This is a genomic window from Burkholderia aenigmatica, from assembly GCF_048627025.1.
In the GTDB taxonomy this organism is placed as follows: domain Bacteria; phylum Pseudomonadota; class Gammaproteobacteria; order Burkholderiales; family Burkholderiaceae; genus Burkholderia; species Burkholderia aenigmatica.
In genome coordinates this window covers 1,710,652-1,766,711 of the sequence record NZ_CP184469.1, presented here as the reverse complement: position 1 = coordinate 1,766,711, position 56,060 = coordinate 1,710,652, and the positions used below count along the sequence as shown (strand labels likewise).

The 56,060-nt window shown below is 68.0% G+C and carries 50 protein-coding genes and 1 pseudogene (2 of these 51 only partly in view); 21 read left to right on the top strand and 30 right to left on the bottom strand.

The window, feature by feature from the left end:
• Positions 1 to 65: the 3' portion of a TOMM precursor leader peptide-binding protein gene (locus ACN8ZM_RS24910; protein ID WP_420211044.1), read on the top strand. It extends 2,173 nt beyond the left edge of the window; only the last 65 of its 2,238 coding nucleotides appear in the window; its start codon lies off the left edge, out of view; it ends in the stop codon at positions 63 to 65.
• 134 nt (positions 66 to 199) lie between these two features.
• Here ACN8ZM_RS24910 and ACN8ZM_RS24905 read toward each other — a convergent pair whose 3' ends face one another.
• From ACN8ZM_RS24905 to ACN8ZM_RS24885, 5 genes are read right to left on the bottom strand one after another with little or no spacing between them, the layout of a single operon-like run.
• Positions 200 to 3,820, bottom strand: coding sequence for a hypothetical protein (locus ACN8ZM_RS24905; RefSeq protein WP_420211043.1), 3,621 nt, complete (start codon positions 3,818 to 3,820; stop codon positions 200 to 202).
• Between the two features lie 35 nt (positions 3,821 to 3,855).
• Positions 3,856 to 4,716, bottom strand: a complete 861-nt coding sequence (locus ACN8ZM_RS24900) for a hypothetical protein (protein ID WP_420211042.1) — start codon at positions 4,714 to 4,716, stop codon at positions 3,856 to 3,858.
• Positions 4,713 to 5,702: a hypothetical protein gene (locus ACN8ZM_RS24895; RefSeq protein ID WP_420211040.1), complete on the bottom strand. Its 990-nt coding sequence runs from the start codon at positions 5,700 to 5,702 to the stop codon at positions 4,713 to 4,715. Before ACN8ZM_RS24895 ends, ACN8ZM_RS24900 begins: the two co-directional genes overlap by 4 nt.
• A gap of 34 nt (positions 5,703 to 5,736) precedes the next feature.
• Positions 5,737 to 7,392 carry a hypothetical protein gene (locus ACN8ZM_RS24890; protein ID WP_420211039.1) on the bottom strand — a complete coding sequence of 552 codons (1,656 nt, stop codon included), beginning with the start codon at positions 7,390 to 7,392 and terminating at the stop codon, positions 5,737 to 5,739.
• 31 nt (positions 7,393 to 7,423) lie between these two features.
• The gene (locus ACN8ZM_RS24885) at positions 7,424 to 9,709 is read right to left on the bottom strand and encodes a hypothetical protein (RefSeq protein ID WP_420211038.1); all 2,286 of its coding nucleotides are present in this window, start codon (positions 9,707 to 9,709) and stop codon (positions 7,424 to 7,426) included.
• Positions 9,710 to 10,168: 459 nt separating this feature from the next.
• On the opposite strand from ACN8ZM_RS24885, the gene ACN8ZM_RS24880 reads away from it, so the two are divergent.
• Complete coding sequence (locus ACN8ZM_RS24880; protein ID WP_089453321.1) at positions 10,169 to 10,381, top strand: hypothetical protein; 213 nt, start codon at positions 10,169 to 10,171, stop codon at positions 10,379 to 10,381.
• Positions 10,382 to 10,457: 76 nt separating this feature from the next.
• Here the strand turns inward: ACN8ZM_RS24880 and ACN8ZM_RS24875 are convergent, their stop codons facing one another.
• Positions 10,458 to 10,883: an NUDIX hydrolase gene (locus ACN8ZM_RS24875; RefSeq protein WP_420211037.1), complete on the bottom strand. Its 426-nt coding sequence runs from the start codon at positions 10,881 to 10,883 to the stop codon at positions 10,458 to 10,460.
• Positions 10,884 to 11,205: 322 nt separating this feature from the next.
• Between ACN8ZM_RS24875 and ACN8ZM_RS24870 the strand changes: the two genes are divergently transcribed.
• Positions 11,206 to 11,922: an SDR family NAD(P)-dependent oxidoreductase gene (locus tag ACN8ZM_RS24870; RefSeq protein ID WP_420211036.1), complete on the top strand. Its 717-nt coding sequence runs from the start codon at positions 11,206 to 11,208 to the stop codon at positions 11,920 to 11,922.
• A gap of 165 nt (positions 11,923 to 12,087) precedes the next feature.
• On the opposite strand, the gene ACN8ZM_RS24865 is transcribed toward ACN8ZM_RS24870, so the two are convergent.
• The gene (locus tag ACN8ZM_RS24865; RefSeq protein WP_043179494.1) at positions 12,088 to 13,476 is read right to left on the bottom strand and encodes a nucleobase:cation symporter-2 family protein; all 1,389 of its coding nucleotides are present in this window, start codon (positions 13,474 to 13,476) and stop codon (positions 12,088 to 12,090) included.
• 150 nt (positions 13,477 to 13,626) lie between these two features.
• Positions 13,627 to 14,583, bottom strand: a complete 957-nt coding sequence (locus ACN8ZM_RS24860; protein WP_043179491.1) for a LysR family transcriptional regulator — start codon at positions 14,581 to 14,583, stop codon at positions 13,627 to 13,629.
• A gap of 103 nt (positions 14,584 to 14,686) precedes the next feature.
• Here ACN8ZM_RS24860 and ACN8ZM_RS24855 point away from each other — a divergent pair, with 103 nt between their 5' ends.
• The 4 genes from ACN8ZM_RS24855 to ACN8ZM_RS24840 all read left to right on the top strand — a co-directional run bounded on the left by ACN8ZM_RS24855 (position 14,687) and on the right by ACN8ZM_RS24840 (position 17,385).
• Complete coding sequence (locus ACN8ZM_RS24855) at positions 14,687 to 15,424, top strand: SDR family oxidoreductase (protein ID WP_420211035.1); 738 nt, start codon at positions 14,687 to 14,689, stop codon at positions 15,422 to 15,424.
• A 32-nt stretch (positions 15,425 to 15,456) separates the two neighbouring features.
• Positions 15,457 to 15,627, top strand: a complete 171-nt coding sequence (locus ACN8ZM_RS24850; protein ID WP_420211034.1) for a hypothetical protein — start codon at positions 15,457 to 15,459, stop codon at positions 15,625 to 15,627.
• A gap of 268 nt (positions 15,628 to 15,895) precedes the next feature.
• Positions 15,896 to 16,231, top strand: coding sequence for a putative quinol monooxygenase (locus ACN8ZM_RS24845; protein WP_089453312.1), 336 nt, complete (start codon positions 15,896 to 15,898; stop codon positions 16,229 to 16,231).
• Entirely contained in the window at positions 16,228 to 17,385 is a 1,158-nt protein-coding gene (locus tag ACN8ZM_RS24840) for an iron-containing alcohol dehydrogenase (RefSeq protein ID WP_420211033.1), read from the top strand. Before ACN8ZM_RS24845 ends, ACN8ZM_RS24840 begins: the two co-directional genes overlap by 4 nt.
• A 61-nt stretch (positions 17,386 to 17,446) precedes the next feature.
• On the opposite strand, the gene ACN8ZM_RS24835 is transcribed toward ACN8ZM_RS24840, so the two are convergent.
• Positions 17,447 to 17,980 (bottom strand): hypothetical protein, encoded by a 534-nt coding sequence (locus tag ACN8ZM_RS24835; protein WP_043179470.1) that lies wholly within the window; start codon positions 17,978 to 17,980, stop codon positions 17,447 to 17,449.
• Positions 17,981 to 18,079: 99 nt separating this feature from the next.
• Positions 18,080 to 20,260: an ornithine decarboxylase gene (locus tag ACN8ZM_RS24830; RefSeq protein WP_420211032.1), complete on the bottom strand. Its 2,181-nt coding sequence runs from the start codon at positions 20,258 to 20,260 to the stop codon at positions 18,080 to 18,082.
• Between the two features lie 510 nt (positions 20,261 to 20,770).
• Here ACN8ZM_RS24830 and ACN8ZM_RS24825 point away from each other — a divergent pair.
• Together ACN8ZM_RS24825 and potE are read left to right on the top strand one after the other, a co-directional pair.
• Positions 20,771 to 23,071 (top strand): Orn/Lys/Arg decarboxylase N-terminal domain-containing protein, encoded by a 2,301-nt coding sequence (locus ACN8ZM_RS24825; RefSeq protein ID WP_043179465.1) that lies wholly within the window; start codon positions 20,771 to 20,773, stop codon positions 23,069 to 23,071.
• Between the two features lie 70 nt (positions 23,072 to 23,141).
• Positions 23,142 to 24,527, top strand: coding sequence for a putrescine-ornithine antiporter (gene potE, locus ACN8ZM_RS24820; protein WP_043179463.1), 1,386 nt, complete (start codon positions 23,142 to 23,144; stop codon positions 24,525 to 24,527).
• 21 nt (positions 24,528 to 24,548) lie between these two features.
• Here the strand turns inward: potE and ACN8ZM_RS24815 are convergent, their stop codons facing one another.
• Positions 24,549 to 25,457, bottom strand: coding sequence for a LysR family transcriptional regulator (locus ACN8ZM_RS24815; protein ID WP_420211031.1), 909 nt, complete (start codon positions 25,455 to 25,457; stop codon positions 24,549 to 24,551).
• Positions 25,458 to 25,631: 174 nt separating this feature from the next.
• Between ACN8ZM_RS24815 and ACN8ZM_RS24810 the strand changes: the two genes are divergently transcribed.
• Positions 25,632 to 26,216 carry a putative glycolipid-binding domain-containing protein gene (locus tag ACN8ZM_RS24810; RefSeq protein ID WP_420211030.1) on the top strand — a complete coding sequence of 195 codons (585 nt, stop codon included), beginning with the start codon at positions 25,632 to 25,634 and terminating at the stop codon, positions 26,214 to 26,216.
• 22 nt (positions 26,217 to 26,238) lie between these two features.
• Here ACN8ZM_RS24810 and ACN8ZM_RS24805 read toward each other — a convergent pair whose 3' ends face one another.
• A complete protein-coding gene (locus tag ACN8ZM_RS24805) occupies positions 26,239 to 27,231 on the bottom strand; it encodes a sulfonate ABC transporter substrate-binding protein (RefSeq protein WP_420211029.1) in 993 nt (330 codons plus the stop codon).
• A gap of 312 nt (positions 27,232 to 27,543) precedes the next feature.
• Entirely contained in the window at positions 27,544 to 27,951 is a 408-nt protein-coding gene (locus ACN8ZM_RS24800) for a DUF427 domain-containing protein (RefSeq protein WP_043179453.1), read from the bottom strand.
• 270 nt (positions 27,952 to 28,221) lie between these two features.
• Between ACN8ZM_RS24800 and ACN8ZM_RS24795 the strand changes: the two genes are divergently transcribed.
• Complete coding sequence (locus ACN8ZM_RS24795; protein ID WP_420211028.1) at positions 28,222 to 29,883, top strand: ABC transporter substrate-binding protein; 1,662 nt, start codon at positions 28,222 to 28,224, stop codon at positions 29,881 to 29,883.
• 105 nt (positions 29,884 to 29,988) lie between these two features.
• Here ACN8ZM_RS24795 and ACN8ZM_RS24790 read toward each other — a convergent pair whose 3' ends face one another.
• The 6 genes from ACN8ZM_RS24790 to ACN8ZM_RS24765 form a co-directional block, all read right to left on the bottom strand.
• Entirely contained in the window at positions 29,989 to 30,936 is a 948-nt protein-coding gene (locus ACN8ZM_RS24790) for a TauD/TfdA dioxygenase family protein (protein ID WP_420211027.1), read from the bottom strand.
• A 160-nt stretch (positions 30,937 to 31,096) separates the two neighbouring features.
• On the bottom strand, positions 31,097 to 32,050 hold the full coding sequence (locus tag ACN8ZM_RS24785; protein WP_175025205.1) for a TauD/TfdA dioxygenase family protein: 954 nt from the start codon (positions 32,048 to 32,050) through the stop codon (positions 31,097 to 31,099).
• A 147-nt stretch (positions 32,051 to 32,197) separates the two neighbouring features.
• Entirely contained in the window at positions 32,198 to 33,043 is an 846-nt protein-coding gene (locus tag ACN8ZM_RS24780) for an ABC transporter ATP-binding protein (RefSeq protein ID WP_420211026.1), read from the bottom strand.
• Between the two features lie 40 nt (positions 33,044 to 33,083).
• Positions 33,084 to 33,905 (bottom strand): ABC transporter permease, encoded by an 822-nt coding sequence (locus ACN8ZM_RS24775; RefSeq protein ID WP_420211025.1) that lies wholly within the window; start codon positions 33,903 to 33,905, stop codon positions 33,084 to 33,086.
• Positions 33,906 to 33,944: 39 nt separating this feature from the next.
• Complete coding sequence (locus ACN8ZM_RS24770) at positions 33,945 to 34,787, bottom strand: ABC transporter permease (RefSeq protein WP_089453302.1); 843 nt, start codon at positions 34,785 to 34,787, stop codon at positions 33,945 to 33,947.
• A gap of 14 nt (positions 34,788 to 34,801) precedes the next feature.
• Positions 34,802 to 35,869, bottom strand: coding sequence for an ABC transporter substrate-binding protein (locus ACN8ZM_RS24765; RefSeq protein ID WP_205823362.1), 1,068 nt, complete (start codon positions 35,867 to 35,869; stop codon positions 34,802 to 34,804).
• A gap of 216 nt (positions 35,870 to 36,085) precedes the next feature.
• On the opposite strand from ACN8ZM_RS24765, the gene ACN8ZM_RS24760 reads away from it, so the two are divergent.
• On the top strand, positions 36,086 to 36,460 hold the full coding sequence (locus ACN8ZM_RS24760) for a phage protein NinX family protein (RefSeq protein WP_175025210.1): 375 nt from the start codon (positions 36,086 to 36,088) through the stop codon (positions 36,458 to 36,460).
• A 310-nt stretch (positions 36,461 to 36,770) separates the two neighbouring features.
• On the opposite strand, the gene ACN8ZM_RS24755 is transcribed toward ACN8ZM_RS24760, so the two are convergent.
• Positions 36,771 to 37,649, bottom strand: coding sequence for a LysR family transcriptional regulator (locus tag ACN8ZM_RS24755; protein ID WP_043179439.1), 879 nt, complete (start codon positions 37,647 to 37,649; stop codon positions 36,771 to 36,773).
• 100 nt (positions 37,650 to 37,749) lie between these two features.
• Here ACN8ZM_RS24755 and ACN8ZM_RS24750 point away from each other — a divergent pair, with 100 nt between their 5' ends.
• Together ACN8ZM_RS24750 and ACN8ZM_RS24745 are read left to right on the top strand one after the other, a co-directional pair.
• On the top strand, positions 37,750 to 39,321 hold the full coding sequence (locus ACN8ZM_RS24750; protein WP_420211024.1) for an MFS transporter: 1,572 nt from the start codon (positions 37,750 to 37,752) through the stop codon (positions 39,319 to 39,321).
• An 87-nt stretch (positions 39,322 to 39,408) separates the two neighbouring features.
• Positions 39,409 to 40,350, top strand: coding sequence for an AEC family transporter (locus ACN8ZM_RS24745; protein WP_420211023.1), 942 nt, complete (start codon positions 39,409 to 39,411; stop codon positions 40,348 to 40,350).
• 240 nt (positions 40,351 to 40,590) lie between these two features.
• Here the strand turns inward: ACN8ZM_RS24745 and ACN8ZM_RS24740 are convergent, their stop codons facing one another.
• From ACN8ZM_RS24740 to ACN8ZM_RS24730, 3 genes are all read right to left on the bottom strand, one after another.
• Positions 40,591 to 41,778, bottom strand: coding sequence for a LysR family transcriptional regulator (locus ACN8ZM_RS24740; protein ID WP_420211022.1), 1,188 nt, complete (start codon positions 41,776 to 41,778; stop codon positions 40,591 to 40,593).
• A 61-nt stretch (positions 41,779 to 41,839) separates the two neighbouring features.
• Entirely contained in the window at positions 41,840 to 42,568 is a 729-nt protein-coding gene (locus tag ACN8ZM_RS24735; protein ID WP_043179429.1) for an aspartate/glutamate racemase family protein, read from the bottom strand.
• A 22-nt stretch (positions 42,569 to 42,590) separates the two neighbouring features.
• Positions 42,591 to 44,141 (bottom strand): NCS1 family nucleobase:cation symporter-1, encoded by a 1,551-nt coding sequence (locus ACN8ZM_RS24730; protein ID WP_043179411.1) that lies wholly within the window; start codon positions 44,139 to 44,141, stop codon positions 42,591 to 42,593.
• 230 nt (positions 44,142 to 44,371) lie between these two features.
• On the opposite strand from ACN8ZM_RS24730, the gene ACN8ZM_RS24725 reads away from it, so the two are divergent.
• The 3 genes and pseudogenes from ACN8ZM_RS24725 to ACN8ZM_RS24715 all read left to right on the top strand — a co-directional run bounded on the left by ACN8ZM_RS24725 (position 44,372) and on the right by ACN8ZM_RS24715 (position 45,747).
• Positions 44,372 to 44,635: a hypothetical protein gene (locus ACN8ZM_RS24725; protein ID WP_043179409.1), complete on the top strand. Its 264-nt coding sequence runs from the start codon at positions 44,372 to 44,374 to the stop codon at positions 44,633 to 44,635.
• A 208-nt stretch (positions 44,636 to 44,843) separates the two neighbouring features.
• A pseudogene (locus ACN8ZM_RS24720) lies at positions 44,844 to 45,227 on the top strand (DUF3005 domain-containing protein); the annotation flags it as partial.
• Positions 45,228 to 45,414: 187 nt separating this feature from the next.
• Positions 45,415 to 45,747: a hypothetical protein gene (locus ACN8ZM_RS24715; protein WP_043181261.1), complete on the top strand. Its 333-nt coding sequence runs from the start codon at positions 45,415 to 45,417 to the stop codon at positions 45,745 to 45,747.
• A 121-nt stretch (positions 45,748 to 45,868) separates the two neighbouring features.
• Here ACN8ZM_RS24715 and mmsB read toward each other — a convergent pair whose 3' ends face one another.
• From mmsB to ACN8ZM_RS24700, 3 genes are all read right to left on the bottom strand, one after another.
• A complete protein-coding gene (gene mmsB / locus ACN8ZM_RS24710; protein WP_301809619.1) occupies positions 45,869 to 46,759 on the bottom strand; it encodes a 3-hydroxyisobutyrate dehydrogenase in 891 nt (296 codons plus the stop codon).
• A 16-nt stretch (positions 46,760 to 46,775) separates the two neighbouring features.
• On the bottom strand, positions 46,776 to 48,302 hold the full coding sequence (locus ACN8ZM_RS24705) for a CoA-acylating methylmalonate-semialdehyde dehydrogenase (protein WP_420211021.1): 1,527 nt from the start codon (positions 48,300 to 48,302) through the stop codon (positions 46,776 to 46,778).
• Positions 48,303 to 48,413: 111 nt separating this feature from the next.
• A complete protein-coding gene (locus ACN8ZM_RS24700; protein WP_043179404.1) occupies positions 48,414 to 49,733 on the bottom strand; it encodes an MFS transporter in 1,320 nt (439 codons plus the stop codon).
• Positions 49,734 to 49,890: 157 nt separating this feature from the next.
• Between ACN8ZM_RS24700 and ACN8ZM_RS24695 the strand changes: the two genes are divergently transcribed.
• The 3 genes from ACN8ZM_RS24695 to ACN8ZM_RS24685 all read left to right on the top strand — a co-directional run bounded on the left by ACN8ZM_RS24695 (position 49,891) and on the right by ACN8ZM_RS24685 (position 52,306).
• Entirely contained in the window at positions 49,891 to 50,850 is a 960-nt protein-coding gene (locus tag ACN8ZM_RS24695) for a LysR family transcriptional regulator (RefSeq protein WP_043179402.1), read from the top strand.
• 107 nt (positions 50,851 to 50,957) lie between these two features.
• Entirely contained in the window at positions 50,958 to 51,749 is a 792-nt protein-coding gene (locus tag ACN8ZM_RS24690) for a uracil permease (RefSeq protein ID WP_420211020.1), read from the top strand.
• 59 nt (positions 51,750 to 51,808) lie between these two features.
• Positions 51,809 to 52,306 (top strand): SRPBCC family protein, encoded by a 498-nt coding sequence (locus ACN8ZM_RS24685; protein WP_420211019.1) that lies wholly within the window; start codon positions 51,809 to 51,811, stop codon positions 52,304 to 52,306.
• Here the strand turns inward: ACN8ZM_RS24685 and ACN8ZM_RS24680 are convergent.
• The 3 genes from ACN8ZM_RS24680 to ACN8ZM_RS24670 form a co-directional block, all read right to left on the bottom strand.
• On the bottom strand, positions 52,303 to 53,226 hold the full coding sequence (locus ACN8ZM_RS24680) for a hypothetical protein (RefSeq protein WP_420211018.1): 924 nt from the start codon (positions 53,224 to 53,226) through the stop codon (positions 52,303 to 52,305). The genes ACN8ZM_RS24685 and ACN8ZM_RS24680 overlap by 4 nt on opposite strands.
• A 139-nt stretch (positions 53,227 to 53,365) precedes the next feature.
• Entirely contained in the window at positions 53,366 to 54,088 is a 723-nt protein-coding gene (locus ACN8ZM_RS24675; protein WP_420211017.1) for a haloacid dehalogenase type II, read from the bottom strand.
• A 206-nt stretch (positions 54,089 to 54,294) separates the two neighbouring features.
• The gene (locus ACN8ZM_RS24670; RefSeq protein WP_420211016.1) at positions 54,295 to 54,933 is read right to left on the bottom strand and encodes a hydrolase; all 639 of its coding nucleotides are present in this window, start codon (positions 54,931 to 54,933) and stop codon (positions 54,295 to 54,297) included.
• A gap of 190 nt (positions 54,934 to 55,123) precedes the next feature.
• Here ACN8ZM_RS24670 and ACN8ZM_RS24665 point away from each other — a divergent pair, with 190 nt between their 5' ends.
• Positions 55,124 to 56,017 carry a LysR substrate-binding domain-containing protein gene (locus ACN8ZM_RS24665; protein WP_043179391.1) on the top strand — a complete coding sequence of 298 codons (894 nt, stop codon included), beginning with the start codon at positions 55,124 to 55,126 and terminating at the stop codon, positions 56,015 to 56,017.
• On the opposite strand, the gene ACN8ZM_RS24660 is transcribed toward ACN8ZM_RS24665, so the two are convergent.
• On the bottom strand, positions 56,014 to 56,060 hold the end of the coding sequence (locus tag ACN8ZM_RS24660) for a hypothetical protein (protein WP_420211015.1). 121 nt of this gene lie beyond the right edge of the window; only the last 47 of its 168 coding nucleotides appear in the window; its start codon lies beyond the right edge, outside the window; its stop codon occupies positions 56,014 to 56,016. The genes ACN8ZM_RS24665 and ACN8ZM_RS24660 overlap by 4 nt on opposite strands.

Sequence of the window (56,060 nt, the reverse complement as noted above, 5' to 3'; positions counted from 1 at the left end):
GGCTGGGCTGGCGCGGGCAGCCGTGCCGCGAGCCGGAGTTGAACGAGGCGCTGCTGTTTCTTTGACGCGCCGATCGCCGCAGGCTGGCGGCCCGGTACGGCATCGACCGCGGTCGTACGGCGGCGCTCGGCCCGCTTGCCCGAGTGCCGCCGCACGGTGCCGCGTCAATGCCGGCCTGTGCCGCGACGATCGACCGGCGTCACGCCAGCGCCTGGGCGGGAAGGCGCTTCGCGACGGCCTCGTCGGACTTCAGCGACGCGGCCAGATGCAGTGCGGTCGTCGTCATGCCGCCCAGGCCGACGATGACGAGCAACGCGAGGAGCGAGATGCCCTCGGTCGAGGCGACCACCGCCTTGACGCCCAGGAAGCGGAACACCTGGCTGGTGATCGTGTCGACGAATAGTTCCGCCGCCTCGAAGCCGTCCAGTTTCTCGCCGCTCTTCACGGCCCACACGATCCCCAGGGCCAGCCGCGCGCAGCCCCACAGGTTGACGGTGACCTGATCCACTTCCGCGGGGATCTTGTATTTCTTGCCGGCGATCTTGAGCGCCCCGGCCCGTCCATAGCCCACGACGGTGTTCAACAGCCACAGCAGGTTGTTGAGCCCCTTGGCGTCGTTGCACGAAAAACCGCCCGCATCGCTCGCGATCATCCACGGCACGCTGAAAAACGCGGAGCCGAAGCCCATGAACAGCGAGCCGGTGCCGATTGCCTCGACCTCGACCTCTTCGGTTTGCAACGCGATCTCGATGGTGTCGAGAATGGTCGCGGCAAAGATGCAGACCGACGCCGACACGCCGAAGAAGATCGAGATGGCGGATTTCTGCTCGGCGCTGACCATCAGCGACACGTCGGACTTCGGCGCGATCCCGCTCTGCTCGGCCAGCCACTGCGCGGTGAACGACGACTTGAAGCGGGTCACGCTCGCGGCGTCGGGGAACGGCGCTTCATGTTTCACCAGCTTGTACAGCAACGTGCCGGGAATCGCGACGATAGTCGAGAACAGGTCGCACACCTTGAAGCTCAGCGACGAGCCGGTGATCAGCTTGTAAAGCTGCGACACGAACGGGATTTCCCATTCCGAGTTGAACAGCGCCTTGATCGCGCCGATCACGTCGCCGACCAGGTCGAGAATCGTCAGGACCAGCCCCTTGGCTGCGCTCAGCGCAAACTGGGTGACGGCTTCCATCACCTTGACGGTGCCGGCGAACAGCAGGTCGAGCACGCGATCGGGGGTGCGGCCGATTTGCTCGAAGTACGTGGCGGCGTCGTGGAACGCGTTCTTGCCCTGACCGAACTCGAAGTTGTCGGCGACGTCCTTCAGCTTCTTGCACAGGTCCTGGAGCGGGTCGGCGGCGAGAGCCAGCGCATCGCCACGCGCCAGCACGCGGGTCGATTTGTAGTTGTCCGAAAACGCGTTGAGCAGCACGTTGTGGCTGGTCGACTCGTCGATGCGCGGGTCGGGGCGATCGACGTCGTCCGCGTACTGGCCGATCGCGAGCTTCGGATCCAGTTGCGCGAGGAACGTGTTGACGGCCTTGTCGATCTCCGTCTGCAGGTGATCGAAGCCGGCCGCCACCTGGCCTTTCACGGCATCGACCGCCAGGAGCAGATAGTCGAAGGTCGCGTCGAACGTATGGCGGGTCGCCTCCGCCGACCGCTTGATGTCGCCCCATGCGAAGAAGAAGGCCAGCCACTCGTACAGTTCCTTGAAGAACACCTTGATCTTGTTCCAGATGCCCTCGACGATGTCGAACGCCTGCTGGAAGAGCTTGATGGTCTTGTCGATCAGGTACGTCACGCCGTCGATGAGGAAATTGAAGACGACCTTGATCTCGTTCACGAGGCGCGTGACCGGATCGACGATGGTCGTCACGACGAATTCCTTCAGGCCGTCGACGATGCGGCCGACGCCGTTCTTGATCGCGTTCCAGATATCGCCCCAGTCGATGCCGAGGAAGCCGGCGTTCGCCAGGGTTGCATCGCCGGACGACGCCAGTGCGCGGGAACGCAGCAGGTACGCGCCGGCCTGGTCCGCGGTCAGGTCGTCGTAGTGCACGCCGGTATCGGTGAACGACACCCGCCAGTGCTGCGCGGGGACGTCCTCCGGCACGAGCGCGAACGGATCGGCGGTGCCGCGCACCGTATGCCGCAGCCCGACGACGGAGCGGTTGGCGCCGAGGTAACGCCGGCTCCGGGCCGCCGCGTTCGCCGGCATGCCGAACGACATCGACTGCCGCATGATCTTCGCCATGTTCTCGGCGTTGTCGCGGGTCCGGAATTCCCCGGTCAGCAGGTAGGCGCCGGAGGCGGTCTTCGCGTTCCAGACGGCATCGGTGTCGACCGCATGCATCTTCTCCTGCAATGCGCCGTTCGGCTCCACGGTGACGCCTTCGCCCGGCTGCATGTACTGGGTGCGGACGTGGTAGCTCGGGCTCGCGAGGCTGTTGGTGAAGCGCTCGATCACCACCTTGCCGCCGCCGCCCGACAGCACCGGGATCGTGTAGTCGGGGCTGGCCTGGTAGTACAGGCCGTTGATGCGCAGCGGCACCATCGACGCGGCATCGATCTGGACCTGCGCATTGACGGCCAGCTGACCGGCGTCGTCCAGCACCGTGATTTCCGTTGCATGGGTCGGCACCGACGTCATCTCGCCCGAGCCCTGCAGGCGGATTTCCTCGTTGGTCCATTGTGTCGTCTTCGGATCCTGCCAGAAGCGATACAGCTTGCTGTCCGACGACACGGAATACGCTTCCGAGTAGCCGGCGGCATTGCGGCCGACGGTGAATTTCGTGTTGGGCACCGGGTTGCCGAGTTCGAACAGGCTCGACCAGCTCACCTTGTTGAGCCCGCTGCTGATCTGCCGCGTATGGTAGAGCCGCTGATCCTTGCCGATCGCGAAGATCTCGAGCAATCCGCCGGCGTTGATGACCGCCCGCAGCGACGTCACCGGGGCCGCGTTGCTGACCAGCGCCCAGTCGTCGAACTGGATGCCGGACGTGCTGTACTTCTTCTCGCGCTTTTGCCAGATGCCGAAGTCGGTATCGACGATGAAGATGTTCAGGCGCTTCTCCTGATCGGACACGACGGCGAGGTCGATCGCCTTCTTGTAGCCGAGCGTCGTGAAGTAGGAGAACCGGAAGTCGCTCTGCGCGAACAGCACGGCGTTGTCCGGGCCGATGGCGAACAGCGACTGCTGCACCGGATCGTTCGCGCACATCGCGATGCGCTTGACGGTGGCGTTCTCCGTGCTGTCCTGGCTCTTGCGGATCGGCACCCAGTCGGTCGACCCCCAGGTGCCGTCCTTCCTCAGGTAGCTGCTGCCGACTTCGTCGTTGTCGAGCACGACGTTGACGTAGACGTTGCCGAAATTGCGGGTCGACAGCATCTGCTTGAGCGGGCGTTTGGCGCCGGCGGGTTGGCAGTCGGCCTGCGCGTAGCGGCCGTCCTTCCATTGGCTGAGCGTCAGCTTGCCGTTGGTGCCGATGCCCAGGAGGTTGGGGTTGTCGTAATCGTCGCTGCGCGCGAGGCAGGGGCTGACCTGGCTGGCGGCGACGCCCAGGTCGGCTTCGGCCCAGCCGGTGTCCGACTGGTTGTCCGCGCGGATCCGGTAGACCTTTTGCGCGGTACCGGACGAATAGATATCGAGGCGTCCGGCGGAATTGAGGAACGTCGAGATGTCGCTCGCGCCGGTGACCGGGCGGACGATCTCGTAGCTTTCCATCAGACGGGTGCTGACCTGCAGGCCCGATTTCGGATCGGGTGCGTTGCCGTAGAGCGAAGCGGACAGGGACGGCGGGACGGTATGAACGCCAGGCATGGAATCTCTCCAGTTGAAGGGGGGGGCGGTGACGGCTAGGGCGTGTCGCGCGTGAGCGTGCGCGCCGTTTGCAACAGGGGCGCGGTCCAGAGCCAGCGCCGGTCGGTGGACGAGAAGACGGTGGCGTGCGCGCCGGCATGGGGGGCGAGCATGCCGGCCAGCTGCGCGGCGGCGGGTGCGAAACCGGCCACGCCGCGCCGTGCGCCGCGGCGCAGCGCATGCACCAGTTCCCACAGGTCGGGGTAGAAGGCGGTCAGCCGTGCGCGATGCGCGGGGTTCTCCGCGACGAACGCGATGGCGTCGAGCACGGTGTCGCGCGCCGCGCGGCAGGCTGCGTGGCTGGCGCAGCCAAGCGAGGTCAGCGCCGTCGCGACGTTCGCGTTCACGCACGCATCCACCGGATTGGGCGCCGCACGGCGGTCGAGCCAGGTCCGGCATGCCCCCTGCGCAACCCAGGGATCGACGGACTCCGGACGGTAGTGCAGCCGCCACGGATGCAGCGCGCGGTCCAGCGCGTCGACGGCCTGGGTCGCGCTGCGTCGCCCGAACCGGGCGAGCAGCATCAGCGCGAGCGCGGTGTCGTCGGCGTCCGCGGGCAGATCGACGCCCAGCCAGGACGGCATGCGGTCGGGCGGGTAGAAATGAAACGCGCCCGCGCAGGTCAGCGATGCGCAGTGCTCGAGGAAGTCGAGGCCGCGGGCGATGGCGCGATCGGCCGTGCCGGCCGGCAGGCGCGCCAGCTCGTCGAGGACCAGGGCCGTGACGAACGCATTCTCGTCCGCGTAATGGCGGTCGCCGACGGTCACGCTCGACGGGAACGCGCCGCTCGGCCGTTGCGCGGCGATGAGCGCGTCGAACGATGCGCCGGCGACGCGGGCGGGCAGCGTGGCGCTCATGACAGCGTCTCGGGCTGGTCCGGCGTCAGTCCGATGGCCACGGTCGCGGGCTGGTCCGACGCCACGACGATGCCGAACATCCCGTGCCGTGTCACGAAACCGCTCGCGTCGGCCAGCGGTTCGCTCAGCGCGCGATAGAAGTGCGTGTTCCATCCGCGGGCGGCGGCGACACGGAGCACCGTTTCGCGGATGCGTCCGTCGCCGCCGAACAGGTCGTTGGCGACCGCGTACAGCGTGAACGTCGACGTGCCGTCCGGGCCGGCGCCGATGCTGACGCCGAAGTCGGCCGCCGGCAGCGTGGCCTCGATGGCGCTGCAGCAGGCATCCTGCAGCAGACCGAGGACTTCGTCGGCGCGGTGCGCGAGTCGCGCCGACGCCATCAGCAGCGGCACGTCCGCGCGGAACAGCCGGCGCGTGCGGAGGTAGAGCTCGGCCCGCCGGCCCGCGGGTTGCCAGCCGGCCATGACGGGCCACGCGCCGCGCCGGACGATGCCGGACAGGTCGCCGAGATGGCGGGTGGCCCAGGCCAGCGCGTGCTCGGCGCCGCGCTCGGGTACTTCCGCATAGAGCTTGAAGCGGGGCTTGCCGTCGCCGTGCCGGCCGCCGATCCACGCGCCGTACGCGAGCGCCGCGTTGCCCTGGAAGGACGCGATCGCCGCGAGATCCGCCGGTTCGATCGATTCGTCCGATAGCGCGGCGATGGCCGCGGCCGCGCGGCTCAACCGGCGTGCAGGCGGAATGTCGGGGCCGGCGGGCTCGACGGTGTAGCGCAGTTCCGGGCGGCCGAACGCGATGGAGATTTCCACCGGAAAGCCGCTGCGTCCCAGCTTGCTGTCGTTCCAGGCGGCGGGTTCCGCCGGCGAACGGTCGCGCAGCAGGTGGCGCAGCGCGGCGTCCGGCGCGGGCGCTGCGACCTGGCGTGGCGGCGTCCCGTACGAGGACGCCAGCGCCAGCGCGCGCTGCACTGCAGGGTGGAGTTCGGCCATGGGCGTGGTGGGCGTTCGTGCGTGAAGGCCGCGGTCAGGAGACGATCGGCGGCAGCGACAGATTCGGGTTGTCGCCGGCCGCCGGCGCCTTGTGCAGCGGCGACGTGCCGTCGGCCGGATAGTAGGTCGCCGACCACCGGAACGTCGGGCCGTAGGTTCCCGACGGCGGCAGGTAGGCCCACCACGCATCGCCGCTGTTGCGGTCGAAGGCGATGGTCTGTTCGTTCTCCCGTTTCGCATCGCTGCCGGTCCACAAGGTCGCTTCCACGCGGACGTAGCGCCCCCAGGAGACCGATTGGGCGGACACCTGGACCGTCGCGATCCTGATCTCCGGCCCCGCGGGCGTCATCTCGAATGGCGACCGGGTTGGCACGATCGGCTTCGTCTTGCCGCCGCCCTCGGGCGTTGCCATACCCGAGAAAAATAGCGCGACCCGCTCCGGGTCGACCGCGGCGACACGCGTTTCCCAGGTGGGTGCGCTCGGGGTGAGGCTGATCGGCAGCAAGGCGGTCTGGAGCTGCCAGCCGGAACCGACTTCCCGCGTCTGGACCGACGTGAGCGTGATCGCGCCGTAGAGCGGCGGCGTGGTCATCATGCCGGGCGCGAAGACACGCACGAGCCGCGTGCTGAGTGGATAGGGCACCTCGAAGCGGCCCTGCGGCACCGCCTCGCCCACGAGATTCGTCGACCCGCTGGACAGCGCATAGGTCAGGCCGGCGACCAGCGGCTGCGCACGATCGTAGTCCTGGCCGGGGCGCAGCAACAACGACCGCTGCACGCGCGACAGCTCGGCGGTCTTGGGTTGGCTGTCGTACTGCCAGGACAGCGTCACGGTCTGGACCACGTCGAAGTCGATCTCGTCGCTGGCCAGCAGGATGCGGCCGACATCGTCGAGTACGATCGATTGCGCGCCGTCGCTCGAGCGGGCGGGCGCCGTCCACGCCGGCGTGCCGTCGGTATAGGTGACCGTCCAGTCGTAGACGAACCACGTCTGTTTCGGCGGTGCGAATGGCAGCGAAAGCGTGACGCTCGGCTGCGTCTTGCCGAGTGTGGCAGTCCTGACCACGCCGTCGTAGCCGGTCACGCGTAGCGCGACGGCGGCGACCGCGAACGCGTCGAAATCGGCCGCGACGATCGAGAAGCTGACCTCGGCCGGCGGCGCGGGGATGACGGCGACCCCCTGCGTGGCGACCCCCGCGCCGGAGCGCCGGGTGCCGTCCGTCATCGTGTAGTCCGCGGTCCATTCGACGATGCCGGGACCGGGCAACGCGAAGCACCACGCATACGGCCGCTCGCTGGAGAACGTGTGGGACTTCCCGCCGACGGTGACCCGAACCGAGGAGACGGCGCTCCAGTCGAGCGTGTCGAGCAGCGCCATGACGGAGACGGGCTCGACCGGTCCGCCGATGGTGGCCTCGGTGCCGGTGAAGGCGACCGGGGGGCGCACGACCTGTTCGCTGGCCTCGTAATCGAGCACCGAGGAATAGAACGCCTGCCCGGTGTCGGCCGCGGTCGCGTCGACCTGCCACGTGCGCTGTGGCGTGTCGGCGTCGAGGACGAGCGTCGTTTGCCGGTAGGCGTCGTTGACCGGATCCTTGAACTCGAGCAGCAGCGTCGCACGCCGCGGGGCGGGAGGTGACGCGGAGCCGGATTCGGTCGCCAGCTTGACGGTGTAGGTGAGGGTCGTCATGGTCGTGCGTCTCGGTCGGTCAGGATGGCGGTCAGGCCAGGTCGGTCTCGTCGGCCTCGTCGGTCTCGGCGAGGTCGCGCGTCATGACGTCGCTTGCCGGCAGCCGTACCGAGTAGACCGGCTTCGTCCCGCCTTTCGCGTCGTGGGGCAGGGTCAGTATGTTGCTGTCGTAATTGCCCGCCGGGCCGGGGATGGCGCGTTCGCTCCCGATTTCGAAGTAGGTCAACGCGTAGTGGAATTCCGTCGTCGCATCGACTTCGCGCGAGAACGTGTAGTAGTAGGGCGACGGGAAGACCTGGGTGCCGTTCGAGAGGGTCACGGGCTTGAAGGTTTGGGAGTCGATGTCGGTCTTGCCGTATTTCGACATGCGGTACACATCGATCGTGACCTGGACATACGCTTTCCAGTCGACCAGTGACGGATCGACGGTCACGGTGAACGGCAATTCGACCGGGAACAGGTTCAACGCGAATGTCGGCTGGTTGCCGTAACGCACCTTGCGGACCGGCGCGGATTTGCGCGTGTTGTTCCGGTCGCGGTAATAGACCCATCCGTCGACCTGAACGGTCGAGGTGCTTCGCTTGACAGCCAGATATTCCCAGGTGCTGGTGTAGTAGTCTTCGATCTTCAACTGGGTGAAGTTGTGCGTCTGGTGGTCCGGGCTGTCCGGCTGGTCCGTGTAGTCGGTCGACAGCGAGATGCCGGTGATGGCCGGCAGCGCGATACTGCCTCCCGGGATCGTGTCGTTCATGACGGTGACCGTGAAGTCGGCGGGGCCGATCATGCTGTAGACGGTCAGGGTCTTGCTGTTCACCACCGGGTACACCGACTGCGGCTGGTTGACGATGATGTTGCCGTTCGTCAGCACGTAGGTGACGGCGTAGGTATAGGCCGCGCCGCTCGGCTGATAGCTGTGGCTCCTGAATTGCACGGCCTCGTCGTTCTTGATGACCTTGCGTTGATCGACGTACAGCTTGCCGTCGGTGGTCGGCAGGTACGTGAAGTCGATCAGCACGAAGTCGACCTCGTTGCCCGGGTTTTCCGACGCGAACGCGATATTCGAGCAGATGAACTCGGCTTGCTGATAGCCGAGGTTGGTGTTGGAGATCTGAAGCTGGTCGCTGCTGCTCTTGAGTTTCGGCGACGTGAAGGCATCGCCGCTTTCGGGCTCGACCTGGTACCAGTACGTGTATTCCGAAACGAATTTCTTGCCGGCGTCGAAGAAACCGTTGGAATGGTAGGACCACGTATTGGCAGTGGTGGCCGTGAATGCGTTGGATTCCGGCTGCGCTTTGCCCGGATAATCGATGGTCAAGGTGACCTTCTTGATGCCCGCGCTCTTCAGGTCGGCCGACATCGTCACGGACACGTCCAGCGTCCGGTTGTCGACCGTCTTGTCCAGCCGGCTCCAGACGTCCTTGTCGAAGGTCGGCAGGAAGCCCTGCGGCATGATCGTCCAGTCGATGACCTCGTTTTCCTCGTAGATGCGCTGGAACGAGCCGATGGAGTTGATGCTGAAATCGTTGGCTGCGCTCGCACCGAGGCGGCGCGCGACGTCGTCCGCGGCTGCCTGGACCAGCCCCTCGAGCGTCGTGAACGCCCAGTCGTGGACGCGTTGCCGGAACTCGTCCGACGGCGTGACCGACCAATCGAGGGTGACCTTGCCGGAATCCGACTTCTGCATGTATTCACGGATCGTCGTGCGCCGCCCGGTCTCGCTGCCCCAGACGTTGCGGTCGATCTGGACGGTCTTCTGGTAGCTGGCGGCGATCGCGCAGTCGTAGGTCACGGTGGCCTTGACGGCCGGCAATTTGCTCAGCGTCGTGGCGACGTACTGGATCGACCAGGTCGACAGGCCGACGCCCGTGTCGAAGATGTCGCGGATCGTCTTGACGTCGGCGGCGGTTTTCAGGTCGATGATGAACGTCGCCGCGTTGCTGCCGAAATTGGACGGCGTCACGTTGATCTGCGTGTCCGGCTGGCCGGACGGGAGCGTCAGCGTCAGGAAAGCCTGGGCGTCGTTCCACGTGAACTGGCCGAATTCGATGCCCTGGCCCAAGGCGTTCTTCACGGCCTGGTAGGCCTCCTGGTCGATCACGAGCTCGGCCGTGAACGTCACCGTGCCGGCCGAGCCGCTGTTCGTCCTGAACTCGGTCAGCGAGAAAGCGGGGAGGGTGATGCCGTCGACGGTCTGGGTGGCCAGCTGGGGCTTCGGCACGATATACCAGAGATTGGTGTTATTGAAATCGCGATAGACAGTGACACTCTTCTTGTCGTTGTCGTACTTGATGACTCGGGAGTCCTGAATATTGATCATTTCCATCTCCGGTTGAGAACGTGCGGTGCGTTATATCGAGTCAGGCAGGGATTCGCGCGCGGTGTGGCGCGAATCCCCGCCTTGGATCGGAGGCCGGGTTAAGGCGCCGATTTTCTGAATTGCCCTGTTCCGGACAGGTACCGGGTTGATGCGCCAAGCTCGCGGATCCTTCGGGGCGATCGAGCGGGGTGCGTCGGCGCGCCGAATGTACAGGTGGAAATTAGGCAGTCTGGAGGGGCGGTTCAATTACACCCGATTACGCCTGGGGCGGCGGCGTGAAATCGATCGGCGGACAGGCGCGGCGCGCGGGCCGGAGGCGGGCGGCCGCGGCCGGGAAAACTTGATCGGTGAAAGCCCTGAAGCGCCGTGAATTGTTTCCCGGCTATAGTGGGTGCGCTGGCGGCAGGCGCGGGGTCTGTTACCGATGCCGGCCAAGGAACGACTGTAGACGGGTGCTGTATGAAAAATAAAATCGAAAAGACTGCCGGACCGATCTGGGGTGTGGCTGCAGGATTGCTTCTTGCTGTCGCTGGATTGAGTCTCGGTATATTCCCGAAGTCCCTGCACAGCTCGGGAAGCGCGAACGACTTCATGGCATCCGGTGTCGCGATGCTGGGGATTTTCCTGGTCGTCTATTCCACGCACGAATTGCGAAGAAGGCGTTCGCACTGAGCGCTCTCGCACCGCTGATCCACGCAGGATGATCTGAGCCGGCCGCCGGCTCATGCATGCGCTCGTCCGTAGTGCGTTACGCCTTGCGGATCTCGTGTTGATAAACGAGTTCGACGATTCGCTTCGTCGGAATGCTTGCGCGCAATCCGTCGACGCTGTCGATCGGAAACCACTTGCATTTCTCGATCTCGTTGTTCGCTTGCGGCGTCTGGTCCGGGGCGACTTCCGCGAAGAACACGTGATGGATCTTGGCGAGCCCGGTGAACTGCATCGAGTACACGAGTTGCTGGCCGGTCATGCCGGTTTCTTCGCACAACTCGCGATGTGCGGCTTCGAGCGGCGTTTCCCCGCGCTTGATCGTGCCGCCGGGAAGGGCCCAGCGCGATGCCGCACGGGCGACGAGCAGGACGTGTTCGCCGCGGTAGCAGACGATGGTCGCGCGTTCCTTGACCGGGACGGCGCTCGTTTCGGGGGCGGTGTTGGGGACGGGGGCTTGGGGCATGCCGTGATTCTAACCAGCAAGAATCGATCGGCCAAGGCGACCTGACCGGGTTTGACCTTTGATCGCCGCCGGCACGCGGCCGATTGCCCGGAGACACGTCGAACGTGCTGGGTGGGGGCGGGACACATCGCATGGTCCGGCCGGGCCGGACGCCCTTGCGAGGGTTGGGGGTATGCCGCTTCGCATCGCCGCGGTACGTTACGATCGCCGGACTGTCCGTACGCGCTTTCTCTGCGAGCAAGCCTCGCATGGAGCCCGATACGGCGCGCTCAAACGCGGCCGCCGGTAACGCATGGGTCGCGCAACCATCGGGAAACCCGCCATGAGGATCATGATTGTCGGCGCCAGCAGAGGGCTGGGCCGTGCGCTCGTTGAAGGCGTCTGCGGCGCCGGCGACACTGTTATCGGCGTATCGCGCAGGCGTCCGGACGCAATGACGTTGCCGCCGGGTGTCGAGCTGCGGTGGATCGAGGCCGACATGGCGTCGCCTGCCGAAGCCGCCGCGCACATCGCGCAGGCCGCGCCGTCCGCGTTCGATGTGCTGATCTGCAACGTGGGAATCTGGGAGGCGACAGCCTTCACGGGCAGCTACGCATTCCTGGACGAACCGGACGATGCGATCGTCGATCTGGTGAACGTCAACATCACGGCCACGCTGCTGCTGCTCAAGCGCCTGGTGCCGCGCTTGCTGCAATCACGCAAGCCTCAAGTCATCCTGACCGGTTCCACGTCCGCGCTTCGGCAAAGCGGGCGGCCGGAAGTCGCGTTCGGCGCGTCGAAGTTCGCACTGAACGGCGTGGCCGATGCGTTGCGCGAAGGATTCAGAGGGAGCCGGCTGGCCGTCACGTGCCTGCAACTCGGCAACCTGAATACCGACGATGCGTTGTCCGTTCCGATCGAAGAGGCCGCGGCGCGCGGCGATGGCGGGCTGGTGCCGGTTCACGACGTGGTGGCTGTCGTGCGTACGCTGCTGCATTTGTCCGATGCCGCGTTCGTACGGGAACTGGTGATGCCGGCGATAGCGGACGAGCGGTTTTGAGGGTGACGCGGCGCGGCACGCAAGCGGTGCGACGGGTGGCGTGACCGGAATCGGCCGGTTGGCGATGCGTTGATCGCGCAGCCTGCACCGGGAGTCGCGGGTGCCGACTGGCACGACACGCGGTGCGGCCCGTCAGGCGCACCGCGCGTCGCGCGGTTCATCTGCTTACTTCTTTTCCGGCAGGAACCAGTTCATCACGAGCGCGCAGATGCCGCCCGTTGCCACACCCGATTCCAGCACGTTCTTCAGCGCGTGCGGCAGGCTGTTGAGGATGTCCGGCACCTGCGACACGCCGAGGCCGAGCGCGAGCGACACCGCGATGATCAGCAGTGCGCGACGATCGAGATGGACGCCCGAGAGGATGTTGATGCCCGATGCGGCCACCGCGCCGAACATCACCATCGCCGCGCCGCCGAGCACGGGCTCCGGCACGGCCTGCAGCACGCCGGCGACGACCGGGAACAGGCCGAGCACCACGAGCATCCCCGCGATCCAGATGCCGACGTAGCGGCTCGCGACGCCGGTGATCTGGATCACGCCGTTGTTCTGCGCGAACACGGAGCTCGGGAACGTATTGAACACGCCGGCCAGCAGCGAGTTCGCGCCGTTGACGAGCACGCCGCCCTTGATCCGTTGCATCCACACCGGGCCTTCGACCGGCTCGTTCGAGATCTTGCTGGTGGCCGTGACGTCGCCGATCGCTTCGAGCGACGTGACGAGGTAGATGATCAGCATCGGCACGAACAGCGACCACGAGAAGCCGATGCCGAAGTGCAGCGGCGTCGGGACCTGGAACAGCGCGGCCTGGTGCATGCCGGTGAAGTCGAGGCGGCCGAGGAACGCGGCCGCGAGATAGCCGATGACGAGCGCGATGACCAGCGCGGTGCTGCGCACCCACACGATCGGCACGCGGTTCAGCAGGATGATCGTGCCGAGCACGAGGCCCGATAGCGTCAGGTTCTCCGCGCTCGCGAACGTGCCCTTGGCCATCGCGCCATAGCCGCCGCCCATGCTGATGAGGCCGACCTTGATCAGCGTGAGGCCGATCAGCAGCACGACGATGCCGGTGACGAGCGGCGTGATCAGGCGCTTCACGAACGGCAGGATGCGCGACACGCCCATCTCGACGAACGACCCGGCAATCACGACGCCGAAGATCGCGGCCATCACGGTTTCGACCGGCGTGCCTTGCTTGACCATCAGGCTGCCGCCGGCGATCAGCGGGCCGACGAAGTTGAAGCTGGTGCCCTGGACGATCAGCAGGCCGGCGCCCAGCGGGCCGAAGCGCTTGCACTGGACGAAGGTGGCGATGCCGGAAATCACCAGCGACATCGACACGATAAGGGTCGTATCCCGGCTGGACACGCCGAGCGCCTGACAGATCAGCAGGCCGGGCGTGACGATCGGCACGATGATCGCCAGCAGGTGCTGCAGCGCGGCGACGAAGGCGACCATCGGCGCCGGCCGGTCGTTCGGGCCGTAGACGAGGTCGCGGGCCGAATCGGCGGCATCGGCGCCGTGAGCGGCGGGTTGGGCGGGGGAGGCGGGTTGCATGGCGAGCGGGCCGGACAAGGTGGAAAGTGCGGCATTTTAGCCGAACGGCCCGCCGCCGCCGCCGGGGGCGCTGCAATAGCGGGGATTCGACGAATCGGGAAAACGGTGGCGGATCGGCACCCGGGCGGCGGTGAACGCGTCGCCCGTCCGTCAGCGGGCCTGCCGTGACGCGGGCGCGGTCGGGGTGGCGGTCGGGGCGGTGGTCGCCCGGAACCCGGGCAGCTCGGGAATCCGCCGCTCCATGAACTGCAGGAACGTGCGGGTCCGGAGCGGCAGATAGCGGCGCGACGCATAGACGAGGTGCAGCGCATGCGGCGGCACCATGTCCCACTTCGGCAGCAACCGGACGAGCTGCCCGCTGTCGATCAGGTCCTGAACGAGCCACGCGGGCCCGCTGCCTACCGCGTTTCCCGCCAGGAAGCACTCCCGCAGCGCCATCGAGCTGTTCACGCGATACCGGCCGTGTACCGGAACGACGACCTGCTCGTCGCCGCGGGCGAAGGTCAGTTCGTTGCCGATGTCCGCGCGTGCGTAGCCGACATATTCGTGCCTGGCCAGGTCTTCCGGCCGGCGGAGCTTCGGCGCCTGCGACACGTACCCCGGCGTGGCGACCAGCAGGCGCGGCGACGACGCGATGTGGCGCGCCACGGCATCCGGCGGCAGCAGGTGGCCGAGGCGAATGGCGACATCGACGCCTTCTTCGACCAGGTCGATCACGCGGTCGGTCAATTGCAGCTCGACCTCGATCTCCGGCCACGCGGCGAGGAATTCGAGCACGAGCGCGTTCAGCCTCAGCTCGCCCAGCCCGAGCGGCACGTTGACGACCAGCTTGCCGACCGGCCGCACCGTTTGCCCGCGCACCTCGGCGACCGCGCTCGCGTATTCGTCGATCACGCGCTTGCAGCGATCGTAGAACCGGCGCCCTTCGTCGGTGGGCGCGAGGCTCGTGGTCGAGCGTTCGAGCAGGCGAACGCCCAGTTCCTGTTCGAACGCGGCGACGATCTTGCTGATCGTCGGCTGGCCGGTGCCTTCCTCGCGCGCGACCGCCGAGAAATTGCCGAGTTCGATCGCGCGGACGAACACGCGCATGGCTCGCAGCGAATCCATCTTATTCCTTTATGGCATGAACCTTATTCAAGTCTCCCACGTTCCTGTGCAATAGAGAATGACCTAACGTTCGCGAACCTTCAATCCCTGATGAGGAGTCGACATGAACGAGGCAACGCAATTTTCGGCGCTGGACGGTGCGCACGTGGTGGTATTCGGCGGGGGCTCCGGAATCGGCCTCGCGGCGGCGGCCGCCGCGAAGGCGAACGGCGCGAGCGTCACGCTGGTCGGCCGGACCCGCGCGAAGCTCGAGGCTGCCGCGCAGGCGATCGGCGGCGCGCGCATCGCGGTGGCCGACATCGCGGACCGGCATGCGGTGCAGGCCGTCTTCGACACGATCGCGCGCGTCGATCACCTGGTCATTACCGCCGGCCGCTTCATTGCCGGCAAGCTGAACGAGACCGATCCCGATCACCTGCTCGCCGCGCTGCAGGAGCGGATCGCCGGGCCGGTCTACGCGATCCGGGCCGCGTTGCCGCTGATGCCCGCCACCGGCTCGATCGTGCTGACCGGCGGGCAACTGTCGGATCGTCCGGCCGCGCACGGCACGTCCGTCATTGCCGCCGCCGTGCGCGGCGTCGAGGCGCTGGCGCAGTCGCTTGCGCTCGAATTGAAGCCGATTCGCGTGAACGTCGTCGCGCCCGGCTTCGTCGAAACGCCGCTGTATGACGCGTTCGGCACGGAAGCGCGCGACACGATCCTCGCGGGCGCGGCATCGGCGCTGCCCGGCGGCCGTGTGGGGCGTGCCGATGAAGTGGGGGAAGCAATTGCGTTCCTGCTCGGCAACGGCTTCATGAATGGGGAGATCCTGCACATCGACGGCGGTGGCAGGCTCGTTTGAGCTGTGCGTCGGCTTGCGGTGCGCGTGTCGGTGTGGCGGGCCAGGCGGATCCGGCGCGCGCGATGGTGCTGGTTGCGCCCGGCTGGGTCCGCTCGACGCTGGGCGGGCCCGGTGCGTGCCTGACGATCGGGGAAAGCGTGCCGGGCCTGATCGATAGGCTGATCGCAAAGCATGTGCGCCCGGCGCTCAAATATCTCGACTAGCTGGGGAGGACGGTGCCGCGGTAGTCGTCGTATCGGTGCATCGCACGGTTGGCGCCCCATCGCGATCTGCCGCACCGCGAAAGGCGAGGGCGGGATGCGCCACGTTTTCGTGGTGCGGTGGCGTCGCTGCGAACGCCGTGCCGATTCAATACAATGCGACGACAAGCCAGCGACACGGCGTTGCGCCGTCGCGTTCGAATCCCTCCGGTTCGCCGCGCATTGCGTGTGCCGTCCGCGTGACGGCCCCCAGTCGAACACGGAGCGCAACATGAACGAGCCTTACCTGCAAGTCATCGCGCATTACCACGCAAAACCCGGCAACGCCGACCGCGTGATCGAATTGCTCGCGCAACTCGCGCCCGCGACGCGCGCCGAGCCGAAGAATCTCGACTACGCGTATTTCCGGTCGCCGGAAGACCCCGACCACATCGTGATCCTCGAACGCTACCGCGACGCGGACGGCCTCGACGTGCATCGGGAAACGCCGCATTTCCAGCAGATCGCGATCGGCGCGATCATTCCGTTGCTCGATCGCCGCGACGTGTCGCGCTACATGGTGCAGCCGGACACCGGCACGGCGACGCCACCGGGAGGCACCCGATGAACCCGTTTCAATTTCGTACCGTTCCGACGCAGGTCGTCGAATTCGGCGCCGCGCGCCGGCTCGGCGCGTTGTTGCGCGAACGCTTTCCGGCGCTCGTGCGGCTGTGCGTCGTCACCGATGCGTTCCTGCATCGCAGCGGCGTGCTCGCGCCCGCGCTGGAGAGCCTCGCCGCGCACGGCTGGCAAGTCACCGTGATCGACGACGTGATCGCCGATCCGCCCGAGCACGTCGTGCTCGAAGCGACCGAGCGGGCCGTCGCGGCCGATGCCGAGATCGTGCTCGGCCTGGGCGGCGGATCGTCGATGGACGTCGCGAAGCTGATCGCGGTGCTCGCGCCGGGGCAGCAGGCGCTGGCCGACATGTACGGTGTCGACAAGGTCACGAGCGCGCGGCTGCCGCTCGTGCAGATGCCGACGACGGCCGGCACGGGCTCCGAGGTGACGGCCGTGTCGATCGTCACGGTCGGCGAGGCGCGCAAGATGGGCGTCGTGTCGCCGCACCTATTCGCGGACGTCGCGATCCTCGATGCCGAACTGACGCTCGGCCTGCCGCGTGCCGCCACGGCCGCGACGGGGATCGACGCGATGGTGCATGCGATCGAGGCGTACACGTCCGCGCGGCTGAAGAACCCGGTGTCCGACATGCTGGCCGTGCACGCGCTGACGCTGCTGTCGCGCAACCTGCTCGCGGCGTGCGACGACGGCGGCAACCGCGACGCGCGCGAGGCGATGCTGGTCGGTGCGATGTTCGCGGGGCAGGCGTTCGCGAATGCGCCGGTCGCGGCCGTGCATGCGCTGGCCTATCCGGTCGGCGGAATCTTCCATGTGCCGCACGGGCTGTCGAATGCGCTCGTGCTGCCGCACGTGCTGCGTTTCAACGCGCCGGCTGCCGCGCCGCTGTATGCGGAGCTCGCGGCGATCGTCGCGCCGTCGGCGACGGGCAGCGATGAAGCGCGCACGCACGCGCTGATCGCCGAGATCGACCGGCTGATCGTCGCGACGGGCATTCCGCGCACGCTGCGCGAGGTCGGCATCGGGGAGCGTGACCTGCCGAGGATGGCGTCGGACGCGATGCTGCAGACGCGCCTGCTCGTGAACAATCCGCGCGAGGTGACGGAGGCCGACGCGCTGGAGATTTACCGGCAGGCGTGGTGACGCGGCGGTGTTTCGACGGCAGGCAGGCGACGGCACATTGTCGTTTGCATGCCGCACTGCGTTACTTCAGGTCGCGATCCTTGCAGGTCGGCTCGAGGTCGCCATCGAAGTATTGATAAAGGTGTACGAGCAACTTGCCGTTGCCGACCTTGCGTCCGAGATAATGCGTGCCCTCCGTCGACGTGCAGGTCGAGAACGCGAGCGGCAGGCCGCCGTCGAGTACGGCTTCCGGGTGGGCACCCTGACGCACGAAGCGAGCGGTGCCGACGACGCCGAAGCCGCTCGCGTCCGCCGGCACGGACTTCGGCAGCGACAGTGCATACGCGGCGATCGTCCGGCCTTCGCTCCGGTCGTCGTGCAGGTTGTCGTATATCTGATTGGCCGGCTTGCTCGCCGGCCCGGTAATCGTGGCGCAGCAGTGCGCGATACCCTTGTCGTCGTCCGGCAGGATCTGCAGCGATGTGCCGGCCGTCAGGTGCGCGTTCGGCGTGTAGTAGACACCGAACGCGACGACGCCGACCTGCTGCGCATGTGACGCAACGGAGACGGAGAGGGCGGCGGCGGTCAGCAGCGGACGGAGCGAACGGATCGGCATGATGGCGGCGATGATACACGCCGACCGCGCGATCGGCGAGGCGGTGCATTCACGATGCGCGCGCCGGTTGCCGCACGGGCCATGCCGCCACCGGCCGGGTTACGCGCGTGATGCGTCGGCGCCGGCTGCCACGACGTACGCCGACGCCTGCTTCGTGCCGTCCGGCAGGGTTTGCAGATAGACACCCTGGATTTCCGGCTCGAAACCCGGCAGCGCGTTGATCCCGGCTTCGAGCGCGCGGAAGTAGTCGAGCGCCGGGCCGCCCCATACTTCGCCGGGCACCACGCAGAAGATGCCGGGCGGGTAGGGCAGCGCGCCTTCGGTCGCGATCCGGCCTTCGATGCGATCGAGCGTGACGAGCTCGACGTTGTTGCGGATCAGCTCGGCATTCGCGGCCTGCGGCGACATCGCCTGCTTCGGGAATTGCGCGCGCCGGAACATCAGCTTCTGCAGATGCTTCATGTCGTGGCTGCGGTAGAAGTCGTGCATCCGCTGGCACAGTTGCCGCAGGCGCATGTTGCCGTACAGCTCCGGATACGCTTCGCACAGCGACGGAATCGCTTCGCGCAGCGGCGTGTCCTGGTCGAGATGCCGTTCGAACTGCGCGAGGTGCGCGACCAGATGCTGCAGCTTGCCGAAGCTTTCCGACGGCGTGAGCAGGAACAGGATCGTGTACAGGTCGGCCTTCTCGGGCACGACGCCGTGCTCGCGCAGGTAGCGCGCCAGGATCGGCGCCGGCGCGCCGAACGACGCATATTCGTGCGTGTCGGGATCGATGCCGGGTGTCGTCAGCAGCAGCTTGCACGGATCGACGAAATACTGGTCGTCCGCATAGCCTTCGAAGCCGTGCCACGTATCGGTCGGGTGGAAGCGGAAGAAGCGCAGGTCGTCGACGATCTGCTCGGTCGGGTAATCGGCCCACGGGCGGCCGTCGATCTGTTGCGGAACGAACGGGCGAATCTGGCGGCAGGTCTTCATCAGCAGCTTGCGCGCATCGACGCCGTGCGCGACGCAGTCGCGCCACAGGCGCTTGCCGGCCGGGCCCGCATGCATCTGCGCGTTCACGTCGAGCGCCGCGAACATCGGGTAGAACGGGCTCGTCGACGCGTGGATCATGTACGCGTTGTTGAAGCGCCGGTGATCGCAGAAGCGCTTCTGGCCTTCGATGTGGCTGTCCTTCTTGTGGATCTGCGACGTCTGCGAGAAACCGGCCTGCTGCTTGTGCACCGACTGCGTGACGAAGATGCCGGGATCGTCGGGGCCGAGCGTGAGCATCAGCGGCGAGCAGTCCTGCATCATCGGGATGAACTGCTCGTAGCCGACCCACGCCGAATCGAACAGGATGTAGTCGCACAGGTGCCCGATCCGGTCGACGATCTCGCGCGCGTTGTAGATCGTGCCGTCGTAGGTGCCGAGCTGGATCACCGCGAGCCGGAACGGGCGCGGCCGGTCGGCGCGCTCCGGCGCGACGTCGCGGATCGCGTCGCGAATGCGGGCTTCGTCGAGCGCCGCGCTGTCGACGCCGCCGATGAGGCCCCATGCGTTGCGCGCGGTTTCGAGGTAGACCGGCCGCGCGCCCGACAGCACCAGCGCGCCGAGGTGTACCGACTTGTGGTTGTTGCGGTCGAACAGCACGAGATCGTCGGGGGCGAGCAGCGCGCTCGTGACGACCTTGTTCGACGTCGACGTGCCGTTCAGCACGAAGTAGGTCTTGTCCGCGTTGTAGATCCGCGCGGCATTGCGCTGCGCTTCCAGCGCGGGGCCTTCGTGGATCAGCAGGTCGCCGAGCCGGACGTCGGCGTTGCAGAGGTCGGCGCGAAAGATCGTTTCGCCGAAGAAGTCGAAGAACATCCGGCCCAGCGGGTGATTCGAGAAGAACTGGCCGCCCTGGTGGCCCGGGCAGTCGAACTCGACGTAGCCGCGCTGCACGTATTCGCGCATCACCTTGAAGAACGGCGGCAGCAGGTTTTCGCTGTAGATGTCGGCGGCGGCGGAGATCTGCCGGCCGTAGTAGTGGCGGCCGCCGTGGCGGAGCTGGATCACGCCGCTCGCGCTCGGCAGGATCGACGGCGGCACTTCCTGGTCGGGCTCGACTGCAATGAAGAATGGAATCGCGAACCCGGTTCTTTCGACGGTTTTAAGCACCTGTTGCGCCGATTCGATTCCGACGACGATTGCCGCGATATTCGTGAAATCGGTCTGAAATACATCGACCTGTTCATGCGTGGTGAGGAAGGCGCCAATCAGCGCCGGCTCGACTGCGATTTTCAACAGGCTCACGCGAACTCTCCCGTAAATGTGCGGATGCGGGAGCCGCATTCGCACGGCTGCGTAATCTGCGTAATCCGATACGCGCTGCAGCCGATTGAAATGCTCCCGCGGAATGCTGAATGCCGATGGGCGCGCCGCACGAAGAAGCCTTGTCCGGCGAGGCACAGCCGCCATCGGTCAATGCACGGCGCAGCCGATCGTAGCAACAAAACCACGCAAATTCAATCGACCGGAATCGACAATCTCAGTGCAGGATGAGAATGATCAAATAATCAGGAATTGGCATGCTGCAATGCACATCAAAATGAACCAATCGTGAAATACTATTTGAAAACAGCCACCAGTTTCGCCGAATCGCCTGCTGTTCATCGAATGGCATCTATGGCATAGTCGGCACCGAATTGGATGGCGAATCAAATCGGATTTGCGAGCGTCTCACGCCGCCGCCCGTGGCCTGCTGTCCGCGTGCTCGTGAGACGCATCACCCCAACGAAGCATCGGAACAACGAGGGCAACAACATGAATACGTCCGTCGGTGGCATTCGCCGTCTCGGCATGCGCGCGCTTTTGGTCGACGACGAGATCACCCAGGAAACCGCGACCGGGCGAGCGGTCCGCACGCTGAGCGCGGAGCTCGCGCAGCGCGACATCGACGTGCTCACGGCAACCTCGGCCGACGACGCGATCATGCTGATCCGTTCCGACCCGTCGATCCAGTGCGTGCTGCTCGACTGGGATCTCGGCGTGGACGGCCACGGGCCGTCCGAGGCCGTGGTCGACGCGGTCCGGCATCGCAACGGCAACGTGCCGATCTTCCTGCTGGCCGACCGCAGCGTCGCGTCGACGGTGCCGTCCGCGGTGATGGGCCAGGTCGACGATTTCGTGTGGCTGCTCGAAGATACGGCCGACTTCATCGGCGGGCGCATCCATGCGGCGATCGAACGCTATCGCGCCACCGTGCTGCCGCCGATGTTCGGCGCGCTCGCGAAATTCTCGCGCGTCTACGAATACTCGTGGCATACGCCCGGCCACACGGGCGGCACGGGCTTCCTGAAATCGCCGGTCGGCCGCGCGTTCTTCGAATACTTCGGCGAAGCGCTGTTCCGTTCCGACCTGTCGATCTCGGTCGGCGAGCTCGGCTCGCTGCTCGATCACTCGGGCCCGATCGGCGAAAGCGAGCGCTACGCGGCGCGCGTGTTCGGCGCGCATCGCACGTATCACGTGACCAACGGCTCGTCGACGTCGAACCGCATCATCCTGATGGCGAGCGTGAGCCGCGACCAGATCGCGCTGTGCGATCGCAATTGCCACAAGTCGGCCGAGCATGCGATGACGATGTCGGGCGCGATCCCGACTTACCTCGTGCCGACACGCAACCGCTACGGGATCATCGGGCCGATCGCGTCGGAGCGCCTCACGCAGACGGCGATCCGCGAGGCGATCGCGTCGAACCCGCTCGCAGCCGAGCTCGCCGACCGCCAGCCGAAGCATGCGATCGTCACCAACTCGACGTACGACGGCCTGTGCTACAACGTCGCGCGGGTTGAGGAACTGCTCGGCGCGAGCGTCGACCGGCTGCATTTCGACGAAGCCTGGTACGGCTACGCGCGCTTCAACCCGATCTACCGCGATCGCCATGCAATGCACGGCGACCCGCGCGACCATCGTGCGGACCGTCCGACGGTGTTCGCGACGCAGTCGACGCACAAGCTGCTGACCGCGCTGTCGCAGGCGTCGTACATCCACGTGCGCGACGGCCGCAACCCGATTCCGCATGCCCAGTTCAACGAAACGTTCATGATGCATGCGTCGACGTCGCCGAACTACGCGATCATCGCGTCGAACGACGTCGCGGCCGCGATGATGGACGGCCCCGGCGGCGCGGCGCTCACGCACGAGTCGATCGAGGAGGCCGTCGCATTCCGGCAGATGATCGCGCGGATGAACGGCGAGTTCAGCGCGAAGGGCGACTGGTTCTTCGAATGCTGGCAGCCCGACACCGTGCTCGAGACACGCACGGGCCGCACGCTGCCGTTCCACGATGCGCCGCCCGAGCTGCTCGCGAGCGACCCGTCGTGCTGGGTGCTGCGTCCCGGCGCGCAATGGCACGGCTTCGGCAATATCGAGGACGGCTACTGCATGCTCGATCCGATCAAGGTGTCGATCGTCACGCCGGGCGTCGCGCCGGCCGGCGGCCTGATGCCGGTGGGCATTCCGGCGAGCGTCGTGACCGCGTATCTCGATGCGCGCGGGATCGTCGTCGAGAAGACGACCGATTTCACGATCCTGTTCCTGTTCTCGATCGGTATCACGAAGGGCAAGTGGGGCTCGCTCGTCAGCGCGCTGTGCGATTTCAAGCGCGATTACGACGCGAACCTGTCGCTCGACATGGCGATTCCGTCGCTCGTGAAGGAACATGGTTCGCGCTATGCGGGCATGGGGCTGAAAGACCTGGCCGACACGATGTTCGCGGCGATGGAGCAGCTCGGCACGACGCGGCTGATGTCGGAAGCCTTCTCGATCCTGCCGAAGCCGGAGATGAGCCCGGTACGCGCGTACGAGCATCTGGTGCAGGGCCGCGTCGAGCAGGTCACGCTCGAAGAGCTGGCCGGACGTACCGTCGCCACCGGCGTCGTGCCGTATCCGCCGGGCATTCCGCTGCTGATGCCGGGCGAGAACGCGGGGCCGGCCGGCGGCCCGGTGCTCGGCTATCTGAAGGCGCTCGAAGCGTACGACCGGCGCTTCCCGGGCTTCGCGCACGACACGCACGGCGTGGAGGTGGAAGACGGCACGTACCGCGTGACCTGCCTGACGGCCTGAGCATCCGGCCGGACGAACGGACGAACATGCGACCGGCCGCTCGGCGGCCTCACATCGAAGGATCGACATCATGGAAAACACAGCGCGCATGTCCGGCGCGGCCTCGGCGGCCGCGCCGAAGAACCGGATGAATGTCTGGCAGCTGACCATCCTCACGGCGGTCAACATGATGGGCTCCGGCATCATCCTGCTGCCGTCGAAGCTCGCGCAGGTCGGCACGATCTCGCTGCTGTCGTGGATCGTCACGGCCGGCGGCTCGCTCGCGCTGGCCTATGCGTTCGCCCGCTGCGGGATGCTGAGCCGCAAGCCGGGCGGGATGGGCGGCTACGCGGAATACGCGTTCGGCAAGGCCGGCAACTACATGGCGAACTACACGTACGGGCTGTCGCTCGTGATCGCCAACGTCGCGATCGGCGTCACGGCGGTCGGCTACGGCACCGTGCTGTTCGACGCGACGCTGTCGCCGCTGCAGACGTGCCTGTGGACGATCTTCCTGCTCGTGCTCACGACGGTCGCGAACTTCGGCGGCTCGCGCATCACCGGCCGGATCGGCTCGGTGACGGTGTGGGGCGTGATCATTCCGGTCGTCGTCGTGTCGCTGATCGGCTGGTTCTGGTTCAGCGGTGCGACCTGGGGCGCCGCGTGGAATCCGCACAACATGCCGTTCGGGCCGGCCGTCGGCAGCTCGATCGCGGTGACGCTGTGGGCGTTCCTCGGGCTCGAATCGGCGTGCGCGAACTCGGACGCCGTCGAGAATCCGGAGCGCAACGTGCCGATCGCCGTGCTCGGCGGCACGATCGCGTCGGCGATCTTCTACATCGTGTCGACCAACGTGATCGCGGGGATCGTACCCAATGCGATCCTCGCGGCGTCGAACGCGCCGTTCGGCATCGCGTTCGCGACGATGTTCACACCGACGGTCGGCACGATCGTCACCGCGCTGATGGTGATCGCGTGCATCGGCTCGCTGCTCGGCTGGCAGTTCACGGTCGCGCAGGTGTTCAAGAGCTCGGCGGATGTCGGCTACTTCCTGCCGGTGTTCGCGCGGGCGACGCGCACCGGCACGCCGATCGTCGGGATGGTGATCCTGCTGGTCGCGCAGGTCGCGCTTGCGCTGATGACGATCAGCCCGGAACTGAGCAGCCAGTTCCAGAAGATCGTCGATCTCGCGGTCGTCACCAACCTCGTGCCCTACGTGATGTCGATGGCCGCGCTGATCACGATCCAGAAGGTCGCGAAGGTGCCGCCGGCCAAGGCGCTGCTGACGAACGTGATCGCGATGGTCGCGACCGCATACAGCTTCTATGCGCTGTTCAGCTCGGGCGAGCAGGCGCTGATGCTCGGCGGCCTGTGCGTGTTCCTGGGCTGGACGCTGTTCGGCTTCGTCAGCGCGCGCTTCTACCAGATGGAAGTCGATGCGCACGTGAAGGAGCCGGGGAAGTCGCTGCAGGCGTGATGGGGGCGGCGGTCGCCGCCGTTATCGGGCAGGGCGGGCCAGCAGCGGCGGAAGGTCCTGCTTCAGCAGGTCGACGACGGCCCGCACGCGCGGTGGCAGCGGCCGCTGCGCGTGCACGAGCACGTTGAGCGCGAAGTCGGGAATCGCGTAGCGCGGCAGGAGCTCGACGAGCGTGCCGGCCGCGAGCGCGTCGGCGCAGGCCGGCAGCTGGACCACGCCGATACCGCCGCCGGCCACGATCGTGTCGAACATCGGGCGCCAGTGGCTCGTCGTCATGATCGTGCGGATGCGCACGGTTTCGAGCGCGTCGCCTTCGCGCTGCAGTGGCAGCCGTTCGCTGGCGAAGACCCCTTTCACGCGGATGAACGGATGGTTTGCGAGATCGGCCGTCGTGTCGATCGGGCCGTGCCGCTCGAGATACGACGGCGCGGCGACGAGCCGGCGGCCGACCGCGCCGACCGGATGCGCGACGAACCCGCCGTCGCCGAGCTGGCCGACGCGGATCGAGAGGTCGACCCCTTCCGTGACCGGATCGACGATGTCGTCGTTCAAGACCAGATCGATGTGCAGGCCCGGATACGCGCTGCGGACATGCATCAGCACGCCGGGCAGCACGACCTCGCCGACGCATTGCGGCGCCGCGAGCCGGATCGTGCCGTCGAGTGTGTTTTCCGTCTTCGAGACCGAGGCGACCGCATCGTCGGCCGCGTCGAGCAGCGCCTTGCTGCGTTCGTAGAAGATCCGGCCTTCTTCCGTGCACACGAGGGTGCGCGCACTGCGCAACAGGAGCCGCGTGCCGAGATGCTTCTCGAGTCGCTCGATGCGCTCGCTGACAGCCGGCTGGCCCATGTCGAGATCCCGCGCCGCGCCGGACATCGTGCCGCGCTCGACGACCCTGACGTAGATCCGCATCGTCGCCAGCAAATCCATGAAGTCGCGCCCCTTGTCCGGTTCCGGTTGATGCCGATCGACGGATGGTACCAAAGCAGGGCGGCCGGAAGGTGCGCGGCGAACCGATACTGACCATCGGTTGCCGATGCCGCGTGTGTTCGCCGGCGCGATGCGCGACAATCCGCTTCCGTGCGATCGACTGGAGACGACGACATGACGCAACAGGATGAAGCGGTGCGCACGCACTGCGTCGCATGGCAGATCGTGCAGACGTGGCAGGCCGCCGAATGGTGCCGGCTCGTCGAGTCGCGCACGGGAATCGACCTGTCGGGATCGGTGGCGGGTGCGATCGACGGCGCGCCGTTTCGGATCGAATACGCGATCGCGTGCGGCGCCGACTGGCTCACGCGCTCGGCACGCATCACGCAATGGGGCGGCACGCAGCCGCCGCGGCAGTGGGCGATCGCGTGCGACGCCGGGCGGTGGACGATCGACGGCGTCGACGTACCGGCGCTCGCGGGCGCGACCGACCTCGATCTCGGGTTCAGCCCGTCGACGAATACGCTGCCGATCCGGCGGCTCGGGCTGGCCGTCGGCGAGGCCGCCGTGATCCATACGGCGTGGCTGCGCTTTCCGGATTTCGGGTTCGTGCGGGGCGAGCAGCGCTATACACGCACGGCGGAGCACGTGTACCGCTACGAAAGCGGCACGTATGCGGCCGATATCGCGGTCGACGAAGCGGGCCTCGTCACCGACTACGACGAATGGCGGCGCATCGGCTCCGCGGCCGTGCGCTGACGCCTGCGTACCGCGCCGTGCATCAGCGTGCGCTCGCCACCGACAGCTTGCCCGGAATCAGCTTCAGCGTGCTGAACGCGTCGGCGATGTTCTGCTGATACGCGAGCGTCGCGTCGCTGATCGGCTGCACGCCGTAGCCGGCGCGCTTGAGCGCGACTTCGAGCGTCGGCGCGTCGAGGCCGACGAGCGGCGACAGTTGCGCCGCGACTTCCGGCACATGGTCGCGCGCCCAGCGGTCGACCGCGTCGACTTCGTCGAGCAGCGCGCGCAGCACCTGCGGGTGAGCGGCCGCGTATTTGCGTGCGGCGAGGTAGTACTGCGTATTGCGCACGAGCCCTTCGCCGTTCGCGATCACGCGCGCGCCGATCTGCCGCTCGGCGGCGGCCAGGTACGGATCCCAGATCACCCATGCATCGACGCTGCGCTGCACGAATGCAGCGCGTGCGTCGGCGGGCGTCAGGTAGATCGGCTGGATGTCGGCGTACGTCAGGCCCGCGTGTTCGAGCGCCTTCACGAGCAGGTAGTGGACGTTCGAACCCTTGTTGAACGCGACCTTCTTGCCGCGCAGTTGCGCGACGGTGCGGATCGGCGAATCGGGCAGCACGACGATCGCCTCGCCCTGCGGCGCGGGCGGCTCGTTGCCGATGTAGACGAAATCGACGCCGCCCGCCTGCGCGAAGATCGGCGGCGTCTCGCCGACCGTGCCGACGTCGATCGCGCCGGCGTTCAGGCCCTCGAGCAACTGCGGGCCGGCCGGAAATTCGAGCCATTGCACGGTGACGCCCTGGCTCGCGAGCCGCTTCTCCAGTGTGCCGCGCGCCTTGAGCACGACGAAGTTGCCGTATTTCTGGAAACCGATCCGCAGCCGCGTGCCGCTGTCTTGCGCGTGCGCAGGCAGGCCCGCGAGCGGGCCGAGCGCGAGCCCGGCCAGTCCGGCGGCCGCGCCTTGCAGCCACTGGCGGCGATGCGGGTTCGCCGGTGTCGGTTCAACGTCTGCGTGCGGTGTGTCGTTCATCGAGGCGTCCTGCGTGCGGGTTCACGGGCCGCGCGAAAGGCGGCGCGGCCGGCGCAGGGCGGGGCCCGAAGCGGGCGATGCGCGCCACGGGCCGGCCCGCGCCGGATTCAGGACGATACGGCCGCGCGGGCCGGCGGCCAACCAACGAATCCGCATATGCAAATCAGCGGCGGAGTCGGTGGCGTCGGTCGGGCGGGTGACGAGCACCGGAACCGGCCGGCACGCGCCGGCACGGCGGACCGGGCCGGGCAGGCGACATCGCGGCGTCGCACGCGCAGCCGCCCGGCGCGCGACGCACGGCTGCCGCGAGCCTCAATCGGAGCCGGCCGGGCTTTCCTCGATCGAATCGACGCGATCCGGATAGAACGCGAGATGCCCGCGAATCGCATCGACGGCCGGATAGGGCGCCTCGTAGGTCCAGACGGCATTGACCGCGCGCTCGCCGCCGACCGGAATCGAGTAGTAGGCGGCGTCGCCCTTGTACGGGCAGTACGTCGCGTGATTGGTACGCTGCAGCAGCGTCAGGTCGGCGTCTTCGCGCGGGATGTAGAGCACGGCCGGGTAAGCGGCTTCGCGCAGCGCCAGCGCGCGGCGCGTATCCGCGACGACCCTGCCGGCCGCCTTGACGACGACGCGCCGCGGGTGCGGTTCGACCGTGATCGGATGATCGGGGCCCGGCGTCTTCACCGGGCGAGCGGACGTATCGGAGCTGACAGGCATCGTGAGTCCTCCTGGAATCGGCGGCGCGGCAGGATGCGCGCCGGCGTTGGCCAGCCGATACGATGCGCCATTTCGCGCGAGTCTGCAGGGGGCCGGAAGACGACGGGGCGAGCAGGCCGACCGGCGCTCGCGTGGACGTTTTCATGCATGGGCAGCGGGATGCATCCACGACGATAAGCAACGCGAAATTAATTGGTAAGCGATCGGCGGGCGGCGCGCGAAGATCGGCGGTCGTCATGTGCATGACAGCCCTCTCTCATCTCCGCCACCATGAAGAACGCTTTCGTTTCGCCTGCTGCGCGTCGTGCGCGTGGCATCCCCCATGCCGCGACGGCCCTGCGCTGCATCGCGGCGTCGCTGCTGCTCGCCGGCGCGGCGGCCCAGGCGCTCGCCGCGCCGTCCGGCAAGACGCTCGTGTATTGCACCGAAGGCAGCCCGGCCGGTTTCGATCCGGGCCAGCACACGACGAGCACCGATTTCGACGCGAGCACGTACCCGGTCTACAACGGGCTCGTGCAGTTCAAACGCGGCACGCTCGATCTCGAACCGGCGCTCGCGACGAGCTGGGACGTGTCGCCCGACCAGCGCACGATCACGTTCCACCTGCGGCGCGGCGTGAAATTCCAGACGACCGCGTGGTTCAAGCCGACGCGGCCGTTCCAGGCCGACGATGTGGTCTTCACGTTCCGCCGGATGCTCGACCCGGACGATCCGTTCCGCAAGGCCTACCCGGTCAGCTTCCCGTATTTCAGCGACCTCGGTTTCGACCGTAACGTCGCGCGCATCGACAAGGTCGACGACTACACGGTGCGCTTCGTGCTGAAGACGCCCGATGTCGTGTTCGTGCGCAATCTCGCGATGGCGTTCGCGTCGATCCTGTCGGCCGAGTATGCGTCGCAGCTCGCGGCGCGCCATCGCGAGGCCGACATCAACCAGTTCCCGGTCGGCACCGGGCCGTTCCTGCTGCGCACATACCAGAAGGACGCACTGATCCGCTACGACGCGAATCCCGACTACTGGAAGCCGGACGACGTGAAGCTCGCCCATCTCGTGTTCGCGATCACGCCCGATCCGGCCGCGCGCCTGCAGAAGCTGGTGGCCGGCGAGTGCCAGGTGTCGGCGTTCCCGCGGCCGGCCGATCTCGACACGGTGCGTCGTGACCCGAAGCTGACGTTGTTCTCGGGGATGGGCTTCAACGTCGGCTTCGTCGCGTACAACACGCAGCATGCACCGCTCGATCGCGTCGACGTGCGGCGCGCGCTCGACATCGCGATCGACAAGTCGGCGATCGTGAAGACCGTGTTCAACGGCGACGCGAAGATCGCGACGAACCCGATGCCGCCCGCGCAATGGTCGTACAACCCGCGCCTGAAGGATGCGCCGCGCGATCCGGCCGCCGCGAAGGCGCTGCTCGCGCAGGCCGGGTTCCCGAACGGCTTCGACCTGACGCTGTGGGCGATGCCGGTGCAGCGCCCGTACAACCCGAACGCGCAGTTGATGGCGCAGCTGATCCAGCAGGACTGGGCGAAGATCGGCGTGCGCGCGAAGATCGTCAGCTACGAATGGGGCGAATACAACCGCCGCGCGAAGCACGACGGGCAGCACGACGCGATCCTGTACGGCTGGTCGGGCGACAACGGCGATCCCGACAACTGGCTCGGCACGCTGCTCGGTTGCGACGCGGTGCACGGCAGCAATCTTGCGAAGTGGTGCAACCAGGATTTCGAGAAGCTGGTGGACGCGGCGCGTTCCAACGCGGACGTCGCGAAGCGCACGGCGCTGTACGAACAGGCGCAGGTCGTGTTCAAGGACCAGGTGCCGTTCACGCCGATCGCGACGTCGATCGTGTCGCTGCCGGTGTCCAAGCGCGTACACGGGCTGACGTTCTCGCCGCTCGGCGGGCACCGCTTCGATGGGGTCTGGCTGGATTGACGGGAGAGCCGCGCGGACGGTGGGTTCGTCCGCGTGGCGTGACGGCGGGAAAGGCCGGCGCGACGCAGTGCGCGCTGGCCTTTCCCGCCGTCAGGTCGGGTCGGTTCAGTTCAGTGCGACCGCCGCCGCAGCTTCGACCGGCGAGCCTTCGAGCGCGACCGACGGCCGGCCGTCGGGGCCGACCGGCACGTCGCCGGTGAGCGTCGTGCGATAGAGCTGGCGGTCGAAGTCGAGATCGAAGATGTCGACGGGCGCGAGGTGGGCGGTCGCGCGGTTGTCCCAGAACGCGATGCTGCGCGGTTCCCATTTGAAGCGGATCGTGAATTCCGGCCGCGTCACGTGTTCCCACAGCAGTTCGAGCAATGCCTGGCTCTCGCGCGGCGTCAGCCCGACGACCGATTTCAGGAAGCTCGGGCTCACGTACAGCGCGCGTTCGCCGGTCTCCGGATGCACGCGCACGAGCGGATGCTCGGTCACGAGCGGGCGGCGTTCGACCGCGTCGTCGAACGCGCCGGTGGCGCGGGCACCGGCCGGCGGCGTGAAGCGGTGAATGCCGCGCAGGCCGTCGACGAAGCCGCGCAGCGGCGCGGACAGCGTGTCGTACGCCCGCACGAGGTTGGTCCAGTGCGTATCGCCGCCGTACGGCGGGATCGTCACGCCGCGCAGGATCGACGCCCACGGCGGGTTCACGGCGGCCGTCACGTCGGTATGCCAGCCGGTCCACGGCCGGCGCACCGGCTCGCCTTCGAAACGCGTCGCCTTGCGATGCTTGGCGACCGAATAGACGGCCGGATGCCCGTCGACGTGCCCGAACACCGGGTGGCCGACCGTCGGCTCGCCGAACTGCGCGGAGAACGCGACGTGCTGCTCGTGCGTGAGGAACTGTTCGCGGAAGAAGATGACACGCCATTGCAGCAGCGCGGCGCGGATCGCCGCGATCTGCGGCGTGGTCAACGGTTGCGTGAGGTCGACGCCGCGGATTTCCGCACCGATATGGGCGGACAGCGGGATCACGTCGACCGGCTGGGCGGCGGGTTCGAGTAGGGCGCTCATGCGACGCTCCTGGCGGAAGTGAACGGGATGGCGGGCCGACATCGTGGCGCGTGCAGGCGTCGGTCTGGTGGCGGGAAGGGCATGGTCGCGTGTCCGGTGGCGGAAAGCGGGGTAGGCACGGCGGCGCGCACAACGCGCCGCCGCCGCGGGATGCGGGCGTTTATTGCAGCGTCGCGCCCGGCCCCTTCAGCACGACGCTCTGGCGGCCGTCGATGCCGACCGGCACGTCGCCGTGCACGGTCGCGCGGCGCACGACACGGCGCGCATCGCCGTAGTCGTTGATCGCGTAGTGCTGCGTCGCGCGGTTGTCCCAGATCGCGACGTCGCCTTCCTGCCAGTTCCAGCGCACCGTGTTCTCGAGACGCGTCACGTGTTCGTGGAACACCTGCAGCAGGTGCGCGGAATCCTGCGCCGACAGCCCCTTGAGCCGCTGCACGAAATGCCCGAGCACGAGCGTGCGTTCGCCGGTTTCCGGATGGACGCGCACGACCGGGTGCTCGGTTTCGTAGACGGTTGACGTGAACACTTCGCGGTAGCGCTTCAGTTGCGTATCGTCGGCATGCACGTGCGTCGACGCGTAGTCGTACGCGTTCGTATGCAGCGCCCACAGCGTGTCGGCGAGCGCGCGCAGCGGGTCGGGCAGGTGCGTGTACGCGGCGGCCGTGTTGGCCCACACGGTATCGCCGCCGAACGGCGGAATCACGACCGCGCGCAGGATCGAGATCTTCGGGTACGCATCGACGAAGGTCACGTCGGTGTGCCACGAATTGGCGCGGGCGCCGTGCGCGGAATCGAGTTCGAGCAGGTGCGCGCTGCCGTCGACGGACGGCACGGTCGGGTGCGCGACGGTATTGCCGAAGCGACGTGCGAACGCTTCCTGCGCGGTGTCGTCGAGATGGTGCTGGCCACGGAAGAACAGCACCTTGTGGCGCAGCAGCGCGGCCTGGATCGCGTCGAACGTCGCGTCGTCGAGCGTGCCCGACAACCGCACGCCGGCGATCTCGGCGCCGATCCGTCCGGCGACCTGGCGAAGCTGGAGCGGCGTGGCGGCCGTGCGCGGCGCGGCGTGCGAAGCATGCGAAGACGGGTGAGCGGCGTGCTGGACTTCGGACATCGGGAGTCTCCTGGAGTCGGGTCGGTCGAGTCTCCATTCAAGCAGGGACCGTGCGCAATCGGAACCGATGAATCGTCACAACCTTAGCGTGTGCGCAGCGATGATCGATATGCATCGTCATGCTGAGCAACTGGCTCGTCATGCGTGTTACCACGCAAGCCGCCATTCGCCGATCCGGTGCGGGCGCGGCGGGTCGATGCGCTTGCCGTCCGCGCGATCGTCGCCGGGCGGTTCGCTGTCGTCGAAATCGGCGAGCACGGTGTCGCGCAACCGCGCGAATTCCGGCGAATCGCGCCGGCGCGGGCGCGGCAACGCGACCTTGACGATGCGTTCGATGCGGCCCGGGCGCGGCGCCATCGTCACGACGCGGTCGCCGAGATACACGGCTTCGTCGACATCGTGCGTGACGAGGATCATCGTGATGCGCTCCTGTTCCCAGATGCGCAGCAGTTCGTTCTGCATCCGCGCGCGCGTCTGCGCGTCGAGCGCGCCGAACGGCTCGTCGAGCAACAGCACGCGTGGGCGGTTCACGAGGCCGCGCGCGATCGCGACGCGCTGCGCCATCCCGCCCGACAACTGATTCGGATACGCATGCTCGAAGCCGTTCAGCCCGACGAGCGCAATGTGATCCGCCACCGCGCGCCGCTTCGCGGCCGCGTCGAGCGGCGCATTGCGCAGCGCGGCCTCGATGTTCTGCGCGACCGTCAGCCACGGGAACAGCCGGTGATCCTGGAACACGATCCCGCGCTGCAGCGACGTGTCGCGCACGCGCTCGGCGCCGGCGCGGATCTCGCCCGCGTAGTCGGTGTCGAGCCCGGCGATCAGCCGCAGCAGCGTCGACTTGCCGCAACCGCTCGCGCCGACGATCGTGACGAATTCGCCGGCGCGCACGTGCAGCGATACGTCGTCGAGTACGGCGAGCGCGGCGCCGCGTTGCGCGTAGTGCTTGCTCACGTGGAGGATGTCGAGCGAATCGGAGGCGAGGGTCGTCATGGCGGTGCGAGGAAGAAGGGGGCGGGGAAGGAAAGGTCGATCAGCGCGGCAGGTCGCCGCGCCGGGCCAGCACCTTGCGTTCGATCGCCCGTGCGATCGCGTTCAAAGCCCAGCCGGTCACGCCGACGACGATGATCCCGAACAGCACGAGATCCATCCGGAACTGCTCGCTGCCGTCGATCAGCGTGTTGCCGATTCCGCTGCCGGCGACCAGCAGGTATTCGGCGCCGAGCGTCGCGAGCCACGAATAGATCAGGCCGAGATACAGCCCGGTGAAGATCGACGGCAGCGCGGCCGGCAGGATCACGTGGCGGACCAGCTGGAGCCGCGAGTAGCGCAGCGCACGGGCGACGTCGACATACGCGCGCGGCACCGCATGAATGCCGTCGCAGGTGTGCGCGGCGACGGGCAGCAGTGCGGCGAGCGACAGGAACACGACCTTGGCGACGTCGCCGAGGCCGAACCACACGGAAATCAGCGGAATCCACGCGAACAGCGAGATCTGCTTGAACGTGTCGAAGCTCGGGCCGATCAGCCGCGCGGCGACCCGCGACAGCCCGAGCGCGGCGCCGAGCAGCAGCCCGCCGGTCGCGCCGAGCGCGAACCCGCAGGCTTCGCGCGCGAGCGACGCGGACAGCGCGCGGCCGAGTGCGCCGCTCGTGGCCTGCGCCCACGCGGTGCGCAGCACGTCGGCCGGGCCGACCAGCAGCCCGCTGCTCACGAGATGCGCGGAAGCGATCGCCCACCACAGCGCGAACGCGACGAGCGGCAGCACGAAGCCGCGCCAGTCGGGCGCGTGCAGGCGGCGGGCGGCCGTGGTGGCAGGCGGGGTGGCGTCAGGCGCGGCAGCGGAATACGTCAAGGGTGGGACTCCTTCGGTGGCGCGGGCAGGGCGGAAGGTTCAGCCGCGGAACGCGGACGGCACGCCGCGGCGCAGGCGCGCTTCGAGCGCGTCGAGCAGCCGGTTGATCAGCAGGCCGACCGCCCCGACGACGATCACGGCCGCCATCACGAGATCGAGCTGGAACAGTTGCCGCCCGTACACGATCAGGTAGCCGAGCCCTTCGGACGACGCGACGAGTTCGACGACGACGAGCGCGAGCCACGACTTCGTGAACGCGAGCCGCACGCCGGTCGCGAGCGTCGGGATCGCGGCAGGCAACACGACGTGCACGATGCGTTGCCGGCGCGTGTAGCCGAACACGCGTGCGACTTCGTCGAGCGCGGGCGGGGTCTGGCGAAACCCTTGCAACGTGCTCAGCGTGACGGGGACGAGCGCCGCATGCGCGATCAGCAGGTACTTGAGCGGTTCGCCGACACCGACGAGCAGCAGCAGGAACGGCAGCCAGCCGAGCACCGGAATCTGCACCAGCGCATTGAAGCTTGGCAGTACGTAGGCTTCCAGCGTGCGCGACAGGCCGAGCGCGACGCCGGTCGCGAAGCCGAGCAGCGTGCCGGCTGCGAAGCCGACCAGCACGCGCTGCAGGCTGATCAGCGTGTGGCGCACGAGATCGCCGCTCGTCGCGAGATCGGCAAGCGAGTCGAACACGCGTTCGGGCGGCGGCAGGATCTGCGGTGCGATCCAGCCACGCGCGCTGCCGATGCTCCACAGCGCGAACAGCAGCGCGGGCAGCAGCCACGGCGCGAGCCGCCACGACCACCGTTTCACGCCCGCCGCACGGTGCGGCGGCGTGGCGAGCGCGTGGCGCTCGGATGACGGGATGGAAAACGCGGTGTCGCTCATCGGGAGGGTCCGGGTCAGGACAGCGGCTTGCCGGCCGCGTCGTAGCGTTGCCAGTAGCGTTCGAGCTTCAGCGTGCGCAGCGCATTGTCGAGATACTTCGGTTCGAACCAGCCATCGACGTCGACCGGCTGGCGGATCAGCTTCAGCGCGAGCGCATCCTGCGCGACGGACTTGTAGCGCGCGACGACGAACGGATCGATCAGCGGCGACAGGCGATCCTTCAGGCGCTGGTTCGCATAGTCGGCCTGCCACGACGAAACCGGCACGCCGCTCTTCGCCCACAGCTTGAACAGCGCATCGCGATTCGCTTCGTCGGACGACCATTGCGCGCCCTTCACGAGCGCGGTGACGACGCGCTGCACGATATCCGGATGCGCGCGCTCGAAATCGTCGAGCACGAGCAGGTGGGTCTGGCGCGTGAGCTGCGGGCCGTCGTTCTGCGATTCGTAGATGATCTTCGCGAGCCCTGCGTCGCGCAGCTTGTACAGCTGGTAGTCGCCCACCGACGCGTCGATGCCTTTCGACGCGAGTGCGGCGAGCGAACTCGCGGAGTCGAGGTTGATCACGCGCAGGTCGCGTTCATTGAGACCGTTTTTCGCGAGCGCGTTGTCGGCGACGAGCTGCAGGTTGGTGCCGCGGAAGATCGACACGCGGCGGTCCTTCAGATCCTTGATCGAGCGGATGGTGGAGTCCGGCGGCACCGCGATCTTGACGCCCGAGCGCACGCTCGTGGCGAGCAGCAGGCGCGTCTTGATCCCGTTCGCACGCGCGAGCACGGCGGGCAGGTCGCCCTGGTATGCGAAGTCGAGCGCCTTGTTGGCGATCGCCTCGTTGACGGCCGGCCCTGCGCCCTTGAAGAACAGCCACTGCACCTTGATGCCGTCGGCCGCGAATTCCTTTTCGACCAGTTGCTGCAACTGCGCGGTGGCGGCGCTCGATCCGCCGAACGTCGGCGGATCGCCGGCGCCTTGCTGGGCGACGCCGATGCGGATGGTGGCGGGCTTGTCGGCGTGCGCGGCAGCCGCCGGCAACGCAATGAGGGACGCGATCAGCAGCGATCGAAGCAGGCGCAGTGGAAGCATGAATCGATGGATCCGGAACGTTGGAGGAAGCAAGGCCGGGCCGCAGCCCGTCGACGCATTCTCGATGGCGTGCCGGGGCCGGACAAGCAACGATTTGAACTATGCTTATCGCGGTGCGGCCGATGACGATACATGCCGCGCGGGCACCCGACTGGTGCGGCTGCGCGCACAACGGCCGGGATGTTTTTCATCGCGACGGCGACGATGGAGGCGGGCATGCAAGTCCAGGACCTGACAGGCGCGGCGCTCGACTACTGGGTGGCAATGGCGGAGGATCTCGACGCTCCCCGCGCCGATGCATCCGGATGTACGGCGATCCGCGAACCGGGCGGTGCGCCGGCTCCATTTGCGCCGTCGTCGTCATGGGCCGACGGCGGCCCGATCGTCGAGCGTGTGCCGTTCGCCGCATTCGAGCGCGACGGCGGACACGGCGCGTGGCGGGCCGTGCTGCACCGCGCCGTGCCCGCCGCGGGCGAGCGCTGCACGTTCAACCAGTCGGGGCCGACGCTGCTGGTCGCCGCGATGCGCACGCTCGTCGCGTCGACGTTCGGCGACGACGTGCCGGACCTCGACATGGCGCGGCCACGCTGAACGATGCCGCGCGCGGCATCGTTCAGGCGGAGACGTTCCGGATCGTGATCGATGCGACGTCGACGCGCCGTGGCAGGATCGCGCAGGCGGCCGCGAAGGCGGCGAGACGCTTCAGCACGCTGCGGCGCGCCGCGGGGTGGAGGATTGGGTCATCGGCGGGGGCTCGGCGATCCGCGCGCAGGCGAAGCGACTATCGGGCAGGTGACGGATTCGGTTTCCAGCCGACAAACATCGAATCGTGCAATGCCTATTCGTGCGGCGACGGCCGGCCTGACCGCTATCGGCGGACACGGGCGCGTCAGGGTGCGCGTTACACGGCCGACGGAACCGTCCGCAGGAACGCGCGTACCGCCGGCGCCTTTTCGAAGCGCCGGTGCGCGAGCGCCAGTTCCGACGTGATCGGCTTGCCGGCGATCGGCCGGTACACGACGCCCGGCAACGACACGCAGCCGGCGAGCGCATCCGGAATCACCGCGACCCAGCCGTTCACGGACACGCACGCGAGCACCGCCAGCAAGCCGCCCGGGCGGGCGGCGATCAGCGGCGCGAAGCGGCCGCGGCGCGCGACTTCGAGCGTGCCGCGCTCCTGTTCGGGTACCGCGAAGCGCGCGTCGGCGAGGTCGGCTGCACGAATGGCGGCCATCGACGCGTAGCGCGACCCGGCCGGCACGGCTGCGACGAACACGTCGCGCTGCAGCGTGACGATCCGCAGGCCGCCGGGCAGCGGCAGCGGCGGGCGCACGTATGCAAGGTCGAGCCGGCCCGTGTCGAGCTGATTCGCGACGTCGTCCATCGGCACTTCGCGCAGGTTCAGCTCGATACGCGGGTGTGCGTCACGAAATGCGCCGACCGTGCGCTGCAGCGTGCCCGAATAGACGGCCGACGACACGTAGCCGATCTCGATCCGGCCAAGTTCGCCGCGCTCGGCCAGCGCCGCGAGTTCGCGGCCGCGCTGCAGGTGTTCGACCGCGGCGCTGGCCTCGGCGAGATAGGCTTCGCCGGCCGCGCTCAGCGTGACCGCGCGGCGCGACCGGTGAAAAAGGCGCACGCCGAGCACCCGTTCGGCCTCCTGGATCTGCCGCGTGAGCGCGGGCGGCGCCATGTCGAGCGCTTCGGCCGCGCGGGCAAAGTGCAGGTGCTGCGCGACGCTCAGGAATGCGCGCACGTGACGGAATTCGAGCCGGTCCATGATTGCAATTTTCGTCAATAAAACAGCATCGGAGTGTCAATGACAGGCAATACGGGCCAAGCCTAGCATACGGCTCGTTCTTCCTGTTCCGGAGTAGCCGATGTCCCAGTCTTCACCGGCGTCGCGCGCGGGCGCGGCTGCCGCCCCGCGCACCGGCGCCCGCCTGCCGGCCGCCGCGACGCTCGCCGTCGCGTCCGCAACCTGCTCGCTGATCGTGCTCGACACGAACGTCGTCGCCGTGTCGCTGCCGAGCATCGCGCGCAGTTTCCATGCGAGCTTCGCCGAGATCGAATGGGTCGTGAGCGCGTACATGACCGCGTTCGCCGCGTGCCTGCTGCCGGCCGGCGGGCTCGCCGACCGCTTCGGGCGCAAGCGGATGCTGGGCGCGGGGCTCGCGCTGTTCTTTCTCGCGTCGCTCGGCTGCGGCATGGCGCCGTCGGCCGGCTGGCTGATCGCCGCGCGGGCGGTGAAGGGCGGCGGCGCCGCGCTGCTGCTGACGGCCGCGCTCGCCGTGATCGCGAACCGTTTTCCGGAAGGGCGCGAACGGGCGCGCGCGTGGGCGATCTGGGGCATGTGCATGGGGATCGCGACGGCCATCGCGCCGCTCGTCGGCGGCGCGATCACGCAATGGATCGGCTGGCGCTGGGTGTTCCTGCTGAACCTGCCGGTCTGCCTGCTGCTCGCGGCCGGCGCGCGCGTCGCGATCGACGAGTCGCGCGATCCGCATGCGAAACGCGTGGATGCGGCCGGCAGCCTGCTGTTCGGCGCGGCACTCGCGTGCGCGATCGCGGCGCTGATCGGCGCACCGTCGCACGGCTGGCTGTCGGCCGCGACGCTCGGCCGGCTCGCGCTCGCCGCCGCGCTGTTCGCGGCGTTCGTCGGCGCGGAGCGCTGGCAGGCGCGGCCGATGATCGATCTCGCGCTGTTCCGCCAGCCGCGCTTCGTCGGTGCCGTGCTCGCGATGTTCGGCTATGCGGCGTGCGCGCAGGTGATGATGACGTTCCTGCCGCTGTACCTGCAAAACGCGTTCGGGATGTCGGCGATCGACGCGGGGCTCGGCATGCTGCCGTTCGCGTTCGCGATGATCGCCGGGCCGTCGCTCGGCGCGGCGCTTGCCGCGCGCGTGTCGTCCGGCGGCGTGCTGGCGGGCGGGCTCGCGCTGATCGGCGCGGGCAACCTCGCAACCGCGGCGCTGACGGCCAGCGGCGACTACCGGCTCGTCGCGATCGGCATGTTCGTGACGGGCTGCGGCGCGGGCATCATGAACGGCGACACGCAGAAGGCGATCATGGCGTGCGTGCCGCCGAACCGCACGGGCATGGCGTCGGGCATCAGCACGACGACGCGCTTCTCGGCGATCGTGACGGCCGTCGGCGTGCTCGGCGCGGTCCTGGCGGCGAGCACGCAGGCGCGGCTCGACCGGCTGCTGTCCGCCGCGCCTGGCCTGCGCGCGTTCGCCGATGCGCCGTTCATGTCGAGCCTGCTGGCCGGCGACCTGGCGCGGGCGCTCGAGCGCGTGCCGTCGTCGGCCGCCGGTGCGCTCGCGCAGGCGGCGCCCGTCGCGTTCGCGAGCGGGTTCGCCGATGCGCTGACGGTGAGCGGCGTGCTTGCGCTGGTCGCGGCCGTCGTTGCCTACAAGTTGCTTACGCAACCGATGCGCGACGGCGCGTGACGCACGGCGCGGCATGCGCCGCGCATTGGACGCGACGCGGCGGAACCATTAAGCTGGCGCGTTCCGGTTTCACGCAGCGTATTCAAGATGTCATCGACGATCGAGATTCTGTTGCCCGTGTTCGGGCTGATCGCGGCTGGGTTCCTGTGCCGCCGGCGCGGCGTACTCGGGCCCGCTGCGGCCTCGGAACTGAACCGGTTCGTCGTCTGGCTCGCGCTGCCCGCGCTGCTGTTCCAGATCATGGCGCACGCGTCGTGGCACCAGCTGTATCAGCCGGCCTACGTGGCGACGTTCGCGCTGACCTGCGCGCTCGTGTTCGCCGGGGTGCTCGCGTGGCGCCTGTTTGCGGGGCGCGGGCTCGCCGATGCGAGTATCGACGCGATCGCCGCGTCGTATCCGAACACCGGCTATCTCGGCTTCCCGCTGTGCCTGCTCGCATTCGGTACCGACAGCCTCACGCCGACCACGATCGCGACCATCCTCGTGGCGTGCGTGCTGTTCGCCGGCGCGATCGTGCTGATCGAGATCGGGCTGCAGCGCGACCGCGCGCCGCTGAAGCTGATGTGGAAGGTGGTCGGCGCGCTGCTGCGCAACCCGTTGATCGTCGCGCCGCTGGCCGGCGTCTGCGTGTCGGCCGCGCAGGTGCCGCTCGGCGCGCCGGTCGATACGTTCCTGAAACTGCTCGGCGGGGCCGCGAGCCCTTGCGCGCTCGTCAGCCTCGGGCTGTTTCTCGCGGAGAAGCGGGAGGCGTCCGGCGCGGCGCCGCGCGGCAGCGTCGCCCTGACGGCGGTGAAGCTGTTCGTGCAGCCCGCACTCGCGTGGTGGCTCGGCGTGCGCGTGTTCGCGCTGCCGCCGGTGCTCGCGCAGATCGCCGTCGTGCTCGCCGCGTTGCCGACCGGCACCGGGCCGTACATGCTGGCCGAGTTCTACGGGCGCGAAGCGCAGGTGACGTCGCGCACGATCCTGCTGTCGACGCTCGGGTCGATCGTATCGCTGTCGGTGCTGCTCGCGATCGCGCGGCACGGGTGAGATGGTGCGGTCGATCAGGCGCTTGGCACTTCAGCGCATATCGCGTCTTGCGAATCGCCTCGCGACGAAGTCGCATTGAATTGGCGGGTGCGATCGACAGGCGAAACGACACGCCGATTCGCGGCCCAGGCTACGTCGACGAGCACTTCGGGGTCGGCTGTTTTGCCATGCTGGTTGTCGACGTAGCCTGAGCCGTGTATCGACGTATTGGCCCGTTGACGCGCCTGTCGATCGCGCCGGTCAATGCGACTTGGTCGCGAGACGGTGGATGCGTGCCGCATGGGCGACACGCCGCGGATGCGACGCATGGCAATGCGTTGCCTGCCTGCGGCGCGTGCGTCGTGTGGGTTCGGGCGTATCGGTCACGACTGGCGTACTGTTCCGCGCGTCCGCGTTCGCGTCCACACCGACGGCACCGGCCGCTACCGCCGCAACAGCCGGCAGCATCGCCTCCGCGTCGAGCCAGGCACGCGTCGCTTCCGCGATCAACCCGCGCAGCCAGCGCACGCCTTCTGCGCATGCGCCCGATTCGTTCCAGGTCATCCGGTACACGATGTCCGGCGGCTCCGCCGGCAGCGCGACCGCGGCGAGCGGCAGCAGCTTCGCATAGTGCCGCGCGAGCCGGTACGTGGTGGTCAGCAGCATGTCGGTGCGCACGAGCGCATGCGCGGCAAGCTCGAAGTGCGGCAGCGTGACGACGATCCGCCGCTGCAGCCCCACGCGTTCAAGCTGCTTGTCGATCGCGCCGGACGCTTCGAGCCACGACGGCGTCGGGCACAGCTGCGGCGCTTCGGCAAAATCGGCAGCCGTCATCGTGCCGCGCCGCGCGAGCGGATGCGTCGCGCGCATCAGGCACACGACGCGATCGTCGAACAGGTCGTCCTGCCGGAACCGCGACGAGCGCGCCGGGCGATTGTCGATCACGACGTCGAGCTCGCCGTCGGCCAGCGCGCGCTCGTCGTCGAAGCCGTCGCCGAGCGGATGGAACACGAGCTGCGCGTTCGGCGCGCGTTCACGGAACAGCGCGACGAGCTTCGGCACGAACAGCACGTTCAGGTAGTCGGGGCAGCCGATCCGGTAGGTACGCACCGACGTGCGCGCGTCGAACGTCGGTTGCTGGATACGGATGAAGTCGATCACGCGCAGCGCGTTGCGCAGCGGGTCGATCAACCGTGCGCCGAACTCGGTCGGGACCATCCCGTAGCGGCTGCGCACCAGCAGCGGATCGCCGAGCAGCGTGCGCAGGCGCTTGAGCGCGGCGCTCGTCGCCGGTTGCGACATGTTCAGGCGCACGGCCGCACGCGACACGGTGCGCTCGGTCAGCAGCACGAGCAGGATGCGCATCAGCCGCGCATCGAGCACGTCGAGCGCGCCCGCGGCGTCGGCCGCGTCGCGGGGCAGGGCGTTCGGGTCTAGCGTGTCTCGCATGCCGAACCACCTCCCGGCGACCCGGTGCCCGAGCGAGACGCAGCAGCGGGCCGGCGGTGCGTCATTTGGCGAAGGTGCCCGGCCAGCCGACGATCCGCTTCGGGCGCGGCGGCGCATACGTGCGGACCTTCGACGTTTTCAGCTTCAGGCGTACCAGCGACTCGGCGAGCGCGACCGCGGCCGATACGCCATCGACGACCGGCACGCCCGTGCATTCCTCGATCTGCCGGTCGAGGCCGGCCATCCCGCCGCAGCCGAGGCAGATCACTTCCGCGTGATCGTCCTTCACCGCGCGCTGCGCTTCGTCGACGATCGACTCGATCGCGCGGGCCGGGTTCTCTTCGAGCTCGAGCACCGCGAGGCCGCTTGCACGCACCGACGCGCAGCGCGCATCGAGCCCGGCGAGCTTCAGGCGATCCTCGATCAGCGGCACCGTGCGGTCGAGCGTCGTGACGACCGAGTAGCGATGGCCGAGCAGCATCGCGATGCTCGCGGCCGCTTCGGTGATGTCGACGACGGGCACCGTCAGCAGTTCCTGCAGGCCTTCGCGGCCGTGTTCGCCGTAGCCGGCCTGGATCACTGCGTCGTACGGCTCGTCGTAGCTCAGCACGCGATCCATCACGGCGATGGCCGCGAGGTAGCTCTCGAAGTTGCCTTCGACCGATTCCGCGCCGAAGCGCGGCGTCAGCCCGACGATCTCCGTGCCCGGCGACGCGGCGGCCTGCGCCTGCGCGGCGATCGCGTCGGTGATCGACTCGGTCGTGTTGACGTTGACTACCAGGATCCTCATTGCGACTCCGTATGCAGGTGTTTCAGTGTTGGGCGCAGGCGACTGCGATATGTTCGCCCGAGCGCTCCTCGTAGTGCCGATTGCGATCGGCCAGCAGCCAGTACACGCTGCCCGCGATGGCCGCGCCGAGCAGCCACGAGAACGGCGTCATCGCGCTGAAGGCCGGCACGACGGCGAGCGTGATCGAGATCAGCGCGGACGGCACGAGCGCTGCGAGCGCCTTGCGGTTCACGCCGCGCGTGTAGAAATAGGCACCGGTCGGCGCTTCGGTATAGAGGTCGGGCACGTTCACGCGCTGCTTGCGCACGAGCCAGTAGTCGACCGTGATGATCCCGTACAGCGGGCCGAGCAGCGCGCCGAGGCCGGACAGGAAGTAGACGATCACGATCGGGCTGTTGTACAGGTTCCACGGCAGGATCAGCACGGCGACCGTCGCGCTGATCAGGCCCGCGCGGCGGAACGACAGGCGGTGCGGCGCGAGGCTCGTCAGCACGAAGGCAGGCGCGACGAAGTTCGCCATGATGTTCACGGCGACCGTCACGATCAGGAACGCAAGGCAGCCGAGCACGAGGAACAGCTTGTTCGGCACCGTCGCGATGATTTCCGTCGGGCTGTGGATGATGTGGCCGTTCAGCTTGAACTGCGCGCCGGCGAGCACGAAGCTGATCGTCGCGAACACGAGGATGTTGACCGGCAGGCCCCAGAAGTTGCCCACGCGCACCGTCTTCGCGCTCGGCGACGAGCGCGCGAAATCGCAGAAGTTGAGCACCAGCGTGCCGTAGATCGCGAGCCACAGCGAGCCGCCCGCGAAGATTTCCGTCCACATCTTGAAGCCGGTCAGCGGCTTGCCGATCGACATCGCGAGATGGCCGCCCGTGCGGCTATACATCCACGCGGCGAGCGACAGCGTCGTGACGAGGATCACCGGGCCGGCCAGCCCCTCGTACTTGCGGACCATTTCCATCCCGTACGTGAGGATGCCGATCTGCACGAGCCAGATCGCGACGAACGTGACCCAGCCGAGCGTCGACAGCCCGAAGATCGCATTCTGGTCGAATGCGGCGAGGCCCGGCCAGATCGCGGTGAGCAGCACGCGCAGCACGACCGACGCGAGATAGGTCTGGATACCGAACCAGGCGATTGCGATCACCGCGCGGATCATCGCGGGCAGCAGCGCGCCGTAGATGCCGAAGCTCATCCGGCTGATCACCGGGAACGGCACGCCGGTCTTCTGGCCCATGTAGCCGGTGAGGTTCATGAAGCAGTACACGAGTACCGCGCCGATCGCGAGCGACGCGAGCATCTGCCAGCCCGACAGGCCGAGCGCGAACAGCCCGATGGCGAACGAGTAGTTCGCGATGTTGTGTACGTCGTTGGTCCACAGCGCAAAGATGCTGTAGCGGCCCCACGTCCGGCCCTCGGCCTTGGTCGGCGCGAGGTCGGGGTTGTGCAGCCGCGGGCTCAGCGCGGGGTCGCGCGCGGCCGAATCGGTTCGATGCGATGCGTCGTCCGCGCCGAGCACGAGGCCCGGGCGGTGGGTGGCTTCCAGTTGCACGCCGTTGTCTCCTTCCATGTGCGGGGCGCGAAACCGGCAGCGTGGACACGCTGCGCCGGCCCGGCCGCCGTGGACGTTATGTCTCGGATTTGTTCGCGAGTATGGAAGGCCGAAACGGTGATGGGAAATTAAATATTCGGTTAGGCGTCATTTGAAAAATGAATGGATGGCGGGCGGCTGGAGGGGCCGCGCGGCACGCGAATTGCTCGCCTGCGGGCTCCATCCACATCGACATCAGCGGAGGTGTCATGCAGCGATATTCATTTCGTCATGTATCGCGAGCCGTCTTCGCCGGCATCCTGATTGCGGGCCTGGCGGCAGGCGCGGGTTGCCAGAAGAAGAGCGATAGCGAAAGCGGCGGCGCGAGCTCGGACACGAGCGCCACGGGCGGCATGTCGGCCGCGCCGTCGGCTGCGCCGAGCAGCGGCGCGGCTGGCAGCAGCGGCGGCGAAAGCGGCGGCGCGAGCATGCCGGGCGCGGCCTCCGCGCCGGGTGGTGCGAGCGGCGGCTGACCCGCGGCTGACCAGGGCGGCGGACGTCGCGCCGGCTGCGCGCGGGGGCGACGTCCGCGGGACGGGTGCCGTGCCAGCCTGGCACGGGCGCCGGGTGGCGCGCGCGCTCTGCCGCGCACATGAAAGATTTGCAAGGACCGTTGTAGCGATTCCCGGACCGGCGGCGCCAGCGTGATGCCGGCGCGCGCCGGCCGGACAAGGAGGTGCGATGCAGAACGCGGAATCGAACCCTGACCCGACATATCGGCTGGACGCGGGGGCGAAGCGCCCGGCGCAAGCGCCGGCGGCGCGCCGCATACACGATGCGGCGCGCGGGTGCCGGTTGACGCCCGAAATGATTGCCGCGAAGCGGCCGACCGGCCTGCCGCCGATCGAACGCGGCACGCATGCACCGGACAGCGGCGACCCGGTGCGGCGGGCGGCCGCCCGGATCCCGACGCTCGACAATGCGAGCATGGCGATGACCGACAACACGGTCGACGTCGACGGCAAGGGCAGGGAAGCCGCCGCGGGCGCGTCGAAGTGGCACGACAACGTGATTTATTCGAACGCGTCGCTCGACGAAGCGGTCGATACGCCCGACGAAGGGCTCGGCCGGGCAAATCTACCCGCTGGCGGCATCTGGCCCTGAAACGGGGCGAAAATATTGCCCCATTTTCATCATCGTTTAACCATTCGAAACAATGTGTTCACTGAAAGGGGCATGATCTCCGGCGATCGAGCAGGCATACTGTCGCCTATGTTGCTCAATGCGCGTCGAATGGCGCGCGCTTGCCCCCATGTCCACTCCAGTTTCCTTTCGAACCCTGCGATGGTTGACCGTCGCGGCTGCTGCATGCTTGCTCGCCGCGTGTTCGACCGCTTCCGACGTGACCGCGACGTCGAACCCGAACGTGTTTACCGTGACGACGCGCACGGTCGGCGTGTCGACGACGTGGGCCGACGCCCACACGAAGGCCTTCGACGAAGCCACCAACTACTGCACGCAGCGCGGGATGCGCGCGAGCATGAAGCAGGAATCGCTGACCAGCGGCAGCCGTGTCGGCGCGCGCTCCGAACTCGCGTTCGAGTGCCATCCGACCTTCGAGACGGCGTCGAACCCGCGCGGTTGAACGACCGGCGGCGTTGACGCGCCGTCGCCGTCCGCGTTTTCCTTCCCCCGCATGCGAAACGACCCGCGATGCCGTTCAGGCACTTCGCGGGTCGGCGCACGTCCGGCGTCGGCTGCGGCGGTTACGCCGGCTGTGCCTCGTACAGCTTCACGCACGCGGAGAAGTCGAGCGTGCCGAGCCCCTGCTGGCTCATCGACTGATAGAGCTGCTGCGCGAGCGCGCCCATCCACACCGGCTGGTGCGCGCTGCGTGCCGCTTCGGTCGCGAGCCCGAGATCCTTCAGCATCAGGTTCGCCGCGAAGCCGCCCGCATAGCCGCGCGCGGCCGGCGCGGTGTCGCTCACGCCCGGATACGGGTTGTACGTGTCCGAGCTCCAGCAGCGGCCGGTCGACGTATTGATAATGCCGGCCAGCACGGCCGGATCGATCCCCAGCGCGGCGCCGAGCGCCATCGCTTCCGACACGCCCATCATCGAGATCCCGAGCAGCAGGTTGTTGCAGATCTTCGCGATCTGCCCGGTGCCCGTGCCGCCGCAATGCACGACGTTCTTGCCCATGGCGAGCAGCACGGGGCGGATGCGCTCGAACAGCGCGGCGTCCGCGCCGACCATGAAGGTCAGCGTGCCGGCCTGCGCGCCGCCGGTGCCGCCCGACACGGGCGCGTCGGCGAGCGGGAAGCCGCGCTGCGCGGCGGCGTCGGCTACCGCGCGCACGGTGCCGGGATCGATCGTGCTGCAGTCGATCAGCGTCGCGCCGGCGCGCGCGCCGGCCAGCACGCCGTCGTCGCCGAGGTAGACCGCGCGCACATGCTGCGCGGCCGGCAGCATCGTGATCACGATCGCGCCGCGCGCGGCCGCTTCGCGCGGCGAGCCGGCCGCCGTCGCGCCGGCGCGTACCGCGACCTCGACCGCGTGCGCGTCGAGGTCGAACACCGTCAGCGCGTGGCCGGCTTTCAGCAGGTTGGCGGCCATCGGGCCGCCCATGTTGCCGAGTCCGATGAATGCGATTTCCATGTGCCAGCTCCTTGGGTCAGCGCAGCGCGATCGTCGTGTTCACGCCGCCGGCCGTCGCGTCGTCGTCGAACCAGCGCGCGGTGACCGTCTTGGTCTGCGTGTAGAACTGCACGACCTGCTTGCCGTACGGGCCGAGATCGCCGAGCTTCGAGCCGCGCGAGCCCGTGAAGCTGAAGTAGGGCACCGGCACCGGAATCGGGATGTTGATGCCGACCTGGCCGATGTCGATCTCGCTCTGGAACTTGCGCGCGGCCGCGCCGCTCTGCGTGAACAGGCCCACGCCGTTGCCCATCGGGTTGCGGTTGACGAGCGCGATCGCTTCATCGAGCGTGTCGGCTTCGAGCACGACCACCACCGGCCCGAAGATTTCTTCCTTGTAGATCGACATGTCGGTCGTCACGCCCGAGAAGATCGTCGGGCCGACGAAGTTGCCCTGCTCGTAGCCGGGCACCTTCACGTCGCGGCCGTCGAGCAACAGCGTCGCGCCTTCCTTCACGCCCGCGTCGATCAGCGACAGGATGCGTTCCTTCGCCGCCTTCGACACGACCGGCCCGACGTCCGTACCGGCTTCCGCGCCCGCATTGACCTTCAGCGCCTTCGCCTTCTCGACGAGCTCGGGCAGCCAGTCGCGCGCCTTGCCGACCAGCACGACCACCGACGTCGCCATGCAGCGCTGGCCGGCCGCGCCGAAGCCCGCGCCGACGAGCGCGTTGATCGACTGCTCGCGGTGCGCATCGGGCAGCACGACCGCGTGGTTCTTCGCGCCCATCATCGACTGCACGCGCTTGCCGTGCTGGCTGCCGAGGTTGTACACGTGCGTGCCGACGCGCGTCGAGCCGACGAACGAGATCGCCTTGATGTCCGGATGCGTGCAGAGACGGTCGACCACCGTCTTGCCGCCGTGCACGACGTTCAGCACGCCCTGCGGCACGCCGGCCTCGATCGCGAGTTCGACGAGCTGCATCGTCGACAGCGGATCCTGCTCCGACGGCTTCAGCACGAACGTGTTGCCGCACACGATCGCCATCGGGAACATCCACAGCGGGATCATGCCGGGGAAGTTGAACGGCGTGATGCCCGCGCACACACCGATCGGCTGGCGCAGCGTGTAGGTATCGACGCCGCCCGCGACGTTCTCGGCGAATTCACCTTGCTGCAGCGTGCCGATCGAGCACGCGTGCTCGACCACTTCAAGACCGCGGAAGATGTCGCCCTGCGCGTCGGGCAGCGTCTTGCCTTGTTCGGCGGTCAGCGTGTGCGCGATCCGTTCGAGATTGCGGCGCACGAGATCCTGGAACTTCAGCATGATGCGCAGCCGCGCGCCGATCGGCGTCGTCTTCCACGTCTGGAATGCGCGTTGCGCGGACGCGATCGCGGCATCGACCTCGTCGAGCGTCGCGTACGGCACGCGGCCGATCACTTCCTGCGTCGCGGGGTTGACGATGTCGCCCCATTCGGCGCTTTGCGATTCGACGAATGCGCCGTCGATCAGCAGCTTGGCGGTGGGCAGGGTGAGGGTGGTCTGGGGAACTGCGGCGTTCATGGAATTCTCCGGGAAACGGTGTGGCGACAAAAAGGGGCCCCGTCACCGCCGCGCATGCGCGCGCGGCGGACGGCAGGACGAACTGAAATCGATCGGATGCGGGCCGGCGCGTCAGGCACGTGCCGGGCGCATCAGCGCGGTACACAAGAGCGCGAACACGCCGAAGCCGACGAGGTACGCGATCACGTAGTGCGGCTGGCCGCCGCCGGCCTTGAGCAGCGACGTCGCGATCATCGGCGCGAAGCCGCCGCCGATCACGCCGGCGAGCTGCACCGACAGCGAGATGCCGCTGTAGCGGATTTCCGCCGGGAACTGCTGCGCGAACAGCAGCGATTCCGGCGCATAGAGGATCGGGAACACGACGCCGAGGCCGAGCACGATCGCCCACCATGCGTACGAGGTCTGCTGCGTGCCGAGCATCATGAAGAACGGCGCGGCGAACGCGCACATCAGCACGAGGCCGATCGCGAACATCCGGCGCTGGCCGATGCGGTCGCTCAGGTGGCCGCACAGCGGCATCGTGACGAGCGACAGCGCTGCGCCGGCCGTGATCGCGTGCAGCATCTCGGCCTTCGGCAGATGCAGCTGCTGCGTCGCGTAGGCGAGCGCGAACGTGACGACCATGTAGAACCAGGTGTTCTCGGCGGCGCGCGCGCCGACGATCGTCAGCACCTCGCGCGGATGGCGGCGCAGCGCGGCCATCACCGGCGACTTCTCGGCCTTGCCCTGGCGCTGCATCTTCTCGAAGTCGGGCGACTCGGGCACCTTCGCGCGGATGAACCAGCCGAGCCCGACGAGCGCGATGCTCGCGAGGAACGGCACGCGCCAGCCCCACGACAGCATGTCGGCTTCCGGCAGCGCGGCCACCGCGGCCATCGCGACCGACGACAGGATCAGGCCGAGCCCGACACCCGTCTGCGGCAGGCTGCCGAACAGCCCCTTGCGGCCCTTCGGCGCGTGTTCGACGGCCATCAGCACCGCGCCGCCCCATTCGCCGCCGACGGCCATCCCCTGCAGGAAGCGCATCGCGATCAGCAGCGCGGCGGCCCAGTAGCCGATGCTGTCGTACGACGGGATCAGCCCGATGATCATGCTCGGCACGCCCATCAGCAGCAGCGTGATCATCAGCATCGACTTGCGGCCGATGCGGTCGCCGAAGTGACCGAACACGATGCCGCCCATCGGCCGCCCGATGAAGCCGACCGCGAACGTGCCGAACGCGGCGAGCGTGCCGACGACGGGGTCCAGCGACGGGAAGAAGATGCGGTTGAAGACGAGCGCGGCGGCCGTGCCGTAGAGGAAGAAGTCGTACCACTCGATCGTGGTGCCGGCCATGCTGGCCCAGCCGGCCAGCAGGTAGTGCTTCGCGGTGCGCTCGGGTGCCGGCGCCGCGACTGTCGCATGCTCATCGAGGGTGGATCGCGTCTGCATGGTGTCTCCGTGGTGGTGCCGCGGCTCGTGGTCCGCAGGTCACGGTCGAGTATAGTTATGCGCAGATTCATCATGTACCGATAAAGAAACCGGTTGGATGTGCATTTATGCATAACGACGGCCGGCCCGGAGACTTCAGCCCCTTTTTCCCTCGCCGATGCGACATGCCACCGAGCCGGTTTCCGGCAACCTGAACTGGGACGATCTGCGCTTTTTCCTCGAAGTCGCGCGCACGCAGCGCGCGAGCGGCGCCGCGAAGCGGCTGGGGGTCGATTACACGACCGTCGCGCGGCGCATCCGCGCGCTCGAGGCCGCGATGGGCACGCTGCTGTTCGACAAGTCGCGCTCCGGCGGCTTCACGCTGACGGCCGAAGGGCAGCGGCTCGTCGCGTATGCGGATGCGATGGAGACGACCGTGCAGTCCGCGTGCGACCAGGTCGCGAACACGGGCGAGGCGCTGTCGGGCCATGTGCGGATCGGGTCGACGGAGGGGTTCGGCTGCTTTTTCCTCGCACCGCAGCTCGCGCAGTTTCGGGCCGAGCATCCGCACGTGACGGTCGACCTGCTGCCGGTGCCGCATTTCGTCAACCTGCCGAAGCGCGAGGCCGACCTGGCGATCACGCTCGAGCGGCCCGAGCGCGGGCCTTACGTGGTCACCAAGCTGTGCGACTACCAGCTGCGGCTCTACGCGACGCGCGACTATCTCGCGAACCATGATCCGATCACCTGCACCGACGATCTCGCGCAGCACGCGTTCATCAGCTACGTCGACGATCTCGCGTTCAGCAACGAACTGCTGTACCTGGACCGCGCGGTGCCGGGCGCGACGGCCGGACTGCGCACGACGAGCGTGATCGCGCAGTATTTCGCGGCGTTGCAGGGCGGCGGGCTGGCGATCCTGCCGTGCTTCATGGCGGCCACGCAGCCGGCGCTGGTACCCGTGCTGCCGGACGACGTGGTTGTCACGCGCTGCTTCTGGCTGACGTGCCGCGAGGATCTGCGCAAGCTGCGGCGCGTGACCGCGCTGTGGGATTACCTGCGCGCGGCGGCGGACGCCAATCGTGCGCTGCTGTCGGGCGAATCGGGGAAGCTGAGATTCGTCGGCGAGCCGGAATAGCGGAGCGAGCGTGGCGGTTGCGGTGGCGACGGCGACGACGACGACGTGATCGATCGGTATGAAAAAACGGCTGGCGAAGATCCGGCCGGTTATCGGGGGAAACGCAGATGGCTTTGACGCATGCGGGCAAGGTGTTCGTGGTCTGTGTGGTCGTATTCGGCGTGACCGCGTATTGGCTCGCGTCGCGCATGGTGCGCCGCCAGAACGGCGGCACGCGCGGATCGGGCGGCGCGGTCGCATTCTGGTGGCTCGTGTGTTTTTGCCTGGTGTCGCTGTGCCTCCCGTTCGCGTACTGGATCGGCGACGAACTCTACGACCTGGCGGTATCGCCGAAATACGAGGCGACCGTCGTGTCCTACCAGTCCGAGTGGGACACTTGCGAGCGTCGCGACAGCAGCGGTCGCACGGACAAATATCGGTGCATCAAGTACACGTCGATCCTGGAAGCCGTGATGCCGAATGGCGAGCGGGTCGTGCTGCCGGGCAACATCCGCTCGGGCAGCGTGCCGGAGATCGGCGAGCGCGTCGATGTCGTGTTGCCGCAGGGCGCGAATCAGCTGCACGAACGCAGCGTGCGCAGTGTCGGCCTGCTGGCCGGCGGCGGGCTGATGGTCGCGATGACCGGGTACTTCCTCTACCTGATCGCCGCGTACGGCGCCGGCCGGAACCTCGACGGCGCGGGCCGCTTCGGCGTGGCGGTGGTCCTGAACGGGCTCGTGCCGCTCGGCGCGTTGCTGATGGAAATCGGCTTCCTGAGCGTGCCTTACCGCTACTGGGCGCGCGGGAATCCGGAGCAGTGGCCGGTGTGGGTGCTGGCGCTCTGCCTGCTGTTCGCGCTCGGGCTGCTGCCGTTGCTGCTGATCTACGCGCGAACCGCCTGGCGTGCGGTCGTGAAGTAACGGAGGCGGCGGCGCGGTTGTGCCATCATGTCAGCACCGACAGCCGCCAGGAGACGGTCGTGGAAATTCATTCGCAGTGGACCTTCGATTGCCGGCCCGAGCATGTCTGGCCGCATTTTCTCCATGCCCGGATGGACGACACGCGGCCGTTGCTGTTCCGCCTCGGCGTGCCGAAGCCGGTCAGTTGCCGCGTGCTCGAAGGCGTGCCGGCGATCGGCAACACGCGGCAGTGCACGACCGATCGCGGCACGATCGACCAGCGGATCCTCGTGCTCGACGAGAATCGCCGGCTGCGTTACCGGATGGTGGCGTCGACGGTGTGGTGCCGCGACTGGGTCGGGCTGCTCGAGGACGAATTCACGCTGACGCCAATCGAAGGCGGCAGGACACGCGTCGAACGGCGTACCGTGTTCAGCGCGCGCGGCCTCTTCAGGCCGGTTCGGCAGATCGGGCTGTGGCTCGCATTGCAGCAGGCGCACCGGTATGCGGCCCGCAACTGGCGGCGCCTCGCGATGGCGGCGCAGGGGCAGGCGGCCGCGATGGCGCCGGCGCGCTAGGCCTTGGGCGCCGGCGCGTAAAAGATTTGCCCGATGTCCGTGTCGCGCGCCTGGCCGTTGCGGTCGGCCGCGGTGCGCGTATCGAAGAAATCGAACGAGCACAGATCCGGCCGGCCCAGCGCCTTCAGGATGCTCGACGTGCGCCACGCCGGCAGCCAGTCGGCCCATGACAGCCGCACGCCCACGAGCAGCGCGAGCAGGACGCCCACCGTGACGGGCCCGCCCAGCAGCATCTCCAGATCGGCATCCAGGTCGGAAAAGCCGCTGTCGCTCGTCCATCGCATCACGACCATCGTCGGAATGAGAAAGCAGTTCATGCCGATGAACATCCATTTCCACACCAGCCAGAGGACTTGTGCGAGGCCGGCCAGCCCCTTGTCGCCGCACCCGTGAGCCATGACCATGCGCTGCCGGTCGGGAGACGACAGCGCGAACAGGCGACCGCGGCGATCGACCACGGCCACCACGTCGTCGCCAACGTCGAAGCACTGGCCGCCAAGGAACCCCCGGTACGTATTGCCGCCGATTTCGATTTCCACCGGAAGCTTCGCGAACAGGATCTTGCCGTTCTTCCCGACGGTGACGTATGCGTTTGCCGACGAGAAGGTCTTGGTCTCGCGCAGGTTCGCGTACGACCACGTCGCCGGATGCTCGACCTTGTCGGCCGCGGCGTTCAACTGGGCGAGGACGTAGTCTTCGTCGGCTTGCTGAAACGCCAGCGCATTGGCCGCGGCACCGTTGCCGGTGAGCGCCGCAAGGATCGGCACCACGGTGTGCGTGAACCAGTAGCCGAGCGATTTCTTGCGGGCTTCGGGGTCGACGGGCGGGACCTGACGGCTTCCGGTAGTGCCTTGGTCGGGGCGCTCGAGAAAGCGCAACGCGGTCAGTTTGCCTTCGACAAGACGCAGGGGGGAGGACATAGGGGTACGCGGCCGCAACGGGACAGGGTTGGCGGAGTCTACCAGTCGTCTGACTAAACGCGCGACGCGCCAGACGCGCCGTTCCGCCGGCCCTGCAGCGCGGCCGGCAGCGCGCCGCGATCGCGCCCCGAACCCGGCCTCAACCCGGGCAGCCCAGCCGGTCCGCGAGTTCGTTCAGATCCTTGACGTCGAAGTCCCACGCGTCGTCGGCTTTCAGATCGGTCGTCTGGCCGGGCCCGTGTTCGGTCGGCCGCAGCACGAACGCGGTCGACAGTCCCTGCCGGCGCGCGGCCGCGAGATCGCCGTTGTGCGCGGCGACCAGGCACAGCTCGGCCGGCTCGACGCCGAGAATCTCGACGGTGTCGCTGTACACCTGCGGCGACGGCTTGTACGCGCGGACGACTTCGGCGCCGAGAATCGCATCCCACGGCAGCCCCGCGCGTTTCGCGACGTCGACCATCAGCCGGATGTTGCCGTTCGACAGCGGCGCGATGATGTAGCGCCGCTTCAGCCGTTGCAGCGCCGCGACGGCGTCGGGCCACGGGTCGAGGCTGTGCCACGCGAGGTTGAGCGCGTCGATGTCGGCGTCGGACACGTCGACGATCCCGTAGCGGTCGAGCGTGCGGACGAGGTTCTCGCGGTGCAGCACGTCGAGCCGCACATAGCGGCGGCGCCCGCTGCGGATTTCTTCCATCGACGGCGAATACTCGGCCCGCCACGCATCGGCGAATTCGAGCGGGTCGAGCGCGGGGGCGTAGCGGTCGAGGAACGCGGCGGCGCCGCGTGCCACGCCGCCTCTCCAGTCGACGATCGTTCCGAAGACATCGAAAACGAGCGCCTTGATTTCGGCAGGGTTCGTCATGGTGATCCAGTGAGGGTCGATCGATGAGGTTACGAGTCGCCGTGCCGCCGGATTGCGCGGCGCCGGTTCGATCGACATTGAATCACGGATACGGAAAGACGGCCTGGCCGGCGGTGCGGGCAGCCAGGCGGCGCGGAACGGATGAGGCCGGCCGCGCGCGCGGGTGCGCGCCGCCGGCCGGAAACGTCCGCGGCCGCGCGGGCCGGTCAGCTCTTGTCGTACGAGAACTGGATGCCGGCCGTGCCGCCGGTTTCGATGAACAGGTCGATGAAGGCCGGCACGGTGGCGCTGCGTGCCCAGTCGCGCTGCAACTCGCAGAACAGCTGCGCGACGCTGATCATCTGGCCGCCGGCCTGCTCGATGCGGCGCAGCGCCGCGTCGTGCGCGGCAACCGACGTGCCGCCCACCGCGTCGACGACCACGTACACCTCGTAGCCGGCCTTCAGCGCGTCGAGCGCCGGGAACGTCAGGCACGCTTCGGTCCACAGGGCGGTCATGATCAGTTTCTTGCGGCCGGTCGCCTCGACGGCCCGGCGGAACTCGACGTCTTCCCACGAATTGATGCTCGTGCGGTCGTAGGTCGGATGGCCGTCCAGCGCCGCGCGCAGTTGCGGGATCGGCGGCTTGTTCAGGCCGGTCTTCACGTTGACGGTCGAGTGGACGATCGGCAGGCCGTACGCGACGGCCGCCTTCGACGCGCCGACGATGTTGTTGATCAGCAGCTGGCGATCCATCGACGCGATGGAGTTCACCTGGACCGGCTGGTAATCGATGACGATGAACGCCGCATTCTGCGGGGTGAGCAGGTGGTCGTTCGCGGGGTCGCGAATCGGTTCGCTTGCCATGGTTGCCTCCAGAGACAGGGCAGGAAGTGAAGGGGGCCGACGGGCCGGGGCGGCGTGGCAGAGGGCCCGGACCAGAACAGTCCGGACCCCTGCGACGACCTCGATACGCGTCGAATCACGATGCTATTCGTGCAACAAACGGCGTTCCAGTCCCTTAAAATGCCATCAGTGTTCTATGGGTGGAACAATCATGGATGACCTGAACGACCTCTACTATTTCGTGAAGGTGGTCGAACACGGCGGGTTCACGCAGGCGGGGCGCGCGCTGGACGTCCCGAAATCGACGCTGAGCCGGCGCATCGCGGCGCTGGAGGCGCAGTACGACGTGCGGCTGCTGCAGCGCACGACGCGCCGGTTCACGGTGACGGAGACCGGGCGCGAATTCTACGAGCGATGCCTCGCCGTGCTGGTCGAAGCCGAGGCGGCACGCGAGGTGATCGAGCGCCGGCACGCGGAGCCGCGAGGCATCGTCCGCGTGAGTTGCCCGACCGCGCTGCTCGAATACCGGGTGAGCGAACTGATCGCGCGCTTCATGGCGATTCATCCGCAGGTGCAGGTGCATCTCGAGGCGACGAATCGGCGCGTCGACCTGCTGAGCGAAGGCATCGATCTCGCGTTGCGGGTGCGCTTTCCGCCGCTGGAGGACAGCGATCTCGTGATGCGCATCCTCGGCGACAGCCCGCAGCGGCTGGTGGCCGCGCCGCACTGGCTCGGCGGGCGCGCCGCGCCGTCGGATCCTGCCGAACTGGCCGGCGTGCCGAGCCTCGACTGGGGGCCGGCGCGACATCACGTGTGGCAACTGGTCGGGCCGAACGGCGAGCAGGTGCCATTGCGGCATCACCCGCGCTTCATTACCGACGACCTGCATGCGCTGCGCGATGCGGCGATTCACGGCGTCGGCATCGTGCAACTGCCGTGCATGGTCGTCGAGGACGACCTGCGCAACGGCACGCTGGTCGACGTGCTGCCCGGATGGGCGCCGAAGGGCGGCGTGATCCACGCGGTGTTTCCGTCGCGGCGCGGGCTGCTGCCGCGCGTGCGTCTGTTGATCGACTTCCTGGCCGAACACATCCGCAGGGATTAACGCGTGGCGGCCGCGTTCGGTGTGTCGCCGCCGGGTGTGCCGA

Coding starts and splice junctions, on each gene's coding strand:
- ACN8ZM_RS24905 (WP_420211043.1), bottom strand. CDS start 3,820: ATGCCTGGCGTTCATACCGTCCCGCCGTCCCTGTCCGCTTCGCTCTAC.
- ACN8ZM_RS24900 (WP_420211042.1), bottom strand. CDS start 4,716: ATGAGCGCCACGCTGCCCGCCCGCGTCGCCGGCGCATCGTTCGACGCG.
- ACN8ZM_RS24895 (WP_420211040.1), bottom strand. CDS start 5,702: ATGGCCGAACTCCACCCTGCAGTGCAGCGCGCGCTGGCGCTGGCGTCC.
- ACN8ZM_RS24890 (WP_420211039.1), bottom strand. CDS start 7,392: ATGACGACCCTCACCTACACCGTCAAGCTGGCGACCGAATCCGGCTCC.
- ACN8ZM_RS24885 (WP_420211038.1), bottom strand. CDS start 9,709: ATGATCAATATTCAGGACTCCCGAGTCATCAAGTACGACAACGACAAG.
- ACN8ZM_RS24880 (WP_089453321.1), top strand. CDS start 10,169: ATGAAAAATAAAATCGAAAAGACTGCCGGACCGATCTGGGGTGTGGCT.
- ACN8ZM_RS24875 (WP_420211037.1), bottom strand. CDS start 10,883: ATGCCCCAAGCCCCCGTCCCCAACACCGCCCCCGAAACGAGCGCCGTC.
- ACN8ZM_RS24870 (WP_420211036.1), top strand. CDS start 11,206: ATGAGGATCATGATTGTCGGCGCCAGCAGAGGGCTGGGCCGTGCGCTC.
- ACN8ZM_RS24865 (WP_043179494.1), bottom strand. CDS start 13,476: ATGCAACCCGCCTCCCCCGCCCAACCCGCCGCTCACGGCGCCGATGCC.
- ACN8ZM_RS24860 (WP_043179491.1), bottom strand. CDS start 14,583: ATGGATTCGCTGCGAGCCATGCGCGTGTTCGTCCGCGCGATCGAACTC.
- ACN8ZM_RS24855 (WP_420211035.1), top strand. CDS start 14,687: ATGAACGAGGCAACGCAATTTTCGGCGCTGGACGGTGCGCACGTGGTG.
- ACN8ZM_RS24845 (WP_089453312.1), top strand. CDS start 15,896: ATGAACGAGCCTTACCTGCAAGTCATCGCGCATTACCACGCAAAACCC.
- ACN8ZM_RS24840 (WP_420211033.1), top strand. CDS start 16,228: ATGAACCCGTTTCAATTTCGTACCGTTCCGACGCAGGTCGTCGAATTC.
- ACN8ZM_RS24835 (WP_043179470.1), bottom strand. CDS start 17,980: ATGCCGATCCGTTCGCTCCGTCCGCTGCTGACCGCCGCCGCCCTCTCC.
- ACN8ZM_RS24825 (WP_043179465.1), top strand. CDS start 20,771: ATGAATACGTCCGTCGGTGGCATTCGCCGTCTCGGCATGCGCGCGCTT.
- potE (WP_043179463.1), top strand. CDS start 23,142: ATGGAAAACACAGCGCGCATGTCCGGCGCGGCCTCGGCGGCCGCGCCG.
- ACN8ZM_RS24815 (WP_420211031.1), bottom strand. CDS start 25,457: ATGGATTTGCTGGCGACGATGCGGATCTACGTCAGGGTCGTCGAGCGC.
- ACN8ZM_RS24810 (WP_420211030.1), top strand. CDS start 25,632: ATGACGCAACAGGATGAAGCGGTGCGCACGCACTGCGTCGCATGGCAG.
- ACN8ZM_RS24805 (WP_420211029.1), bottom strand. CDS start 27,231: ATGAACGACACACCGCACGCAGACGTTGAACCGACACCGGCGAACCCG.
- ACN8ZM_RS24800 (WP_043179453.1), bottom strand. CDS start 27,951: ATGCCTGTCAGCTCCGATACGTCCGCTCGCCCGGTGAAGACGCCGGGC.
- ACN8ZM_RS24795 (WP_420211028.1), top strand. CDS start 28,222: ATGAAGAACGCTTTCGTTTCGCCTGCTGCGCGTCGTGCGCGTGGCATC.
- ACN8ZM_RS24790 (WP_420211027.1), bottom strand. CDS start 30,936: ATGAGCGCCCTACTCGAACCCGCCGCCCAGCCGGTCGACGTGATCCCG.
- ACN8ZM_RS24785 (WP_175025205.1), bottom strand. CDS start 32,050: ATGTCCGAAGTCCAGCACGCCGCTCACCCGTCTTCGCATGCTTCGCAC.
- ACN8ZM_RS24780 (WP_420211026.1), bottom strand. CDS start 33,043: ATGACGACCCTCGCCTCCGATTCGCTCGACATCCTCCACGTGAGCAAG.
- ACN8ZM_RS24770 (WP_089453302.1), bottom strand. CDS start 34,787: ATGAGCGACACCGCGTTTTCCATCCCGTCATCCGAGCGCCACGCGCTC.
- ACN8ZM_RS24765 (WP_205823362.1), bottom strand. CDS start 35,869: ATGCTTCCACTGCGCCTGCTTCGATCGCTGCTGATCGCGTCCCTCATT.
- ACN8ZM_RS24760 (WP_175025210.1), top strand. CDS start 36,086: ATGCAAGTCCAGGACCTGACAGGCGCGGCGCTCGACTACTGGGTGGCA.
- ACN8ZM_RS24755 (WP_043179439.1), bottom strand. CDS start 37,649: ATGGACCGGCTCGAATTCCGTCACGTGCGCGCATTCCTGAGCGTCGCG.
- ACN8ZM_RS24750 (WP_420211024.1), top strand. CDS start 37,750: ATGTCCCAGTCTTCACCGGCGTCGCGCGCGGGCGCGGCTGCCGCCCCG.
- ACN8ZM_RS24745 (WP_420211023.1), top strand. CDS start 39,409: ATGTCATCGACGATCGAGATTCTGTTGCCCGTGTTCGGGCTGATCGCG.
- ACN8ZM_RS24740 (WP_420211022.1), bottom strand. CDS start 41,778: ATGCGAGACACGCTAGACCCGAACGCCCTGCCCCGCGACGCGGCCGAC.
- ACN8ZM_RS24735 (WP_043179429.1), bottom strand. CDS start 42,568: ATGAGGATCCTGGTAGTCAACGTCAACACGACCGAGTCGATCACCGAC.
- ACN8ZM_RS24730 (WP_043179411.1), bottom strand. CDS start 44,141: ATGGAAGGAGACAACGGCGTGCAACTGGAAGCCACCCACCGCCCGGGC.
- ACN8ZM_RS24725 (WP_043179409.1), top strand. CDS start 44,372: ATGCAGCGATATTCATTTCGTCATGTATCGCGAGCCGTCTTCGCCGGC.
- ACN8ZM_RS24715 (WP_043181261.1), top strand. CDS start 45,415: ATGTCCACTCCAGTTTCCTTTCGAACCCTGCGATGGTTGACCGTCGCG.
- mmsB (WP_301809619.1), bottom strand. CDS start 46,759: ATGGAAATCGCATTCATCGGACTCGGCAACATGGGCGGCCCGATGGCC.
- ACN8ZM_RS24705 (WP_420211021.1), bottom strand. CDS start 48,302: ATGAACGCCGCAGTTCCCCAGACCACCCTCACCCTGCCCACCGCCAAG.
- ACN8ZM_RS24700 (WP_043179404.1), bottom strand. CDS start 49,733: ATGCAGACGCGATCCACCCTCGATGAGCATGCGACAGTCGCGGCGCCG.
- ACN8ZM_RS24695 (WP_043179402.1), top strand. CDS start 49,891: ATGCGACATGCCACCGAGCCGGTTTCCGGCAACCTGAACTGGGACGAT.
- ACN8ZM_RS24690 (WP_420211020.1), top strand. CDS start 50,958: ATGGCTTTGACGCATGCGGGCAAGGTGTTCGTGGTCTGTGTGGTCGTA.
- ACN8ZM_RS24680 (WP_420211018.1), bottom strand. CDS start 53,226: ATGTCCTCCCCCCTGCGTCTTGTCGAAGGCAAACTGACCGCGTTGCGC.
- ACN8ZM_RS24675 (WP_420211017.1), bottom strand. CDS start 54,088: ATGACGAACCCTGCCGAAATCAAGGCGCTCGTTTTCGATGTCTTCGGA.
- ACN8ZM_RS24670 (WP_420211016.1), bottom strand. CDS start 54,933: ATGGCAAGCGAACCGATTCGCGACCCCGCGAACGACCACCTGCTCACC.
- ACN8ZM_RS24665 (WP_043179391.1), top strand. CDS start 55,124: ATGGATGACCTGAACGACCTCTACTATTTCGTGAAGGTGGTCGAACAC.